Consider the following 50,286-nt stretch of genomic DNA (forward strand, 5'->3'; position numbering starts at 1 on the left):
GTTTGTTTCTAACATTGTATGGATTTGACGAATCGTATAACGAACGGCGTCTGGTCCAGTTGCGCCATGTGTTTTGATCACAGGAGCTTTTAATCCAAATAAAACCGCACCGCCATGTTTTGAATAATCCATCTCAGATTTTAATGAACGTAACCCATCTTTTAATAATAAAGCGCCCATCTTTCCTTTAATTCCTTCATTCAAAATTGCAGATTTCAATAAATCCATCATATTTAATGCTGTTCCCTCAATTGATTTCAAAACAGCATTTCCAGTAAAACCATCTGTCACAACCACATCAGCAACACCATTCAACAATTCACGTGCTTCTACATTTCCAATGAAGTTCAAGCTTGTTTCATTTTGCAATAACTCATAAGCACGTTTCGTTAACTCACTACCTTTTGTCGCTTCTGTTCCATTATTCAATAAGGCTACGCGAGGACGTCCGATTCCACGAACTTTTCGTGCGTAAAATGAACCTAAAATTCCATACTGGAGTAAGTGTTCTGGTTTATTTTCAGCATTCGCACCTAAGTCTAACATATCAAAGCCAGCATTTTCTTTTCCAATGACTGGTAAGGTTGACATCAAGCCAGGACGTTCAACATTTTTGATTCGGCCAACGATAAATAAACCAGCGGCAAGTAGCGCACCCGTATTTCCTGCTGAAAAAACCGCATCTGCTTCGCCATTTTTAACAGCTTGTGCAGCAAGAACCATTGAGGCCGTTTTTTTACGACGGATTGCTTTCACTGGCTCGTCATCACTACTAATTTTTTCATCTGTATGAATAATTGTAATATTTTTTTCATTTGTTAAATATTTTTTGATTTCTGACTCTTTCCCATACAATAAAAATTCAACTTCTGGGAAATCTTGTTGAGCTAAAGCAACACCTTCCACAATTGCTTGTGGTGCATGATCACCGCCCATTGCATCTACCGCAATTCTCATTGTCTTCACTCCTCTTTCGTTCATCATTTCAAAGTATAGCACATCCGCTAATCAAAATAACGATTGTCTTGACTTTCTAATTGTAAGCTTTGGACTAATACTCGATATTCTGGCAAAATTTGCCAATTAGCCTTCTGCCAAATTTGTGTGGCTTCATCTCGAGCTACTTCTAAAATATTTCCGTCTGCTACCAAGTCTGCAATTGCAAATTGTGGTAACCCAGATTGACGGAAACCAAAAACTTCACCTGGTCCTCGTAATTCTAAATCTTTTTCACTTAAAACAAAACCATTATTCGTTTCCGTCATAATTTTCATCCGTTCCACACCCATTTCGTTTTTCGGGTTAGCAACTAAAATACAAAATGAAGCGTCACTTCCACGACCAACTCGACCACGCAACTGATGCAGCTGTGCCAAACCAAAACGATCTGCATCCATGATTAGCATAACCGTTGCATTTGGAACATTCACCCCAACCTCGATTACTGTGGTAGAAACCAAAATTTGTGTTTGATTTTCTTTAAAGTCTTCCATGATTCTTTCTTTTTCTTGATTCTTCATTTTTCCATGTAATAAACCTACTTCGTACTCTGGCGCGAATAAATCACTGAGTTTTTCATAAATTTCTACAGCATTTTTAACATCTAGTGCTTCGGATTCTTCAATCAACGGACAGATTACATACATTTGATGTCCTTTGCCTAACTCTTTTCTGGTCCACTCTAAGACACTATCTAATTGCGGCGTACGAATCCATCTAGTTTCAATCGGTATTCGCCCTGCAGGAAGTTCATCAATAATGGATACATCCATTTCACCATAAGCAGTAATAGCAAGCGTTCTCGGAATCGGTGTCGCTGTCATAAATAAAACATCTGGTCGCCATCCTTTTTCTCGTAAAACCTTTCGTTGGTTAACACCGAAACGATGTTGTTCATCCGTGATAACTAGTCCAAGGTTCTTAAATTCTACACCTTCTTGAATCAATGCATGGGTACCAATCACCACATCTATTTTGCCACTTTCCAAACGCTCTAATAGTTCACGTCTTTCTTTTGCTTTTGTTGAACCCGTTAACAGGGCAACAGAAAGCTTATCTGAAAACAATTGTACAAAACTTTCCATGTGCTGCTGGGCTAAAATTTCAGTTGGAACCATCAGCGCACCTTGGAACCCTGCTGTAACAGCTGCGTAAAATGCAATTGCTGCTACCACTGTTTTTCCGCTACCAACATCCCCTTGCAAGAGACGTTGCATATGTTGAGGACTCCGTAAGTCACGACAAATTTCATTTGTTACTCGTTTTTGAGCATCAGTTAATTCAAATGGCAAACTTTGAGTGAATTCTTTGAGCTTTTGAACATCATATAAAACTTCGATTCCATTTTTTTCAGATTTTTCTGCATGTTTAAGTCCTTGCAGCTGCATCTGGAACAAGAAAAATTCTTCAAAAACAACTCGGCGCTTGGCTTGATGATTTTCTTCATGATTCTTGGGAAAGTGCATGCTTCTAACTGCCGTTTGACGATCAAGCAAACGATACTTCTCCACTAATGTATACGGAAGATTTTCCTCAACTAAGTCACCATACTCGTCGAACCCTTTTTTGATCAAATCAACCAACGTTGTTTGTCTGATTGACTTATTGACATGGTAAATTGGTGAAAAATCATCTAACGTCTGCGAGCCAAGAACTTTCATCCCGCTTAGTGCTTTTCTTTTTGAATCCCATTTACCATACACTGCAATTTCTTCAGACAAAATAATTTTATCTTTAAGATAAGGCTGGTTAAAAAAAGAAACATTAAAAACAGCATGATCTTGCATCATTCGAAACTGCAATCGACTTTTTTTGTATCCAAAGCGACTCAATACGGGTGGTGAAACAACCAATCCTTTTAACGTCACTTTTTCTTGATCTTGGATTTCTGTTAAATTTCTTTCTTGTATATCTTCATAACGAAAAGGATAGTACGTCAGCAAATCTTCAATTGTATGTATACCTAAACTAGCTAGACTCTCTGCTCTTTTTTGTCCTACACCAGCTAGCACAGTAACTGGATCCGTTAACGCTCGCATCGACTTCACTCCTTTCTTAACAAAAAAAGGACTTTGGTTTTCGATCAAAGTTAATCGAAAACCGAGGTCCTTCATACTTTCTGCACCATGAAATGATGGCTTTGTGACAAACTTTCCTATTCAGCAGAAAACAGATAAGGATAGACTGGTTGGTCTCCTTGGTGAATCTCGATTTCTAAATCAGGATATTTTTCTGTTAGCGTTGCTGCCAACTCCTCTGCCTGTGCGACTGTACCGCCTTCACCAGCAAGGATTGTCACAATTTCAGTATCTTCATTAATCATTTGTTTTAAAGTGGTTAAAGAAGTATCCACAATATCAGGATTTGAAATAACGATTTTTCCATCAATCATTCCTAAAAAGTCGCCTTCGACAATCTCTACTCCATCAATTGAAGTATTTCTGATAGCATGTGTTACTTGACCACTTATGACACTACTTAATACATCAGTCATCGTTGCTTTGTTTTCCTCTAATGAAACTTGATCGTTGAATGATAACATCGCTGTCAAGCCTTGAGAGATTGTCCGTGACGGAACAACTGCTACAGGAATTTCGGCAACTTCAGCTGCTTGATCTGCAGCCATGAAAATATTTTTGTTATTTGGTAAAACAATTACTTGATCAGCATTAACATCTTTAATTGCTTTCAAAATATCTTCTGTACTTGGATTCATTGTTTGCCCACCGCTAATCACATAGTTGGCACCTAGACTTTCAAAAAGTTCTTGGATTCCTTGGCCTGCTGCAATAGCTACCACGCCATAAGGAACACGTACTTTTTCTTCTGTAAATTCTTGGACATCTTCATCATGTTCTAAAATTGTTTCGTGTTGTAGACGCATGTTATCCACTTTTACTTTAATCAATGAACCGAATTTTTGACCATAATTCATTACTTCACCTGGATGTTCTGTATGAACGTGCACTTTGATGATTTCATCATCATTTACAACTAATAATGAATCACCAAGTCCGTCCAAGTAGTTACGGAAGCCTTCATAATCAAACTGGCTATCAACAGTTGGACCTTCGCCAATTTTAACCATGATTTCTGTACAATAACCAAAATGGATATCTTCCGTTGCCAATTGTCCTTGTACACTACGGTGATGTTCTGCATTAACCATTTCATCCATTTCTGCAGGAGATGGTTCATAGATGTCATCGACTTGGAATTCACCATTTAATGCACTCAAGAAACCTTCATATACAAATAACAAACCCTGACCGCCACTATCTACTACTCCAACTTCTTTTAATACAGGTAATAAATCAGGTGTTTTCGCTAATGCGCGTTTTCCACCTTTAACAACAGCAGTCATTACTTCGATTACGTCATCCGTAGATTTTGCTTTCTTTTCACCTGCTTTGGCTGCTTCTCTGGCAACAGTTAAAATCGTTCCTTCAACTGGTTTCATTACTGCTTTATAAGCAGTTTCGACCCCATGTGTGAAAGCTGCTGCTAAGTTTGTTGCATTCAATGTTTCTACTTCTGGGATTTGTTTTGAAAACCCACGAAATAGTTGAGACAAAATAACTCCTGAGTTTCCTCGAGCTCCCATAAGAAGTCCTTTAGAAAGCACAGCGGCTAATTCGCCAACTTTTTCAGAAGTTGAGTCGACTACGGCTTTTGCGCCACTAGTCATTGATAAGTTCATATTTGTTCCAGTATCTCCATCTGGTACTGGAAAGACATTTAATGAATTGACATATTCTGCATTTGCTTGCAGACGATTCGCACCGGCCTGAACCATTTCTTGGAACTGGCTTGCACTGATTTCTGTTACACTCACCTGGATAATCCTCCTTCAGATCGACTGCTGAGTTACTAGCAAGTCTCCTGCCTAGTCTGGCAGTACACGAACACCTTGTACAAAGACATTAACTGAATTGGCTGTTACACCTAATAATGCCTCTAAGTTGTATTTTACTTTTTCCTGAACATTACGTGAAACCTCAGAAATTTTTGTTCCATAACTAATAATTGTATATACATCAACTGCAATACCATTTTCTTCTTGACGAACAACTACTCCACGAGAATAGTTTTCTTTGCGCAAAATCTCAGTAATATTATCTTTAATTTGATTTTTGCTGGCCATACCAACAACACCAAAAACGTCCGTTGCAGCGCCACCAACAACTGTTGCAATCACATCATTGGTAATTTCAATGGTTCCAGCTGAAGTTTGAATTTTTACAGCCATGAATAAGCCTCCTTAACGGGCACAAATAGCCCATTTTTCTTCTATAATATTTTATCATAGCATAACGTGAAATAAAAGGCAGTTACTTTCAAAGTACCTTAAAACCCTCAAAATGTTTATTAGCAACCCTGTATAATTTACAATTATTATGCGGAAATGTCAATTATAACTCGATAAATATGCTTGCAAATTGCCTTCTTATATGATAAGTTAGTTTGGTATGAGCTTAATTATTCTATTGCTCCAATATCAAGGCAAAGGAGGAAATTTACATGGCTAAAGTTTGTTACTTTACAGGTCGCAAGACTTCAAGTGGAAACAACCGTTCACACGCTATGAACTCAACAAAACGTACTGTTAAACCTAACTTACAAAAAGTTCGCGTTATGATCGACGGTAAACCTAAAAAAGTTTGGGTGTCAACTCGTGCTTTGAAATCAGGAAAAGTTGAACGCGTTTAATTGAATCAGGACTGCGAACCGTTCATCGTATGAACGGTTTTTTTCTTGGATTTATGTCCAAGATTATTATTGATTCCTCAAAAAAGAAGTTGTGCTTTAAGCACAACTTCTTAAACCGTTCTTACATATATGATTCAGCTAAAAAGTAGAAAATTTATTTTTCGTCTTTTGGTTAATCGACCTGATATCATTCAGCTAAAACACATTTTTCCAAAAGAAAAAGAACTTAGAGCAATTATCCATTGAGATAGCTGTTCTAAGTTCTTTTTTATGTGCCACTTGCCTCTAATGCAAGCGAGTAATATATGTTTTTTTTACAACTAAAATATACGCTTATATACAAACGCTGTCAATAGCAAAAAGCTTGTAAAATTAACTAAAATATTGATTTGTTTATTTTTTAACAAATCGTAAATTCCTAGGTTTTTTAAACTTACCATCGTTATTTATTTCATTTTTTTATTTTTTAATGAAAATTAGGCTCATTTTTGGTGGAGAAAAACCTGAGTATGATAAACTTAAAACAACTTCATAGAAATTTGGTGAAAAATAAAATGAAAAAAAATTATAAACTATTCTTCAAAGAAAATTGGCCATACATGGCTGCTAGCTTTTTCATTCCACTAATTATTCTGGCACTTATTTATTTAAGTATTGGAATTTATCCTGGTAGTAGCAGAAGTATTTTAGCGAGTGATGCATTCTCACAATTTTCGAATTTCCATGCCAGCTTCCGCAATATGCTTTTTGGAAAACAAAGTATTTTCTACACGTGGAACGCTTCATTAGGTTTAAATTACTTATCCTTGATCTCCTACTATCTTGGAGGTATTTTTACACCCTTAGTTTTCTTTTTTCCAAATCAATACATGCCTGATGCACTTTACTTTTTAACCTTAATCAAAGTAGCCAGTGCTGGTTTAGCTTTTTGGTTTTTAGGAAGAACTTTTAAAATCCCACGCTGGGGGCAAGTGGCGTTAAGTATCAGCTATGCGTTGATTTCTTTTGTCACCGCGCACTCAGAAATCATTATGTGGTTAGATGCCTTCGTATACCTACCATTAATCATCTTAGGTATTCATCGTGTGATGGATTTAAAAAAACCGCTTGTCTTATTTGTTAGTTACTTATTACTATTTTTGTCTAGCTTTTATATGGGCTTCATGATTGGTGTCTTTTCTTTTCTTTATTTCTTTGCGAGACTTTTTACCAACTGGTCCAAATACAAGAAAACCATTCTACCTTATGGAATTACTTCGTTATTAGCTGGTGGGGCATCAATGATCATCATCTTACCTGCTATACTTGATTTACGATCTAATGGTGAAGAGCTGAGCCAAATAACTGCTTTAAAAACAGAAGCAACTTCTTTCTTAGATTTAGCAATGAAAAACATGATTGGCGTCTATGACACAACGAAATATGGATCAATTCCATTTGTCTACGCGGGATTATTTCCACTAGTTCTTTGTATTTTTTACTTTGTTAGTCGAAAAATCCAATTAAAAAATAAACTTTTGTTTGGAAGTTTGTTCATAATTTTAATCGCAAGTTTTTATCTAGTTCCATTAAATCTATTCTGGCATGGTATGCACGCACCGAATATGTTCTTATTCCGTTACGCCTACTTGTTTTCTTTTCTGGTCATTTTGCTTGCCGGTTATGGTTGGGAAAAATTGGAACAGAACGATCACGGACTTTTTGTCGGCATCACACTTATCTTAGCTGCTATTTTCTCAATTTCTTGGGCGCTTAAGCCAGCTGAAAGTTACACTTATGTAACGACAACGTCCTTTATTTTAACAGTTGTCTTTTTAGTTCTTTATGCTATTGCTGTTGGATTTTTCCAACTCAAAAAAATCCCTATGAAACAGTTAAGCATTTTATTATTACTTCTAATGTCTTCTGAGGCGATAGTCAATACGAACAGCATGATTCATGGTATTTTAGACGATTGGAACTATGCTTCACGCAGTTTATTTACAGATCCTTATCCGAACATCCAAGAGCTAGTAACAAAAACGAAAAAAGAATCCGATACATTTTATCGATTAGAAAATTTAGATCCTGTTTCTGCCAATGATTCATTAAACTATGGATATAGTGGTATCAGTATGTTTTCTTCCATACGTAATCGTAACTCTTCTTCTTATCTTGATCGACTTGGCTTTCGTTCACGCGGTACCAATTTAAATATTCGCTATGCAAATAATACATTGCTAATGGATGGGTTTACTGGTATTAAATATAACATCAGCAAAAACGAAAATACATTTAGCAAATACGGCTTCAATCAAGTTGGACAAAGTGGTGATTACACACTCTATGAAAATATTAATGCTCTACCACTTGCTTTCACTGCTCCATTGACAATTGATGACGTCGAGCAACCAGCAACTGATAATTTAACAAGTCAAACAAACTTAATCAATGAACTTTCTGGTTTACAAGAAGATTATTACTCTTTCTATAAGCCTACGTTGAAAAAACAAACGAATACGAAAATCACAAATACAACAACTGGTGTCACTTACTCTGAAATAACCAGTAACCAAGCAAAAGAATTAACTTGGGAAGTTCAAGTTCCTGCAAATACACAAGCTTACTTAAGTTTATTCCCAACGAACTACGCTCAGTTAGAAAGTTCGAGCGCAACTATTACGGTAAATGGAACTTCAAGACAAACACAAATCAATATTTCTGGTCAATATTACGATCTAGGTTACTACCCTACTGATACTACAGTAACTTTTACAGCTAGTTTTTATGGAACAAAAGAAGTCAGCTTCATGGAACCAGAAGTGGTTGGACTAAATCTTATTGCCTATCAAGCTGCGATGAATCAGATTAAAAATAAAGGTGTCGATTTAACCACTTCAGGTCGTAAAGCCACGGGCACAGTTAATTCAGACCAAGACGCCATGCTTGTAACAACAATTCCTTATGATGAAGGTTGGCAAGCAAAAGTTGACGGAAAGGCTGTCGCTATTGAAAGTTTCCAAAATGCTTTTGTAATGGTCAAAGTTCCAAAAGGCAAACATACGATTACTTTTAGCTACTTGCCAAAAGGATTTAAGCTCGGAAGTATGTTATTCGTAATTTGTATCTTACTCTTTGCTCTTTATTCTTATCTTTTAGCTCGAAAAAGAATTTTAGATGGCACAGATTCTCTTAAATAAATCATTTAGACAAAAAAAGCACACCAAACAAAGTTGTTTGGTGTGCTTTTTAGTGTACTATTAACTGTTTAACGAAGTGTAATACTATTTATTCATATTTCACTTCGTACAAGTACAAGCCCTCTGGATGTGCCGTTGGACCTGCTAAATTGCGATCTTTTTTTGCAATAATTTCTGGAATTGCATCTTCTGGTATTCGACCATTTCCAATTTTCAATAATGTACCTACCAAAATACGAATCATTTTGTACAGAAATCCGTTCCCTCTAAATGTAAATAGCAGTTCGTCTCCTGCATCATTTACTTGCATTGTTGCTTCATAAATCGTCCGCGTTTTATCTTCAATGGAACTTCCTGCAGCACAAAATGAAGTGAAGTCATGCGTTCCAATTAAATCTGGCAAAGCTCGTTCAATCTTCTCCAAGTCTAATGGATAAGGATAATAACTCGCGTAATGTCGACGAAACGGGCTTCTTGGTTTACCAATATCTACTCGAAATTGATACGTTTTTTCATGAACCATATAACGTGCATGAAAATCTTCGGGAACAATTTCCACTTTCTTAACTGCAATATCTTCTGGCGATTGAGTATCTAGAGCAAATCGCATACGTTCTAAAGGTCGTTCTTGCGGATAATCAAAGTGAATAACTTGTCCAACTGCATGAACACCAGAATCCGTTCGACCAGAACCAAAAACTGTAATGCTTTGTCCATTTGCCATTTTTTTTAATGTTTTCTCCAACTCTTCTTGAACAGTTCGACCATTTGGTTGCTTTTGAAAACCATGAAAATTTGTACCATCGTACGCAATGATTGCTTTGTAACGTACCATTTTTTCTCTCCTTATCTTCCCATAAAAAAGAGGCTGTGACATCGTCACGGCGCCTCTCTTTTTTCATATAATAATTAATTTACTGATTTTTATCAACCACGTAAAAATACTAAAATAACTGTTAATAAACCAAAGGCGATCATAACCAGAGTATCTTGATTGTGCCAATGAAGCACTCGATACTTCGTGCGTCCTTCGCCCCCTTGATAACCTCGAGCTTCCATAGCAGTTGCTAAATCTTCCGCTCGATTAAAACTACTTACAAATAAAGGAATCAATAAAGGAATAATTGCCTTCATTTTTTGAACTAAGCTACCTTCGCCGAAATCAACACCACGTGCGCGTTGCGCATTCATAATTTTTTCCGTCTCATCCATTAATGTTGGAACAAAACGCAATGCAATGGATAACATCAGCGAGATTTCATGGACTGGAAAACGAACAACTTTTAGCGGACGCAATAAATATTCAATTGCATCAGATAATTCTAACGGTGGAGTTGTCAAAGTAAGTAATGTTGACATAAAAATAATCAAAACAAATCGGCAAAAAATAAAGAGTCCATTCAATACACCAAACTGAGTGATATTAAAAATTCCCCAGTGCCAATAAACTTCGCCTCCGCTTGTAAATAAAACTTGTAGTGCAACAGTAAATAAAATTAACCAAATCAATGGGCGAATACCACGGATGAAAAATTTCATATCCACTTTTGATAATGAAACAGCAAATAAAGTAAACAATGCCAACAAAAGATATGTTTGCCAATTATTTGCTAAAAAGATGATCCCAATAAAATAAAAACTAGCTAATAACTTTGCTCGAGGATCTAATCTGTGAATGAATGAATCACCTGGCATATACCGCCCAAAAATCAATTTATTCATCATGAGCATTTCCTCCAGACAAGCGTACAATTTCATCCGCTAATTCCTCAGCTGTTAAAGGTAGCTTAGCCATTTCAATTCCTTTTTCACTCAATAGCTCTGAAAATTCCGTTGCAGTAGGCACACCCAGTTGTTTTTCTTTTAACCAATTTAAATCTTGAAAGACTTTCCTTGGTTCACCACTTTTAACGATTTTCCCTTTTTCCAAAACATAAACAAAGTCTGCATAGTTAGCCACATCATCCATTAAATGAGTGACTAATACAATAGTAATATTTTGTTCCTTATGAAGTTGCCAAAACATCTCCATCATTTCTTTTCTTCCTTGAGGATCCAAACCCGCAGTAGGCTCATCCAAAACCAACACTTCAGGTTTCATTGCAAGAACTCCTGCAATGGCAACTCGACGCATTTGTCCACCAGAAAGTTCAAAAGGTGAGCGATTCAAGTATGTTTCATCTAAACCAACTTGAATTAAGGATGCCTTAGCAATTTCTAACGCTTCTTCTTCACCTACACCAAAGTTTTTTGGTCCAAATGCGATATCTCTAGCAACTGTTTCTTCAAATAATTGTGCTTCTGGAAACTGGAATACAATTCCCACTTTTTTACGAATTGGTTTTAGATTCTTGTTATCCGTTTCAGGAGTTATTTTTCGATCACCAATTTGTACAGAACCACTCGTTGGTTTAACCAAAGCATTCAAGTGTTGTAATAATGTCGACTTTCCACTGCCTGTGTGCCCAACTAACGCAGTATAACTTCCTTCTTTGATTAACAGATCAATGTCAAATAATGCTCTTTGTTCAAATGGTGTATTGGGTTGATAAGTAAAACTTACTTTTTCAAAATGGATGTCCATAACCAATCCACCATCCTTTCTTCCGTCATGTATTCATCAGGAACAGTGATTCCACGCACTTTTAACGCACTTTTTAATTTTTCAGGGAATGGTAAGTCTAGTCCTAGACGAATCAAATCTGGACCGGCAGAAAAAATTTCTTCTGGTGTTCCTTCGCCAACTAGTTCACCTTCACGCATTACTAAAATACGATTCGCATTTGCAGCTTCATCAATATCATGCGTAATAGAAATGACAGTTAATTGGCTTTCTTCTTTAATTTTTTTGATAGTTGAAATAACTTCTTCTCGACCTTCAGGATCAAGCATACTAGTTGCTTCATCTAAAATAATAATATCTGGTCGTAAAGCAACTACGCCAGCAATTGCTACCCGTTGTTTTTGTCCACCAGACAAGCGAGCAGGTTCTCGAGTTGCAAACTCACTCATACGAACTTTTTCTAATGCATCTTTTACACGTACGAGCATTTCTTCACGAGGAATACCTTGATTTTCCAATCCAAAAGCAACATCATCTTCCACAGTTGAACCAACAAATTGATTATCTGGATTTTGAAATACCATCCCAACCATTTGTCGAATCGTCCAAATATTTTCTTCATTAAGTGTTTGCTGTTCTACTGCTACTGTACCAGACTCTGGTAAAATCAAACCATTAATCGTTTTAGCAAGAGTTGATTTTCCAGAACCATTGTGCCCAATAATTGCAACCCATTCTCCTTTGTTAATTGTAAAAGAAACATCTTTTAACGCTGGTCGAAGGTCATCAGGCTGATATGTGTAATTTATATTTTTCAAATCAATAATTGGCTCCATGCTTACTCCTTCTTCATCCTAAAGTTCTTTCTAACACTATCAAAAAAAAACTAAATTTTCAATTATTTATTGTTTGAATAAAATGTTTTTTTGTACCTTCAATAGAACCTGTCAAGACAGTTAATTAAAGGTACAAAAAAACACTTTATGATGAGTGCATACTCCCCAAGCTAAAAACTTGGGGAGTAGCGCTGAGCTAGACTCGGAGCAAAGCTCCAACATCATAACACTCTAAAAGAATCATCTATAAAGTGATGTTATTAGTGTGATTTTAGACAAGTTCTAAGATAACCATTGGTGCACCATCACCGCGTCTTGGTTCTGTTTTCAAGATACGAGTGTAGCCACCTTGACGTTCTGCATAACGAGGTGCAATGTCATTGAATAATTTTTGTAAAGCTGATTCAATAACGATGTCTTCGTTTTCTTCGCGCACGCTAGCAACTTCATTACGTACAAAAGTAGCCGCTTGACGACGAGCATGCAAATCTCCACGCTTACCTAAAGTGATCATTTTTTCTGCAGTTGAGCGAACTTCTTTCGCACGAGCTTCAGTTGTCACAATACGTTCGTTGATTAATAAATCAGTTGTTAAATCACGCAACATCGCTTTACGTTGACTAGATGTGCGTCCTAGTTTACGATAACTCACGTTGGTTTCCCTCCTTCGTAAAAGGTTTTAATCTTCTTTACGTAAACCTAAACCTAAGTCATGCAATTTTGCCTTAACTTCTTCCAATGATTTACGGCCCAAATTACGGACTTTGATCATTTCTGGCTCAGATTTATTCGTAAGTTCTTGTACAGTATTAATTCCTGCACGTTTCAAACAATTATAAGAGCGAACAGATAAGTCTAATTCTTCAATTGTCATTTCCAACATTTTTTCTTTTTGTGTCTCTTCTTTTTCGACCATGATTTCAGCATTTTTTGCTTCATCAGTTAAATTCACAAAAATATCTAGATGTTCAGTCATGATTTTTGCAGATAAACTCATTGCTTCCAATGGTTCAATTGAACCATCTGTCCAAATCTCCATCGTCAATTTATCAAAATCTTCACGGTGTCCAACACGTGTGTTTTCTACTTGATAGTTCACACGACGAACTGGTGTGTAGATTGAATCGACTGGAAGAACACCGATTGGCATATCTTCTTTTTTATTTTCATCTGCTTGAACATAACCACGTCCAGGTTTCACAGTTAAGCGAGCATGGAACGTAGCTCCTTCAGAGACACTACAGATATACATATCTTTGTTCAGAATCTCTACATCACTATCAACGATAATATCGCCAGCAGTTACTGTAGCAGGTCCGGTAATATCGATTTCAAGGGTTTTTTCTTCTTGGCCATACATTTTAAGCGCTAAGCCTTTAATGTTCAAGATGATTTGAGTGACGTCTTCTCTAACACCTTTAATAGTAGAGAATTCATGCAGTACACCATCGATTTGAATATTAGTGATGGCAGCACCTGGCAAAGAAGATAATAAAATACGACGTAGGGAATTCCCTAAAGTAGTCCCATACCCTCTTTCAAGAGGTTCAACGATGAACTTGCCATAATCTTTTTCTTCATCAATTTTTGCGATTCTTGGTTTTTCGAACTCAATCATTCTTATCTTTACCCCTTTCAAAACGAAAAGTGTCTTGTTCAATGACGTTACTATAGAAACTCAAAATGAGCGGCACTCATTAAACACGACGGCGTTTTGGAGGGCGGGCACCATTATGAGGAACTGGAGTCACGTCACGAATTGCAGTCACTTCTAAACCTGTTGCTTGTAATGAACGAATTGCTGCTTCACGTCCAGAACCAGGTCCTTTAACTGTTACTTCAACAGTTTTTAATCCGTGTTCCATTGCTGCTTTAGTAGCAGTTTCTGCTGCCATTTGAGCGGCAAAAGGAGTTGATTTTTTGCTTCCTTTGAAACCTAATGAACCAGCTGATGACCACGCTAATGCATTTCCGTGAGTATCAGTGATCATGATGATTGTGTTGTTGAAAGTAGAGTGGATATGTGCAATCCCTGCTTCTACATTCTTTTTCACACGGCGTTTACGATTCACTTTTTTTGCTGCCATGAAGTTCTAACCTCCTTCACTTAAGAATTATTTTTTCTTGCCAGCGATAGAACGAGCTGGACCTTTACGAGTACGTGCATTGTTTTTTGTGTTTTGTCCACGAACTGGCAAACCACGGCGGTGACGGATACCACGGTATGAACCGATTTCCATCAAACGTTTGATGTTTAAGTTCACTTCACGACGAAGATCACCTTCAACTTTTAATTTATCAACTTCAGCACGGATAGCATCTGTTTGTTCATTCGTTAAATCACGAACACGAACATCTTCAGATACACCAGCATCAGCCAAGATTTTTTGAGCAGTAGTGTTACCAATACCATAGATATAAGTAAGTGAAACTACTACACGTTTATCACGAGGAATATCTACTCCTGCAATACGAGCCATACTTGTTACACCTCCAATTATCCTTGACGTTGTTTATGTTTTGGATTTGCTGGGCAAATCACCATAACGCGTCCTTTACGACGAATTACTTTACAATGTTCACACATTGGTTTTACTGATGGTCTTACTTTCATGATAATACCTCCTGTAGTTTTACGGAGTACAATTATTTAAAGCGATAAGTGATACGGCCACGGCTTAAATCGTATGGAGACAATTCAACCGTTACTTTGTCACCAGGTAAGATACGGATGTAATGCATACGAATTTTACCTGAAACAGTAGCAAGAACTTGGTGTCCGTTTTCTAGTTCAACTTTAAACATTGCATTCGGCAAAGTTTCGACGACTGTACCTTCGACTTCAATCATATCTTCTTTTGCCACGCACAGTACCTCCTTGTACTTGTTTCGCATTTTCACACGATAAAATGGCGGAAACTGCAGTTCCCACCTCAAAATTCTCAAAATGGATCATCTAGAGGAATCTCTAGAAGTCGGACTGACATATTCTATCATAATTTATTGAACTTTACAAGAGTAACTGCATAAAGCAAGTTGGCTACGGGCAATCATGCTATTTTTCAATGATTTTTTGTACATCAGTAAATACAGCATCGATTTCACGATCACCATCAATAGTATGAAGCAAACCATGTTCTTTATAAAAAGCAAGGATTGGTTCACTATTTTTGATGTTGATAGCCAGACGATTTTTAACCGTCTCAGGTTTATCATCTTCTCTTTGATAGAATTCATGCCCCCCACAACGATCACATGTATCTTCAACTTTTGTAGGATTGAAAATTTTGTGATAAGTTGCTCCACAATTGCTGCAGATGAAACGGCCAGCTAATCGCTCAACCAAAACTTCTTCACCAACATGGATATCAATGACAGCATCAATTTTTTTATTTAAATCTTTTAGCATTGCATCCAGAGCTTCAGCCTGCTCAATTGTACGAGGAAAGCCATCTAATAAGAAGCCTTTCTCTGTATCAGATTCTGCTAGGCGCTCTTTCACGATTCCATTTGTTACTTCATCAGGAACTAATGCACCTTTATCCATATAAGACTTTGCTTCCAAGCCTAGAGCTGTTTCATTTTGGATAGCCGCACGAAACATGTCTCCAGTTGAGATATGAGGAATACCATAAGCATCAATAATCTTCTCAGCTTGTGTTCCTTTACCCGCACCTGGTAGCCCCATTAAAATGAGGTTCATTGCTTTCCCTCCTAATAAATGTGAGAACGTGTGTTGAGGAGAAACCTCAACACGCTTTCTTACTTATTCGATAAAGCCAACATACTTGCGTTTCAGCATTAAGCCTTCTAACTGTTTCGCAGTTTCTAAAGCTACACCAATGACAATCAGTAAGCTTGTACCACCTAACCCAATAGATTGTGGTAAATCCCAAATCATCTGAGCGATAATTGGTAATAAAGCCACAAGTCCAAGGAAGATTGCACCAACTGTGCTTAATCGCATTAATAAGCTTGAGACATACTCCTCAGTTCCCTTACCAGGGCGCACGCTAGGTATATAACTTCCTTGTTTTTGTAAGTTTTCCGCTAATTTCTCAGGGTTAACTTGAACAAAAGCGTAGAAAAATGTAAATGCAATAATCAAAACAGTATAAATTGTTGCACCAGGCACCGTATTATAGTTGAAAATTTGCATCATGATTTTATACCAATTTTCAGACCCAAATCTACCACTTAAAGCTTGTAAAACAGCATTAGGGGTTGCAATAAACGAACTAGCAAAAATAACTGGAATAACACCAGCTGCATTTACTTTTAATGGCAAATAACTACTTGTTGGCGCACCTGCCACACGTTTCGTATATTGAATTGGAATCTTGCGTTCAGCTTGTTGGAAAAATGTTACAAATGTCACGATCAATAAAACCGCGACAAGTAAAACGGCAATAAAAATTGCAGATTTCCAAATATCAGAAGAATCAATATTTACAAAATAATCTTCATAAATTTCTTTGATACTATCAGGCAATCGAGAAATGATCCCTGCGAAAATAATCATTGATACGCCGTTCCCAATTCCTTTTTCTGTAATTTGCTCCCCTAACCATGTAACAAACATTGTACCGGCAGTTAAAATTAAACCAATCGTTACATATGTAGACACGTTTGGATTGCTTACAAAACCTAATTGAGCATATTGATTAAATCCAGCGGTAATCCCTACTGATTGAACAAAAGCCAAAACTAATGTTAAATAGCGAGTTGCTTGATTTAATTTCTTACGACCGACTTCTCCTTGTTTCGACCACTCAACAAAACGAGGAACAATGTCCATTTGTAATAATTGAATGACGATTGAAGCAGTAATGTATGGTGAAACCCCCATTGAGAAAATAGAAAAGTTTTGCATTGCACTACCACTTACCAAGTTCAACATGTTGAAAAATGGTAAAGAAGAAAGATTTTGTAATGTACTAGCATTCACGCCAGGTACCGTAATGTGGGCACCCAGACGGAAAACAAATAGTACAAATACAGTAAAGAAAATTTTAGATCGAATGTCTCTTACTTTAAAAGCATCTTTTAATAGTTTAAACATTAGATCACCTCGATTGAACCACCAGCCGCTTCAATAGCGTCTTGAGCTGCTTTCGAGAATTTAGCTGCTTTAACAGTTAATTTTTTAGTTAATTCACCGTTAGCTAATACTTTAATTCCAGCTTTTTCGTTTTTAACGATTCCAGCTTCAACTAAAGCAACAGGTGTTACTTCTGCACCATCTTCAAAACGGTTCAAAACATCTAAGTTGATGACAGCATATTCTTTACGATTTACGTTAGTAAAACCGCGTTTTGGTAAACGACGGAATAATGGAGTTTGTCCACCTTCGAATCCTAAACGTACACCACCGCCTGAACGAGCTTTTTGACCTTTTTGTCCGCGTCCAGAAGTTTTTCCGTTACCAGATGAAGTACCACGACCAACACGATTACGTACTTGGCGTGAACCCTCTGCAGGTTTTAATTCATGAAGTTTCATAGGTTTGGCACCTCCTTAAATAATCTAGTTCTTAATTATTAGACTTCTTCAACGTCCACTAGGTGAGAAACAGTATTGATCATACCTTTAATAGCTTCATTAGAAGGCTTAACCACTGAACTGTTAATCTTTGTAAGACCCAACGCTTTGACAGTGTCACGTTGGTTTTGAGGACGTCCAATAATACTGCGTTTTAAAGTAACTTTTAATTCAGCCATTATTTTTGTCCTCCTTATCCGATAATTTCTTCAACTGATTTGCCACGAAGTTCTGCAACTTCTTCAGCACGTTTCAATTGTTTCAAACCTTCAACAGTTGCGCGAACAACGTTGATTGGTGTATTTGAGCCTAATGATTTAGAAGTGATATCAGCTACCCCTGCTAACTCTAATACGGCACGAACTGGTCCACCAGCAGCAACCCCAGAACCTTCTACAGCAGGTTTCATTAGGATTCTACCACCACTAAAAGTACCGATAACTTCGTGTGGGATTGTTGAACCGACCATTGGTACTTCAACTAAGTTTTTCTTCGCATCTTCAATTGCTTTACGGATTGCTTCTGGTACTTCTTGAGCTTTACCAGTACCGAAACCTACGTGTCCGTTTTTGTCACCGACAACAACTAAAGCAGCAAAACGTAGACGACGTCCACCTTTAACAACTTTTGTTACACGGTTGATTGCAACAACGCGGTCTTCTAATTCCAAATGTTTTGGATCAATGTAAACCATGAATGGTATTCCTCCTTCTTCTAAAATTCTAGTCCATTTTCGCGAGCAGCTTCAGCTAAAGCTTGCACACGGCCATGGTAAAGGTATCCACCACGGTCAAAGACTACTACTTTAATGCCTTTTTCAGCTGCGCGTTCAGCAACTAATTTACCCACAGCAGTAGCTGTTTCTGTTTTTGTTCCACCTGAAATTTCTTTATCCAAGGTAGAGGCACTTGCTAGCGTCACACCCGCTACGTCATCAATTAATTGCGCGTAGATGTTTTTGTTAGAACGGAAAACGTTCAAGCGTGGGCGCTCAGCAGTACCAGAGATATTATTACGTACACGACGATGTCTCTTTTGACGTGTTTTATTCTTATCTGGTTTTGTAATCACAATTGTCACCTCTTTAATAATGCTAGCCATTAGGCCGCGAATCGTAATTTAAATAAATTACGATTATTTACCAGTTTTACCTTCTTTACGGCGTACATATTCACCAACATAGCGAATACCTTTACCTTTATAAGGTTCTGGAGGACGAGTACCACGAATGTTCGCAGCTAATTCGCCAACTGCTTCTTTGTTCGCACCTTTAACAATCACTTGTGTATTGGCAGGAACTTCAACTGTAACACCAGCTGGTGGTGTAATTTCTACTGGATGAGAGTAACCAACGTTCAATACAAGTTTTGAACCTTGTAATTGTGCACGGTACCCAACCCCGATAAGTTCTAATGCTTTTTGGAAACCTTCACTAACGCCGACAACCATGTTGTTGAAGTTAGCACGAGTTGTTCCGTGGATTGTTTTCATTTCTTTACTGTCGTTTGGACGAGTGAAAGTAACTTCGTTTCCTTCAATATTCATAGTAATATCTGAAGAAAAAGTACGTGTTAATTCACCTTTAGGTCCTTTAACTGTAATATCATTTCCATCTTGAGTAACAGTTACTCCTGCAGGAATGACTACGATTTTATTTCCGATACGGCTCACTTAAAGACACCTCCTTGTAGATTCTACTTAATTACCATACGTAAGCGATAACTTCGCCGCCGACATTTTTTTCACGAGCTTCTTTGTCAGTGATAACACCGTCAGAAGTCGAAATAATTGCGATACCTAAACCATTCAATACTTTTGGTACTTCGTCAGCTTTGACATAAGCACGCAATCCTGGTTTAGAAATACGTTTTAAGTTTGTGATAACACGTTCACCGTTTTTACCAAATTTTAGGAAAACACGGATTACGCCTTGTTTGTCATCTTCGATATATTCAACATCACGGACGAAACCTTCACGTTTCAAGATTTCAGCGATGTCACGTTTGATTTTTGATGCAGGTACTTCTAAAGACTCATGTTTAACCATGTTTGCATTACGGATACGAGTTAGAAAATCTGCAATTGGATCTGTCATGACCATTGAACTAATTACCTCCTTCTTATGCGAATTTACTTTTTACCAGCTAGCTTTCTTCACGCCGGGAATTTGACCTTTATAGGCAAGTTCGCGGAAGCAAATACGGCAAAGATGGAACTTACGATAAACTGAATGTGGACGTCCGCAACGTTCGCAACGAGTATAAGCTTGTGTTGAATGTTTTGCAGGACGTTTGTTTTTAGCAATCATTGATTTTTTAGCCACGTAGTTCGCCTCCTTTAATTATTTTTGGAATGGCATACCTAATTGTGTTAACAACTCACGAGATTCTTCATCTGAGTTAGCTGTTGTTACAATAACGATGTCCATACCGCGTACTTTATCTACTAAATCATAATCTACTTCTGGGAAGATCAATTGTTCTTTAATACCTAAAGTATAGTTTCCACGACCGTCAAAGGCTTTTTTACTTACACCATGGAAGTCACGTACACGTGGTAGTGAAACTGAAACCAATTTGTCTAAGAATTCATACATTCTTTCTCCGCGCAAAGTAACTTTTGCACCAATTGGCATTCCTTCACGTAAACGGAATCCAGCGATTGATTTTTTAGCTTTAGTAATCATTGGTTTTTGTCCAGTGATTAAAGTTAATTCTTCAACTGCTTTGTCTAAGTTTTTAGCGTTTGATACCGCATCACCAACACCCATGTTGATGACGATTTTTTCAACTTTAGGTGTTTGCATAACAGAGCTATAGTCGAATTTTTCCATCAATGATGGAGTAATTTCTTTAAGATATTTTTCTTTTAGGCGGTTCATTCAGTAAGACCCTCCTTCCTTAAAATTATTATTTATCTAGAACTTCACCGGTTTTTTTAGAAACACGGACTTTTTTGCCATCTACTTCTTTGTAGCCAACTCGGCCAGCTACACCAGTAGAGTCGATCACCATCACGTTAGAAACATGAACTGGAGCTTCCATCTCAACAATACCACCTTGAGGAGCAGCCTGAGAAGGTTTTTGGTGTTTTTTGACAATATTCACACCTTCGACAATGACTTTATCTTTTTTAGGAAACGCTGCTAATACAACGCCTTCTTTATTTTTGTCTTTTCCAGTGATAACTTTAACTTTATCGCCTTTTTTAACAAACATAACTGTTTCGCACCTCCTTTGATAAGTGTCTCAAGATTATAAAACTTCTGGTGCTAGTGAAACGATCTTCATGAAGTTGTTTTCACGTAGTTCACGTGCAACTGGCCCAAAGATACGTGTTCCACGAGGGCTTTTATCATCACGAATAATCACTGCAGCATTTTCATCAAACTTAATGTATGAACCGTCTGTACGACGAGCTCCTGATTTTGTTCGAACGATAACGGCTTTAACGACGTCACCTTTTTTGACAACCCCACCTGGCGTTGCTTGTTTAACCGTAGCAACGATAACATCACCGATATTAGCAGTTTTACGACCAGATCCACCAAGGACTTTGATCGTCAAAATTTCACGTGCGCCTGAATTGTCAGCGACTTTTAAACGACTTTCTGCTTGGATCACGTTGTGTATCCTCCTTTCAGATTTTGCATTCAATCTATATAGGAAAATCTCGTGTTATTAGATAATAACTGCTTCTTCGACTACTTCTAGTAAACGGAAACGTTTTGTAGCTGATAATGGACGAGTTTCCATAATTCTCACGATATCTCCAACTTTGGCAGTGTTGTTTTCATCATGCACTTTGTATTTCTTAGAATAGTTCATGCGTTTGCCATAGATAGGGTGATTTTTCTTAGTTTCGACAGCAACGGTAATTGTTTTATCCATTTTGTCTGAAACTACACGACCTTGATAAACCTTGCGTTGATTTCTTTCTTCAGTCATACGCTTAATGGCCTCCTTCCGTAATTACTTAGCTTGTTCACGCAATACAGTTTTGATGCGTGCAATCGATTTACGTACTTCTTTAATACGTGCAGTGTTTTCTAATTGACCTGTTGCTAATTGGAATCTAAGATTAAACAATTCTTCTTTCAATTGTTTTTCTTGATCAAGCATTTCGGCAGTGGTTAATTCTCTGATTTCTTTAACCTTCATTCGATTCACCACCCATTTCCTCACGTTTTACGATCTTAGTTTTCATTGGTAATTTGTGAGAAGCTAGACGTAACGCTTCACGAGCTACTTCTTCAGGAACGCCTGCAATTTCAAACATGATTTTACCACGTTTTACTGGTGCAACCCATCCTTCAGGTGCCCCTTTACCAGAACCCATACGTACCCCAATTGCTTTGGCAGTATAAGATTTGTGAGGGAAAATTTTAATCCATACTTTCCCACCACGTTTCATGTAACGAGTCATTGCGATACGAGAAGCTTCGATTTGTCGGTTTGTAATCCAATGTGAATCAACAGCTTGTAAGCCATATTCACCAAATGCGATTTCTTTACCACCTTTAGCTTCACCACGCATTTTTCCGCGGAATTCACGACGGTGTTTTACACGTTTAGGTACTAACATGATTATTTCCCTCCTTTCTCAGTGTTTTTTTTAGTTGGAAGAATTTCTCCACGATAGATCCACACTTTAACTCCTAGTTTTCCGTATGTTGTATCTGCTTCTTCCCATGCATAATCGATATCCGCACGCAATGTATGAAGAGGAACAGTTCCTTCTGAGTATCCTTCTGAACGTGCAATATCAGCACCGTTTAAGCGTCCAGATACTTGAGTCTTGATTCCTTTAGCGCCTGCGCGCATTGAACGTTGGATAGCTTGTTTTTGTGCACGACGGAAAGCTACACGGTTTTCTAATTGACGTGCAATTCCTTCGCCCACTAATTTAGCATCTAAATCTGGTTTTTTGATTTCCACGATGTTGATGTGAATTCTTTTACCAGTTAATTTGTTTAATTCTTTTCTTAGGCTTTCAACTTCAGAACCGCCTTTACCAATAACCATACCTGGCTTAGCTGTGTGGATTGAAATATTTACGCGATTTGCAGCACGTTCGATTTCAACAGTTGACACAGCGGCATCAGCAAGTTTAGTTGAAATAAATTTACGGATTCTTAGATCTTCGTGTAAGAATTCAGCATACTCTTTTTCAGCATACCATTTAGCATCCCAGTCGCGGATGATGCCTACACGCATTCCAATTGGATGTACTTTTTGACCCACTGATTATCCCTCCTTATTTTTCTGATACGACTACTGTAATATGACTTGTACGTTTGTTGATTGGAGAAGCTGACCCTTTTGCACGTGGACGGAAACGTTTCATTGTTGGTCCTTCGTTAATAAAAGCTTCAGATACTACTAAATTTTCAACGTCTAAGTCAAAATTATTTTCTGCATTTGCAACTGCTGACATCAAGACTTTCTCGATGATTCCAGCAGATTTGTTCGGTGTGAATTTCAAAATTGAAATTGCATCCGCAACACTTTTACCTCTGATAAGGTCAATTACTAAACGGGCTTTTCGAGGTGAAGTGCGAACTGTTTTTGCAGTTGCTTTAGCTGATGTGATTTGTTCTGCCATTTGGATTTATCCTCCCCTCAAATTAGCGTTTAGTTTTCTTATCGTCTGCAGCGTGGCCACGATAAGTTCTTGTTGGTGCAAATTCACCTAATTTGTGTCCTACCATGTCTTCTTGGATGTAAACTGGTACATGTTTACGTCCATCATAAACTGCGATGGTATATCCAACAAAACTTGGGAATACTGTTGATCGACGTGACCAAGTTTTGATAACTTTTTTCTTTTCAACCCCCGCTTGAGCTTCAACTTTTTTCATTAAATGCTCATCGACGAAAGGTCCCTTCTTTAAACTACGACCCATGGTGAACCTCCTCTCAAAATGTGCGACACATGGTCAAAGAAATTATTTAGTCTTGCGACGACGTACGATAAGTTTATCTGATTGGGCTTTCTTGTTACGAGTTTTGTAACCAAGAGCTGGTTGACCCCAAGGAGAAACTGGTGCTTTACGTCCGATCGGAGCTTTACCTTCACCACCACCGTGTGGGTGATCGTTAGGGTTCATTACGCTACCACGTACTGTTGGGCGTTTACGCATCCAACGAGAGCGTCCAGCTTTACCGATGTTAATAAGTTCATGTTGTTCATTACCTACAGAACCGATTGTTGCACGGCATGCAGCTAAAATCATACGAACTTCACCAGAGTTTAAGCGGATCAATACGTATTTGCCTTCTTTACCAAGTACTTGAGCACTTGTACCAGCAGAACGAATCAATTGTCCACCTTTACCAGGTTTCATTTCGATGTTATGGATAACAGTACCAACTGGAATGTTTGCTAAAGGAAGAGCATTCCCAACTTTGATATCTGCATCTGGACCTGAAACAAGTTTCATTCCAACTTGTAGTCCTTTTGGTGCTAAGATGTAAGCTTTCACTCCATCTTCGTAGTGTACTAACGCGATATTTGCTGAACGGTTTGGATCATATTCGATCGTTTGAACAGTAGCAACAACGTTATCTTTGTTACGTTTGAAGTCGATTACGCGGTATTGACGTTTGTGTCCGCCGCCTTGATGACGTACAGTGATGCGACCGTTGTTATTACGACCAGCATGGTTTTTCAATGGTTGTAACAATGTTTTTTCAGGTGTTGATGTTGTGATTTCAGCAAAATCAGAACCTGTCATGTTACGACGACCATTTGAGGTAGGTTTGTACTTTTTAATCGCCACGTTTTTCCCTCCTATTTATAATAAGTTTTCAAGATAGTGCTTATTCAGCAGCTTCGAATAATTGAATTTCTTTTGAATCTTCTGTTAATGTAACAATCGCTTTGCGACGTTTTTTAGTGTATCCCGCATGTTTGCCCATACGCTTGAATTTCGCACGAACGTTCACGATGTTCACGTTTTTGACTTTAACGTCAAAAGCAGCTTCAACCGCTTGTTTTACTAAAGTTTTGTTTACGCGAGTGTCAACTTCGAAAGTATACTTTTTATCATCCATAGCAAGCATAGATTTTTCAGTGATCACTGGGCGTTTAATTACGTCTAGTAAGTTCATTATGCAAGCACCTCCTCAATTTGAGTAAGAGCAGTTTGTGTTGCTAATACTTTCACGTTAGAAACAACGTCTAGAACACTAACATTATCAGAAGTTACTACAGAAACGTTTGATAAGTTACGTGCAGATAAAGCAGCGAACTCATTGCCAGTTTCTAAAACTACTAATACTTTAGCGTCTACAGATAAGTTAGCAAGAACTTCTTTAAATTCTTTTGTTTTTGGTGCGTCAAAGCTTAATGCGTCAACAACAACCAAGTTATTTGAAGCAACTTTTTCTGATAAAACAGATTTCATTGCTAAACGACGAACTTTTTTAGGAAGTTTGTAGCTGTAAGAACGTGGTGTTGGTCCGAAAACTACGCCACCTCCACGCCATTGTGGTGAGCGGATAGATCCTTGACGAGCACGACCTGTTCCTTTTTGACGCCATGGTTTACGTCCACCGCCGCGAACAGCACTACGATTTTTAACCGCATGTGTTCCTTGTCTTAATGAAGCACGTTGCATAACGATTGCATCGTAAACAACACTTTCATTAGGTTCGATTCCGAAAATTTCTTCGTTAAGTGTGATTTCACCGTTTTGGCTACCATCTTGTTTGAATAATGCTACATTCGGCATTCCTTAGTTCCTCCTTTCTTCCTACTATTATTTAGCTTTCACAGCTGATTTGATAGTGATTAGTGATTTTTTAGCTCCAGGAACGTTTCCTTTAATTAAGATTACGTTTCTTTCTGCATCAACGCGTACAACTTCCAAGTTTTGGATTGTCACGCGGTTGCCACCCATACGGCCAGCAAGACGTTTATTTTTGAATACACGGTTAGGTGCAACTGGACCCATTGACCCAGGACGACGATGGTAACGAGAACCGTGAGCCATTGGTCCGCGGCTTTGGCCGTGACGTTTGATAACCCCTTGGAATCCTTTACCTTTCGTAGTACCTGTTACATCAATAATGTCTCCTGCTTGGAAAACATCTACTGTAACTTCTTTTCCTACTTCATATTCTCCTAGCTCAACATTTTTGAATTCACGAATGAAGCGCTTAGGAGCCGTGTTTGCTTTTGCAACATGACCTTTCGCAGGTTTGTTTGATAAAACTTCACGCATATCTTGGTAACCAACTTGAATAGCTTCGTAGCCATCAGTTTCCATTGTTTTCACTTGTAGCACTACGTTTGGAGTAGCTTCTACAACAGTTACTGGAATTAATTCACCAGATTCAGTGAAGATTTGTGTCATTCCCACTTTTTTCCCTAAGATTCCTTTGGTCATGAGTACACCTCCATTAATTTAGTTTTTTATAGTTTGATTTCGATGTTTACACCAGATGGTAAGTCTAGCTTCATCAAAGCATCAACAGTTTTTGGTGTTGGGTTCACAATGTCAATTAGACGTTTGTGAGTACGCATTTCGAATTGTTCGCGAGAATCTTTGTATTTATGAGTCGCACGAATAACAGTGTAAAGACTACGTTCTGTTGGTAATGGAATTGGACCAGATACACTAGCTCCAGTTCTTTTTGCAGTTTCTACAATTTTATCCGCTGATTGATCTAAAATACGGTGTTCATACGCTTTTAAACGGATACGAATTTTTTGTTTTGCCATCTTGTTCCCTCCTTCGCCTATTTTGAAAAGTAGACATAGCTCCACGAAAATTTCCGTCACGCTCGTTCGTGGCAAAGCGTCCGGGCGTGTCGCAACCTCTCGTTTCTTAGCCGACAAGAATCAAATTGATTCCGTCTGTGCAATTCACCAAGGTAAACGCACCTTTGTAATTATAGTATATTCAAACACACAACGCAAGGCTTTTTCTTTGGAAATTCAATTTATTTTCATATTTTTTCATAAAGAAAAGAAAAAGCTCGAAACAATCACTAAATAATGATTGCTTCGAGCTTTTAGGTCCGAATATAATGTTGCATTAATTAGGCTTAAAAAAATTAAGCTTTGATTTCAGTAACGACACCGGCACCAACTGTACGTCCGCCTTCACGGATTGAGAATTTAGTACCGTTTTCGATAGCGATTGGGTGAATTAATTCAACTTCCATAGTTACGTTGTCGCCAGGCATAACCATTTCAGTTCCTTCTGGCAATTCAACAACACCAGTTACGTCTGTTGTACGGAAGTAGAATTGTGGACGGTAGTTAGTGAAGAATGGAGTATGACGTCCACCTTCTTCTTTAGTCAACACATATACTTCTGCAGAGAATTTTGTATGAGGTGTAATTGTACCTGGTTTAGCTAAAACTTGACCACGTTGGATATCGTCACGTGAAACACCACGTAATAATGCACCAATGTTATCGCCTGCTTCAGCGTAATCCAATAATTTACGGAACATTTCAACACCAGTTACAGTTGTTTTTGAAGTTTCTTCAGCAATACCAACAACTTCAACTTCGTCCCCAACGCGAACTTGTCCACGTTCAACACGACCAGTTGCAACAGTACCACGACCAGTAATTGAGAATACATCTTCAACTGGCATCATGAATGGTTTGTCGTTTTCACGTTCTGGAGTTGGGATATATTCGTCAACTGCAGCCATTAATTCAAGGATTTTTTCTTCGTATGAAGCGTCGCCTTCTAGAGCTTTTAAAGCTGAACCAGCAACAACAGGAACATCATCACCAGGGAATTCGTATTCTGTTAATAAGTCACGAACTTCCATTTCAACTAATTCTAATAATTCTTCGTCGTCAACCATGTCAACTTTGTTCAAGAATACAACGATGTAAGGAACACCAACTTGACGTGACAATAGGATGTGTTCACGAGTTTGAGGCATAGGGCCATCAGCAGCAGAAACTACTAAGATAGCTCCATCCATTTGAGCAGCACCAGTGATCATGTTTTTAACGTAGTCCGCGTGTCCTGGGCAGTCAACGTGAGCGTAGTGACGTGCGTCAGTTTCATACTCAACGTGAGCTGTTGAAATAGTGATTCCGCGTTCGCGTTCTTCTGGAGCACCATCGATTTGATCGTAAGCCATAGCTTGGCCGCCGTTTTTCTTAGATAGTACAGTTGTGATTGCAGCTGTTAATGTAGTTTTACCATGGTCAACGTGGCCAATAGTACCAATGTTAACGTGTGGTTTAGAACGGTCAAATTTTTCTTTTGCCATTTTAAAATGTCCTCCCAAAATACAATATAATTTTTTATTTATCTGATAGGAACATGATGTACTAAACGTACATCACATGCCCATATCATCGATAGCTATTTTACACGAAACTATATTAAAAATATAGTCTCTTTAGATAATCTCTTTACGTGATTATCAAGTTTTTAAGAAATTATTCAGCTTTTCCGCCGTTTTTCTTAATGATTTCTTCTTGAACTGATTTCGGTACATCTTCGTAGTGATCAAATGTCATAGTAAATGTACCACGACCTTGAGTAGCTGAACGAAGAGTTGTAGCATAACCAAACATTTCAGCAAGAGGGACCATAGCACGAACAACTTGTTGTCCGCCAGCGCGAGCTTCCATACCTTCAACGCGACCACGACGTGCAGTAACGTGTCCCATAACATCACCTAAGTAATCTTCTGGAATAACTACTTCAACACCCATGATTGGTTCAAGGATAACTGGATTAGCTTTCTTAGCTGCCGCACGCAATGCCATAGAAGCAGCAACACGGAAGGCAGTTTCATTTGAATCGACATCATGGTATGAACCATCGTAAAGTTTTGCTTTGATATCAACTAATGGATACCCAGCTAAGACACCATTTTCCATAGCATCTTTCAAACCTGTTTCAACAGCTGGGATATATTCACGAGGAACAACCCCACCAACGATTGCATTTTCAAATTCAAAGCCGCCGCCTTCTTCGTTTGGAGTAAATTCAACCCATACGTGACCGTATTGACCTTTACCACCAGACTGACGTACAAACTTACCTTCGGCTTGAGTGCCAGAACGGAAAGTTTCACGGTAAGATACTTGAGGAGCACCTACGTTAGCTTCAACTTTAAATTCGCGACGCATACGGTCTACGATAATGTCTAAGTGAAGTTCACCCATACCAGCGATAATAGTTTCGCCTGTTTCCACGTTTGTTTCAGCGCGGAAAGTAGGATCTTCTTCAGATAGTTTTTGAAGAGCAACACCCATTTTATCTTGGTCAGCTTTTGATTTAGGTTCAATAGCGACTTGGATAACTGGTTCTGGGAATTCCATTGATTCAAGAATTACTAAATTCTTTTCATCACAAAGAGTGTCCCCAGTTGTTGTATCTTTCAAACCAACAGCAGCAGCGATATCTCCAGCGTAAACTTCAGAGATTTCTGAACGTGAGTTAGCATGCATCTGTAAGATACGACCAACACGTTCGCGTTTGCCTTTTGTTGCGTTTTGTACGTATGAACCTGATTTCAAGACACCAGAGTACACACGGAAGAAAGTTAGACGACCTACGAATGGGTCAGTCATAACTTTAAATGCTAATGCTGAGAAAGGAGCTTCATCGTCTGCAGGACGTAAAACTTCTTCGTCAGTTTTAGGATCAATCCCTTTAATAGCAGGAATATCTAATGGTGATGGTAAGTAGTCAAGAACAGCGTCCAATAATAATTGAACCCCTTTGTTCTTAAATGCTGAACCACATAATACTGGGTAGAAGTCTACGCCAAGTGTTGCGCGACGAATACCTTCTTTTAACTCAGCTTCAGTGATTTCTTCACCTTCTAAGTATTTTAAAGTAAGTTCTTCATCAGTTTCAGCAACTGCTTCAACCAATTTTTCACGCCATTCTTCAGCTAATTCACGATATTCTTCTGGAATTTCTCGTTCTTCAATTTCAGTACCTAAATCATTTGTATAGATTTCAGCCTTCATTGTTACAAGGTCAATAATTCCTGTGAAGTCGTCTTCAGCACCAATTGGTAATTGAATTGGGTGAGCATTTGCTTGCAAACGGTCGTGTAAAGTTGATACTGAGTATAAGAAGTCAGCACCGATTTTATCCATTTTGTTTGCAAATACAATACGAGGTACACCATAAGTTGTAGCTTGGCGCCAAACTGTTTCAGTTTGAGGCTCTACACCTGATTGTGCATCAAGAACTGTAACAGCACCATCAAGTACACGCAATGAACGTTCAACTTCAACAGTGAAGTCTACGTGTCCTGGTGTGTCGATGATGTTGATTCGGTGACCCTTCCATTGTGCAGTTGTTGCAGCAGAAGTGATCGTAATTCCACGTTCTTGTTCTTGTTCCATCCAGTCCATTTGTGAAGCTCCTTCATGAGTTTCACCAATTTTATGGATTTTACCAGTATAGTACAAGATACGTTCAGTAGCAGTTGTTTTACCAGCATCAATATGGGCCATGATACCGATATTACGAGTATTATCTAAAGAAAATTCTCTGGTCATTCTCCTTGTTTCTCCTCTCTTTACTATCTAGTTGCTAAAAATAAGGATATCTTCTGAGGTCGGCACAAAGCCGACCAAACAGAGAGAATCTTACCAGCGGTAGTGAGCAAACGCACGGTTAGCATCTGCCATTTTATGAGTGTCTTCACGTTTTTTAACAGAAGCACCTGTGTTGTTTGCAGCGTCCATGATTTCTTTAGCTAGACGTTCTTCCATTGTGTGTTCACCGCGCAAGCGAGCGTAGTTTACTACCCAACGAAGACCTAGAGTTGTACGACGTTCAGGGCGAACTTCAACTGGTACTTGATAGTTTGAACCCCCAACACGACGTGCTTTAACTTCAAGAACAGGCATTACATTTTTCATTGCTTGTTCAAACACTTCTAATGGATCGTTACCTGTAGATTCTTTGATTAAATCAAAGGCATTATAGATAATGTTAGCTGCAATCCCGCGTTTTCCATCAACCATTACACGGTTGATTAAGCGAGTTACTAATTTTGAGTTATAAATAGGATCTGGTAAAACATCACGTTTTGCAACAGGACCTTTACGTGGCATCCGTAACTCCTCCTTCCGAAATATAGTTCTTAGTATTTACTCCTTTTATATAGAAGTAAAGTTTAATTGTTTGTTTGGCTAATTAATTAAAATTAAGCTTTAGGTTTCTTAGTACCGTATTTAGAACGGCTTTGTTTACGATCGTTAACACCAGCAGTATCTAGTGCACCACGAACGATGTGGTAACGTACCCCTGGTAAGTCTTTTACACGTCCACCGCGTAATAATACAACGCTATGTTCTTGTAAATTATGACCAATCCCTGGGATATAAGCAGTAACTTCAATCAAGTTTGACAAACGAACACGAGCATATTTACGCAAAGCTGAGTTCGGTTTTTTAGGTGTCATAGTTCCCACACGAGTTGCTACCCCACGTTTTTGAGGAGAGTTCACGTTAGTTTGAGTTTTCTTAAAGCTGTTATATCCTTTGTTCAAAGCAGGTGAATTTGATTTTTCCACCTTTGATTTACGAGGTTTACGTACTAATTGGTTAATTGTAGGCATTCCTTGTTTCCTCCTTCCCTCATTCGCATCTAGTTCCACACATCCAGGTGGTTCTTTTTTTGCGATAAAAAATAAATGCAATGTCTGCATCTTTATCAAATATGCTTTGATAAACAGTCAGCACGTCTCTTTACAGAGACCTGTAGATAAAGCACCTTCGTTAGAATAGCACGAATGAAAACCCATGTCAACTTGTTCCATATTTTTTTTGAAAATCATTCAAATTGGTACCAAAGAAAGGTATCTTTTTACTAAAATAAACGCTAAAATAAGCAGGAAAGCTCAAACTCAAAAAAGGGGAAAAGCAAACATGAATCTAAAACAACAAGCTGGTATCGAAGCCGCAAAATTTGTCAAAGATGGTATGATCGTTGGTCTTGGAACAGGATCTACTGCTTACTATATGGTAGAAGAACTTGGTCGTCGTATGCGAGAAGAAGACTTAAATATCATAGGTGTAACAACATCAAACGCTACGAAAGAACAAGCTGAAAAACTTGGCATTCCATTAAAGAGTATTGATGATGTTGTTGAGGTTGACTTAACAATTGATGGCGCAGATGAAATTAGTACTGATTTCCAAGGGATTAAAGGTGGAGGTGCAGCCTTACTATTTGAAAAAATCGTTGCTACTTATTCAAAAGAAACGATTTGGATCGTTGATGAATCAAAATTAGTCGAAAACCTTGGTGATTTCCCTCTTCCTGTTGAAGTTATCCCTTATGGTTCGCAACAACTATTACGTCTATTTGAAGCAAAAGATTTTCATCCAGTTTTACGTAAAACAGCTGATGGTGAAACACTTAAAACTGATAGTGGCCATTTCATTATTGATTTACACCTTCAAACTATTGAACAACCAGAAATACTTGCTGACTACTTAGATAATCTCGTTGGTGTTGTTGAGCATGGCTTATTCTTGAATCTTGTTTCAAAAGTAGTTGTCGGATCCGAAAATGGTGTGAAAATTTTGGATACACCACATGCCCCTAAAGCATAGTATTTTCAGATAAAGCTTCTAGATAAAATCCACTAAAATACTATCTTTTTAGTGGGCTTTATGCTAAATTTTTACTATTGTATTCTGTTTAAAATTCACCGCTAGAAAGGAATCATCATGAAAATTATTGGTTATGCACGCACAACCATAAACGATGTTGATTTAACAACTCAGGTTGAACAACTATCTACCTTTGGTTGTCAGGAAATTTTCCATGAAACGTACGAAGCAAAAGATGCTGAGACAATGATCAAATTACAATCCGTCATTGAACAAATGCAACAAGGAGATACTCTTGTCATTTGCCAACTTCATCGTCTTGGCAAATCAACAAGACAGTTAACGGAATTTACAAAACTTTTTAACGATCGTGGGCTCCATTTAGTAAGTATCGCTGAAGAAATCGATACTCGTAAACCAATGGGCAAGGTTTACTTTCAATTAATGGAAGGTCTAGCTACGATGGAATGCTCATTGATTAAAGAACGCACTTTAATTGGCTTGAATGAAGCACGTAAAAAAGGGAAAATTGGCGGCCGTCCTAAAATTGATGCCAAAACCATCAAAAAAATTCGTCGCCTTTATTATGAGAAGAAAGAAACAATTCAATTTATTTCATCAAAATGTGGTGTTTCAGTTGGAACTTGCTATAAATATATAAATCTTCCAGAAAAAGATATTGAGCAATTATATAATTAATTAAAAATAAGTAATCTTTCCGAAGATTACTTATTTTTTTGTGTATCTGAATTCAATCTTCTATCATTTTCAATGGAAATCTTTTCAAAAAAATTGTACAATAAACAAGAACTGAAATTTTCAGAAATAAATACATTTTAAAAAGGAGCACACAACATGCCAAAATTAGTTTTTTCTCGTCACGGTCTTAGTGAATGGAACGCTTTAAACCAATTTACTGGTTGGGCTGATGTAAACTTAGCACCAGAAGGTATCGAAGAAGCAAAAGAAGGCGGACGCAAAATCAAAGAAGCTGGAATCGAATTTGATATTGCTTACACTTCTGTTTTAACTCGTGCCATCAAAACTTGTAACCTTATCTTAGAATACTCAGATCAACTTTGGGTACCTCAAGTAAAATCATGGCGCTTAAACGAACGTCATTATGGTAAACTACAAGGCTTGAACAAAAAAGAAACTGCTGAAAAATATGGTGATGAACAAGTTCATATTTGGCGCCGTTCTTACGACACTCTTCCTCCATTATTGGACGAAACTGACGAAGGTTCAGCTGCAAACGAACGTCGTTACGCTATGTTAGACAAACGCGATATTCCTGGTGGCGAAAACTTAAAAGTTACTTTGGAACGTGCTTTACCATTCTGGCAAGATCATATTGCTCCAGCATTACTAGACGACAAAACTGTTTTAGTAGCTGCACATGGTAACTCATTACGCGCTTTAGCAAAACATATCGAAGGAATCTCTGACGAAGACATTATGGATCTTGAAATTCCAACAGGTCAACCACTTGTTTATGAATTGAATGATGATCTAACTGTTGCTAAAAAATACTACTTATAATTTTCATTGATTATAAGCAAAAAAAGGAGTGGCGATAAAATCGCCACTCCTTTTTTACTTATAAATAATTAGATTCTGTCAAACACTCGCGCAAAATTTTTTCGACTGCTTGTTCATCTAATGGAACATACGCATCTGTAGCAATTTGACTGTGCTTAACAGCTTGTTCTGCCATCAAAGAAAATTTGGTTTCATCAATCCCTACCTCAGGCAAAGTCATAGGTATGCCGCATGCTTTAAAGTAATCATATGTTTTTTGAATTCCTTCTTTTGCAGCAAGATGATTTACTGACTCTTGAATTCCCCACACGTTACGAGCAAATTGTGCAAATTTTTCTTCAGTTTCTTCATTCAATGCATAATTCATCCAGCGTGGCGTCAAAATAGCCAAGCCAACGCCATGCGTAATATCATAAAATGCACTTAATTCATGTTCAATTGGATGGCAGGACCACGCACCCGTCTTTCCACTACCAGTTAATCCATTTAGAGCTAAGGTACTAGCCCACATTAAGTTTGCTCGTGCATCATAATCATCTGGATACTTCAATGCAATTGGGCAATTTTTAATGACTGTTCTAAAAATTCCTTCTGCAACGAAATCTTGAATATCTGTTCCAGCGGTCCGCTTAAAATAATTTTCAGTTAGATGACTGAAAATATCTGCTGAGCCTGCCGCCGTTTGATTCTTTGGTACAGTGAATGTCGTTGTTGGATCAAGAAATGAAACTTTGGGTAACATTTCCCAACCACCTAGACCTAGTTTTTGATTTGTTTTGGGATTTGAAATGACCGCTCCTCGATTCATTTCGCTTCCGGTTGCCGCAAGTGTTAAAACTGTTACTAATGGTAATACTTTCCCGACGTTTGCTTTTTTGATGACTAAATCCCATGGATCTCCCTCATAGAAAACGCCAGCACCAATCACTTTAGCGCAATCAATTGTTGAACCTCCGCCGACTGGAAGAATTACATCAATTTGATTTTCATGACAAAGAGCAATCCCTTTTCTAACTGTTTCAATACGAGGATTTGGTTCTACCCCACTTAGTTCTGTCACATTGAAATCATGTTCTTGCAGACGACTCATAATATTTTGATAAACACCATTTTTTTTAATACTTCCTCCACCATAAACAAGTAAAATATTTTTTCCAAACTGATTTAAGACCTCTGGTAATTCGTCCCAACGATCTTTACCAAAACGAATATCTGTTGCTACATCAAAGCGAAAGTTTTCCATTTTTCTTTTCCTCCTTACCTAGTAAAAAAGCCTGGAACCAACATTAATAATAGTCGTTCCAAGCTTTTTCTACAATTATTTTGCGATTGCTGTCTCTAAACCGACTTCAATCATTTCATTAAACGTTGTTTGACGTTCTTGTGCCGTTGTTTCTTCTCCAGTAATCAAATGATCACTAACTGTCATAATTCCTAACGTTTGCACTTTATATTTTGCACCCAAATAGTAAAGTGCTGCAGCTTCCATCTCAACACCCAAAACGCCAAGTTCAGCTAGCTTTAGTGTTTCAGTTAAATCATCTTTATAAAAGGTATCTTCTGACAAAACATTTCCTACATGAGTCGTGTACCCTTTTCCTTTAGCAAATTCGTAAGCTTTTAATAGTAAATCGAAATCACCAATTGGTGGAAAATGGAATTGATGAAAATTCTTTTCAATCATAGATGAGCTTGTTGCTGCACCTTGAGCAATTACTAAATCTCTCACATGAACATCTTTTGATAACGCACCACAAGTCCCAACGCGAATCAATTTTTTCACGCCATAAGAATTAATTAGTTCATGCGCATAAATAGTCGCTGAAGGCATCCCCATCCCTGTACCTTGTACAGAAACACGCTCACCTTTATATTCTCCTGTATAACCTAACATTCCACGAACTTGATTATAACAAACCGGATTTTCTAAAAAAGTTTCTGCAATATATTTTGCACGTAGTGGGTCTCCTGGAAGTAAAATCTTATCAGCAATTTCGCCTTGTTTTGCTTCGATATGAACACTCATTTAGTTTATCTCTCCTTCATTTTCAACTACTACTCTTTTTATAATACTGCTAGGGTTTCTTTCACTAAAGCTTTAAATGATTGTTTAACACGTTCCGTTGTTTCCACTACTTCTTCGTGGTTTAAATTTGCTTGCATTCCTGCCGCTAAGTTTGTGATACAAGAAATACCCAACACCTTTAATCCACCATGTGCCGCAACGATTACTTCCGGTACAGTCGACATTCCAACTGCATCAGCACCCATGACACGTGACATTTTAATTTCTGCTGGCGTTTCATAAGTTGGACCTGAATAACCCATGTAGACACCTTCTTTTAAGTCTAACCCTAACTTGTTAGCAACTTCTTTTGCAGATTCTCGATACGCAGGTGTGTAAGCTTGACTCATATCCGGGAAACGTGGGCCGATTTCATCTTCATTTGGTCCAATCAACGGATTAGTGCCTGTAAAATTAATATGATCACTGATCAGCATCAAATCACCTGGTACAAAAGATTCATTTACGCCACCGCAAGCATTTGTTACGATCACTGAATGTGCACCAAGAGCGCCCATTACTCGGACTGGATAAGTAACTGTCTGCATGGAATGCCCTTCATAAAAATGAAAACGTCCTTGCATCGCTAAAACTTTTTTGCCTGATAATGTACCGTAAACTAGTTGTCCCGCATGTCCAACAACTGTTGAAACTGGGAAGAAAGGAATTTTGTCATATGGAATCTTAATTGCATCTTCAATTTCATCTGCCAACTCACCAAGACCTGAGCCAAGAATCATACCAAATTCAATTTCTTTTACTCCTTGATCAAGGATGAATTGAGTTGTTTCTTGTAACATTTCGCTTAATTTTTTCATTCTTTTTCTCCTAAGTTATGGTTTTTAGTAACTATTATTTCAGCAATTTCAAGAAGCTTTCACCATTTTCAGTTGCTGGTACTTCAAAGTTTTCAGCAATCGTTGCTGAGATATCTGCATAGTACCCTTGTGGTAAGCTTCCTTGTTCATTCATTTTTTTACTATAAGCCAATAATGGTACATATTCACGCGTATGATCTGTTCCTGGGAATGTTGGATCATTTCCGTGGTCTGCTGTGATCAACAATAAATCATCATCATTCATTGCATCAAGTAACTCCGGAATGCGTAAATCAAATTCTTCAATTGCATGTGCGTAACCAACAACATCACGACGATGACCAAATAAAGCATCAAAGTCTACTAAATTAGTAAAGCTTAGTCCGTTGAAATCCTGCTTCATCACATTTAATAGTTGATCTACACCATCCATATTACTTTTAGTACGGACAGATTGAGTGATTCCTTGGCCGTTGAAGATGTCATTAATTTTGCCAACAGCAATCACATCTTTACCAGCTTCTTTTAATGAGTCTAAAACTGTATGTCCAAATGGATCAAGAGCATAGTCATGACGGTTACTTGTTCGAGTGAAGTTTCCTGGTTCTCCAATATAAGGACGTGCGATAATTCTTCCAATCATGTATGGATCATCTTTCGTAATATCACGAACAAATTGGCAAATACGATACAACTCTTCCAAAGGAATAATTTCTTCATGTGCAGCAATTTGCAAAACAGGATCTGCAGACGTATAAACAATCAAGTCACCTGTCTTCATTTGATGTTCACCATAATCATCAATTACAGCTGTTCCGCTATAAGGTTTGTTACAAACAATTTTTCGTCCAGAGAATTCTTCAATTTGTTGTAATAATTCATCAGGAAATCCATTGGGAAATACCCGAAATGGTGTCTTGATATTCAAGCCCATAATTTCCCAGTGACCTGTCATCGTATCTTTACCAACAGAAACTTCTTCTAATTTTGTTGCATAGCCTTGATGATCTGTTACAGTCTTTACGCCTTCTAATGGGCGAATTGCACCTAAGCCTAAGTTTTCTAAGTGAGGAATTGTTAAACCTGCTTCTTTTGCAATATGACCTAGCGTATCTGATCCAACATCATTAAATTTGTCTGCATCAGGTGCTTCACCAATTCCGACTGAATCCATTACAATTAAGTGTACGCGTTTAAACATTTCGATTCCTTCTTTCTTTTCATCTTTTCTACTTTAAACTAAACAAAAAGGGCGAGACGAAGAAACACTTCCCATAGTCCCACCCTTTTTATTAACTAAAAATTATTTGGATTTGATATAGTTCTTCCCATTTGCTTTCGGACCAGATGCTTGTCCTAAGAAAACAACTAAGACGATAATTGTTAACAAGTAAGGTGCAATTTGTAATAACACTGGTGGAATGGAAGAAATCACTGGAAGCTGTGCTCCTATAATACTCAAACTTTGTGCAAAACCAAAGAATAATGATGCACCCATTACACCCAAAGGATTCCACTTACCAAAAATCATTGCTGCCATCGAAATGAAACCTTGGCCAACAATCGTTCCCGCAGAGAAATTACCTGAGATTGATTGAGCAAATACTGCACCACCCATACCGCCTAATAAACCTGAAAGCAAAACGCCTGAATAACGCATCGCATAAACATTGATGCCTAAAGTATCTGCAGCTTGTGGATTTTCTCCGACAGAACGCAGACGTAAACCAAATCTTGTTTTAAAAATGACAAACCAAGCAATTACAGCAATTAAAATAGCACAGTAGGCTGGTAAGAATGTATTTTTAAAGAAAATTGGACCAATCACAGGAATTTTTGATAACCCAGGAAATGAGAAATAACCTAAGTTTCGTGTGATATTATCTGTTTGTCCTTTTCCATACCACGCTTTAACTAAGAACACACCTAACGCAGGTGCCATCAAGTTGATTACCGTACCACTAATAATGTGGTCTGCACGAAGACTAACTGTTGCCACTGCATGAAGTAATGAAAATAAAACACCAACTATCCCACCAACTAGAATGGCAATCCAAGGTGTCATCGCGCCTAAAGATGGACTCATCGTTAAATTGAATACGATTGAGCTGAAAGCGCCCATTACCATAATTCCTTCTAAACCAACGTTAACGATTCCGCTTCGTTCAGAAAATGTTCCACCTAACGATGTCAAAATCAAAGGTGTGGAATAAACTAATGTTGACGTAAGGATTAAAGCAATCAATTCTACAGCTGTCATTATAAATTCCCTCCTTCTTGATCTTGATGCGTTGATTTAGATTCAATTGTTTCAACTACAGCTACTTGTTTTTTACCTTGGAAAAATTTTGCCATAATAAAACGGATTAAGAAGTTAATACCAATAAAGAAGATAATCAATGCAATTGATACATTCACGATTTCAAATGGCACACCGGCACCTGTTTGCATTCCCAAACCACCGATTTTTAAAATACTGAATAAAATTGCTGACAACAACACACCAATTGCTGAACCAGAGCCCAGTAAAGATACTGCCATTCCGTCAAAGCCAATTGCTAAAGAAGTTGTTTGAACAAAAAAGTTTTGGTACGTTCCCAAACCTTCAACAACGCCCCCTAATCCGGCAAGTGTACCAGAAATAACCATTGATAAAACAATTGTTCGTTTGCTACTCATTCCTGCATATTCTGACGCAAAAGGATTTAGACCAACTGAACGAATTTCATATCCCAAAGTTGTCTTTTTCATAAGTAACCACACAAGGAACAAAGCAATTAGAGCTAAGAACAAACCAGCGTTTACCCGAGAACCGCCAAACATTTGGGTTAACCAAGGAACTCTTAATGAAGCATTTTGACTAATTAAATTGGATGAGTCTAAACTTGAACGATAACTTTCTGGCATCACATCATGTAAAGCATAAGTGCTTAAATACAATAAAATATAATTCATCATAATTGTGACGATTACTTCACTGGTTCCAAAGAACGCGCGCAATAATCCGGGAATTGCCGCAGCCATCGCCCCTGCCAAAGCACCTAAGATGACACAAGCTGGAAGCAAAATCACCTTCGGCAGATCTGGAAAGGCCAACGCAAACCACACACTAACAATCCAGCCACATAGCGCTTGTCCAGAAAGCCCGATATTAAAGAAACCCGCTGAATTCGCCACTGAAAATCCTAACGCTGTAAAAATGAGCGGTGTTGCTTGTCGTAAAGTTTCACCAATACTTCGTTGTGAACCTAGCGCAGCTTCCAACATAGAAGAGTATCCTTGAATTGGATTATATCCAAAAGCTGCCATTAATAATGCACCTAAAATTAATCCTAAAATTACTGAAAAAATAGGTACAAGTAAATTACGGAGTTTTTCGCTACGATCATTCATGTGCGCCACCCGCCTTTTCTAACTCTTTTCTTGCTTCTTCTAAAGAATAGCCCGCCATTAATAGACCTAATTCATTTTCAGATGTTTCTTTTGGATCAACAATTCCAACGATTTTACCTTGGTGAAGCACAGCAATTCGATCAGACACATTTAAAATTTCTTCTAATTCGAAACTAACTAACAATACTGCTTTGAACTTATCTCGTTGTTCGATCAAACGTTTATGGATAAATTCAATGGCTCCTACATCTAGTCCACGTGTTGGATTCGCAACAATCAATAAATCTGGGTCGCGATCAATTTCGCGTGCAATAATTGCTTTTTGTTGATTCCCACCAGATAGCGCCTTAGCTGGAACTAATTCATTCGTCGTACGAACATCATACTCATCAATCAATTCTCTCGCATGTTCATTGATAACTGAATAATTTAATAGTCCAACTTTGCTATAAGGAGATTGGTAATATGTTTGAAGAGCAATATTTTCAGATAACGTCATGTCTAGAACTAAACCATATTTATGGCGATCTTCTGGGACATGGCCGACGCCAGACTCCGTAATTTTTCTTGGACGTTTATTACTAATTTCTTCTCCCTTTAAGCGAATACTTCCACTTTCAACTTTTCGCAAGCCAGTTAATGCTTGAATCAACTCAGATTGACCATTGCCATCAATTCCTGCAATTCCTAAAACTTCTCCTGCACGAACTTCTAGATTTAAGCTTTTTACTGCTTCTAATCCACGATTTTCATTTACAACTAAATCTTCAATCGCTAGGACAACTTCTTGAGGGCGAGCTTCTTTTTTATCCGTTTTAAATGAAACCGTTCGGCCAACCATCATATCAGCAAGTTGCTGTGAACTAACATCTTTTACATTGACAGTTCCAATTCCTTGACCTCGTCTGATAACTGTACAGCGATCAGCTACGGCTTTAATCTCATCTAATTTATGGGTAATCAAAATAATAGATTTACCTTCTTTAACTAATTCTTTCATAATCAAAATTAGTTCATCAATTTCTTGTGGTGTCAAAACAGCTGTTGGTTCATCAAAAATCAAGACATCTGCACCACGATAAAGTGTTTTTAAAATCTCGACACGTTGTTCCATTCCAACAGAAATATCACGAACGTAAGCATCTGGATTAACTGACAGTCCATATTGTTCTGATACTTTTTGAATTTCTTCACGTGCTTTTTTGCGATCAACAATTCCCATCCGACTTGGCTCGCTACCTAAAATTATGTTTTCAGTAACAGTGAACGCATCAACTAACATAAAATGTTGGTGAACCATTCCAATCCCTAATTGGTTGGCTTTAGTTGGGCTTGTGATTTGAACCTTTTTCCCATGCATCAAAATTTCTCCTGATGTTGGTTCTAAAAGGCCAGATAAAACGTTCATTAATGTTGACTTGCCAGCACCGTTTTCTCCAAGTAACGCATGGATCTCCCCAGCTTTTACTTGCAAATTGATGTTGTCATTTGCTTTGAATGTTCCAAACTGCTTGGTAATATTCCGCATTTCGATGACAATATTTTCTTGAACCACATTTTTCACATCCTAACGATTTCTATCTAGGGCAACGATGAGTAAAGATTTCTGACTATCGGAAATCTGTCCTCGCAAATTGAAGTAAATTCACTTCAGGGGGTGTTCCCTTATTCAAACAGTCAAATTTTGACCACTTGAATAAACAAACAACTACTAAAAATTGAACCATAGCCCTGTCAAACAGTTGTCTAACAAGGCTATAGAAAAATTATTATTTGCTTTCTGGAACTTCAGGAACTTTTACATCGCCTGCAATGATTTTTTCTTTAGCAGCATCAACTGCTTTTTGTGCTTCATCAGAAAGTTGACCTTTTGTTAAGCCAACACCGTCTTCTTTCAAGCCATAAACAGTATGTTCTCCACCAGGGAAGTCACCATCTGCAGATTTTTGAGCTAAGTCTTCAACAACAGTACCCACACCTTTAAGTGTAGATGTTAATGTGAAGTTTTTATCTTCGCCGTTTAATGTGTAGCCGCCTTCGTCTGATTGGTCACGGTCAACACCGATTACCCAAACTTTTTTGTCGCCAGATTCATTTAATGATTTTGCTTCTTGGAATACACCATTACCAGTTCCGCCTGAAGCATGGAAGATAATGTCTGCATTTTGTGCGTACATACCTTGTGCAATTGAACGACCTTTGTCTGGTGCAGAGAAATCACCAGCATATTGGTTTTTCACGTCAATTTTTTTACCTAATTCTTTCGCCCCTGCTTCAACACCGGCTGTAAATCCAGCATCAAAACGGTCGATAACTTCACCTTTTACTCCGCCAATGAAACCAACAACATTTGTTTCAGTTGTATAAGCTGCAGCGATCCCTGCTAAGTAAGAAGCTTCGTTGTCTTTAAATGTTGCAGAAACTACGTTGTCTAAGCCATCAATAACATCATCGATAATAACAAAGTTTGTTTCAGGATTATTTGTTGCTTGTTCTTTAATGGCAGGTTGTAATTTATACCCAATTCCAAAGATTGTTTGGAATCCTGCTGTTAAAGCTTGGTCGATATTTGGAATATAATCTGATTCATTAGAAGATTGGAAATACTGGTAGCCATCGTTTCCGCGTGAAAGCTTGTGTTCTTTACCCCAAGCTTCTAGACCTTCCCAAGCTGACTGGTTGAATGAACGGTCGTCGACACCGCCTGTATCTGTGATTAATGCTGCAGTTGTTCCTGCTGATGAGCTTCCACTTCCACCATCAGTTGAATCTGTTCCGCTATTGCCATTGCCACATGCAGTTAGAAGTAATCCAGCTGTTAATGCTACGGCACCCAAACCAAATAATTTTGCTTTTTTCATTTCTGTAAAGCCCCCTAAAATAATTGTTTTTTCAACAGTCAGCTGACTGAATGAACATAGGTTATAAATCTTTTTCTGTGAATGCATACGGTAGTAGTTCTCTAACCGTCATTGTCTTTGTCACACCATCATCGCCAACCAACGTGACTGGCATTTCTGGTGAGCAAAATTCTGCCATTACTTGTCGACAAGCCCCACATGGTGAAATTGGTTCTGGCGTGTGACCAGCAATAACCAAATGAGAAAATTGTTTTTCGCCTTCTGACACAGCTTTAAAAAATGCTGTTCGTTCAGCACAATTGGTTAATCCAAAAGAAGCATTCTCAATATTTACGCCTTGATACGTCTTTTCTGTATCTGTTACTAAACACGCACCAACTGGGAAATGTGAATATGGGACATATGCTTTTTCCAATGCTGTTACAGCAATGTCAATCCATTCTTGTTTTGCCACTTCACTCATTTTAGTATCCTTCGCCAACTGAGCCAGAGATAATAGCAACTCCAGCACTCGTACCAATTCGTGTTGCTCCTGCTTCAACCATTGCTACAGCTTCTTCTTCATTGTGGATACCACCAGAAGCTTTCACGCCCATTTCAGGACCAACAGTTGCGCGCATTAAACGTATATCTTCTACTTTAGCGCCACCAGTTGAAAACCCAGTTGATGTCTTAACAAAGTCTGCTCCTGCAATTTTTGCAAGTTCACAAGCTTTGACGATTTCTTCATTTGTTAACAGTGCTGTCTCAATAATTACTTTAACAAGTGCGCGATCTTTTGCCGCTTCGACTACTGCCTCAATATCTTGTTGAACTTTATTGAACTGTTTTGATTTCAATGCACCAATATTGATGACCATATCCACTTCGTCAGCACCATTATTGATTGCATCTGTCGTTTCATAGGCTTTAACAGCAGAAGTATTTGCTCCTAAAGGAAAGCCGATTACTGTACAGACTGCAACAGGTTCACCTTTTAACTGTTCTTTTGCTAATGAAACCCAAGTTGGATTGATACATACAGAATAAAAATGATATTTTTTTGCTTCTTCAATGATGCGTAACACATCTTCCTCTGTCGCATCTGCCTTTAAAATTGTGTGGTCAATCATTCGATTTAATTCCATTTTTTTCTTCCTTCCTACTCAGTAATAATATCGTGTACTAAAATTGGTTTTTTAGCTGAATCACTGATTTCAATGTTTTGATATAATAATTCGACAACTTGAGAAAGATCTTCTGTATTACTATAGATAGTTAATAAAGATTCGCCTTCTTGTACTGAATCGCCAATTTTTTTATGCAATTTCAAGCCAACTGCGTGATCAATCGCATCTTCTTTCGTTTTACGACCGGCACCCAGCATCATCGCCGCGATACCCAATTCGTTAGCAACGATTTTAGAAACTAACCCAGCAGATTTTGCGGGAAGTTCTACTTGATATCGTGCTGTCAGAAGCAGTTCTGGTTTTTCAACCACGCGAATATCTCCGCCTTGGTTTTGAATCATTTCCTTGAATTTTTCTAAGGCTTTACCTGAAGTTAACGCTTCTTGTAGCATTACACGAGCCTCTTCTACAGAGTCAGCTTTCTTAGCTAAAACAACCATTTGACTACCCAATACGTAACACATTTCGATTAAGTCTTCTGGACCATTCCCTTGCAATGTTTCAATTGCCTCAACTACTTCTAAACTGTTACCGATTGCCTCACCTAATGGCTCGGACATATCAGAAATTACGGCAATCGTTTGACGATTAGCAAGTTTGCCAATACTTGTCATTGTTTTTGCGAGGCGTCTCGCATCCTCAATGTTTTTCATGAAGGCACCGTCACCAGTTGTTACATCTAAAACAATTGCATCCGCACCAGCTGCAATTTTCTTACTCATAATTGAGCTAGCAATCAAAGGAATTGAATCTACAGTCGCCGTTACGTCACGTAAAGCGTAGAGCTTTTTATCCGCTGGGGCTAAATTCCCTGATTGTCCAATAACAGCAACTTGACTTTCATTAACAATTCGAATGAATTCTTCATCTGAAAGTTCAATTTTAAATCCAGGAATTGCTTCTAATTTGTCTAACGTTCCGCCAGTATAACCAAGCCCACGTCCTGACATTTTCGCCACAGTCACACCCACACTTGCAACTAACGGTGCTAAGATCAAAGTAGTTGTATCTCCAACTCCACCCGTAGAATGTTTATCTACTTTAATACCATTCAATGAAGTCAAGTCGATCACATCACCAGAATTTGCCATTGCTAAAGTCATGTTTGTAATTTCTTCATCAGTCATATCTTGATAAAAGATTGCCATCAATAATGCGCTGAGCTGATAATCTGGAATTTGATTGTTTGTATAATTAGTAATTATGTAATCAATCTCATTCTTTGTTAAGGTTTTTCCATCCCTCTTTTTTTCAATCAAATCTACCATTCGCATCGCTTGATCCTCCTAGCCTTCATTCGGTATTATACATTATTTTTATAAAAGGTAAACCACTTTAGTAAACTGGTTTACTAAAAATGCAAAAGGCTTTGCCCTGCATTTGTAAACACTTACATAAGCAATATACCGCCCACTTAGCCATTTGTCAATGCTTTTACGCTCTCACGAATAATTAATTTTGTCTCGAAGACTTTGTTCGGAACTTTGCGTTGAGGGAATTCAATCGTATCGATTAGAAAACGAGCCGCATAAAATCCAATATCAAAACTAGGTTGTCGCACCGTCGTTAATTGTGGAATCATGTACTCAGATAATTTTAATCCATCAAAACCGATGACAGAAATATCATCCGGAATTTTTTTACCCATTTCATGAATAGCTTGATAACAACCGATTGCCATTGCATCATTTCCACAAAAAATCGCTGTGATATCTTTGTGTTCCAATAATCTTTTAGTTGCGTCATACCCACCTTGAACCGTTAGTTCGCCATGCTCAACGAATTTCCCATTAAACGATATTCCATGATCTTTTAGTGCATGTCGATAGCCATTAAACCGTTCTTCTAGTTGATAGTAGCCAGTTGTTTCCTTCAACATGCCAATTTTTGTGTGTCCTTCTTTGATAAATAATGAAACAGCTTGATACGCTCCCTCATATTCTTTAACAATTAAGCGGCCACTATCTCGACGATTTAAACCACGATCAATCAAGATAATCGGCATATTTTTATAAAATCCACTGTCTAAAGCATAAGCCTCTGGTAAAACGTTTGGTGTAGCTAATAAAATCCCATCGACTGAACGATGCGCTAATTCACGTAAATATTTGATTTCATTTTCTTGCTTGTGTCTTGAGTTACACAACATAATTACATACCCAAGTGGATTTAAATAGCTTTCGACGCCTTCAATTAGTTTTGAGAAAAAAAAGTCTGTTACATCTGGAACAATCATTCCAATTGTTTTTGAATGACGGTTGATTACATTTGAAGCAAAATAATCTGGCTTATAATGATGTTCATTAACAATGTTCAAAACTTTTTTTCTAGTTTTGTCACTAAAGCGACTTCCTTTATTATTCAAAATTTGCGAAACAGTTGTAACTGATACACCAGCCATCTCAGCAATATCTCTAATTGTTAACTTCACTTTTTCTCCCCCTCAACTTGAACTTTTAATCAGTGTAACAAAACCTTTTCTAAAAAAATAGTTAATTGATAGCACTTTCTTAAAATGAAAATAATTTTGCAAACAAAAAAATTGCAATAGATATTCCACACTCGAATATCTATTGCAATAAAAATTGATGGTCAAACTTATTCTTTTACACTTTTAATAATGTAATAACCTTTGTCTTTGGTAACGATTGTTGCGTTGCCAAAAGTTTCTTCCATTTTCTTTTGTGCACTTGGTGCGCCCTGTTTTTTCTGAATGACAATTGTCAACGTGCCACCTGTTTCTAAAAGTGGATAGGCGCCTGTCAAAATTTCGTGAACAACTTTTTTTCCAGCACGAATAGGCGGATTGCTAATAATCGCTGCGTACTTTTCTTGATGCACATCTTCGTAAATATTTGATTGATGAATGTCTACGTTCGCCAGTTGATTACGATTCGCATTTCCTTGTGCTAATTCCACTGCGCGTAAATTAATGTCAATCATTTCAATCGTACGTTGGCTAGCATACGCAATGGCTAACCCAATTGGTCCATAACCACAGCCAACATCTAACACGTTTCCTTCAGCTGGAATTTCTTCCCAATCAAATGCGTCGATTAACACACGCGAACCATAGTCTACCGTTTCACGTGAAAATACCCCGGCATCTGTCACAAAGTGAAATAATTTTCCTTTTAACTCAAACGACCATTGCTCAAAGTCATGGGCAACATTGGGACGCTCTGTATAATAATGATCTGTCATCTTTTCCATCCTTCTTCTATTATGCTGCACATAGTCTACCTTTTTCTTCAAAAACAAACAAGTACTATCCATTCAAAATCAGTTCATTTAACTCGTTTCTTTCTTTGATTTTAGCAAATCGAACCTATTGGATAAAGCCATGTTTTCAAATTCGTGAAAAAGTCTTCTCATTCCCTTTATAAGAGGTAGGGTTTAGCACTATTTTATGTTAGAATAAATCCATTGACGGGAGAGAACGCAGGAGGCTATTATGAACGACCCAATGAACTACTATCGTATTGCAAGGGAAGAATGGCAAGAATTTTATCGTAATGGACAAGCACCACTGACACAAGCGGAATTAGACAGCATCAAAAGCTTGAATGATCGAATCTCGATGCAAGATGTTCAAGATATTTATGTTCCTTTAACGCACCTCATTCATCTTTATATGAAAGAATTTGAATCTTTATCATTAAGTAAAGGACTCTTTCTCCATAAATATGTACCTGTGTCGCCTTTCATTATTGGAATTGCGGGGAGCGTTGCTGTTGGAAAAAGTACAACTGCACGTTTGTTGCAAACAATCTTGTCTCGTACGCTAAAACGACGAAACGTTCAATTGATTACGACTGATGGTTTTTTGTATCCTAATAAGGTCTTGCGTGAAAAAGGAATCATGGATCGCAAAGGATTTCCTGAAAGCTATGACATGGAAATGCTCATTGATTTTTTAAATCAAGTAAAGTCTGGAAAAGACGAGTTGAAAGTTCCTATCTACTCTCATGATGTTTATGATATTATTCCCGACGAGTATGAAGTGATCCAGCAACCAGATATTTTAATCGTTGAAGGAATCAATACCTTACAACTCCCAGCTAACCAACAAATTTACGTTAGTGACTTTTTTGATTTTTCTGTTTTTGTTGATGCCGAACCTGATTTGATTGAAAAATGGTATCTCGATCGTTTTGCTGCGCTGTTAGACACAGCTTTTCAAAATCCTGAGAATTATTATTATCGTTTTGCAATCGGTGATCGTGAAGACGCCTTTCAAATGGCCAAAGAAGTCTGGAAAAATGTGAATTTGAAAAATTTAGAGGAATATATCTTGCCTACACGTGGTAGAGCAGATATAATTCTCCATAAAACTGAAAATCATATCATCGATTCGATTTTCATGCGCAAATATTAGCATTTTAAAATAGTAAAACTATTTTGAGATAAATTTAAATGGATAGGGGTAATAAATGTGACAAACGTTGCCGATATGACGAACGTTGAAAAGATTATCGTGTTAGATTATGGTAGCCAGTATAATCAATTGATTACACGACGCATCCGTGATTTAGGGGTCTTTTCTGAATTATTGAGCCACCGAATTACTGCAGAAGAAGTTAAAGCTATGAATCCAAAAGGAATTATCCTTTCTGGTGGACCAAACAGTGTTTATGACGAAGGTGCTTTTAGTATTGATCCTGAGATTTTCAATTTAGATATACCTGTATTAGGAATTTGTTACGGAATGCAGTTGATTACGTACAATCTTGGTGGGAAAGTTGAACCTGCTAAAAACCGTGAATACGGAAAAGCCTTATTGGAAGTTACAACAGATGATGCGGTGTTATTCACTGATACACCAAAAGAACAAACGGTTTGGATGAGTCATGGCGACTTAGTAACGAAAGTTCCTGAAGGTTTTGAAGTTGTCGGTACAAGCAAAGACTGTCCTATCGCTTCTATTCAAGATACTACACGTAACTTTTATGGTATCCAATTCCATGCTGAAGTACGTCATTCTGAATACGGAATCGAATTATTACGTCACTTTGCCTTCGATGTCTGCCATTGCCAAGGTAACTGGTCAATGGATAGCTTCATTGATATGCAAGTTGAAAAAATCCGTGAACAAGTTGGCGACAAAAAAGTCTTGCTTGGCCTTTCTGGCGGAGTTGACTCAAGTGTTGTTGGTGTCCTTTTACAAAAAGCGATTGGCGACCAATTAACATCAATTTTTGTTGACCATGGTTTGTTACGCAAAAATGAAGCAGATCAAGTAATGGAAAGCTTAGGTGGAAAATTCGGCCTAAACATCATCAAAGTAGATGCACGTGATCGTTTCTTAAACAAACTAAAAGGTGTTTCTGATCCTGAACAAAAGCGCAAAATCATTGGTAATGAATTTGTTTATGTTTTTGATGATGAAGCAACAAAATTAGCTGGCGAAGAAGGTATTTCTTTCTTGGCACAAGGAACACTTTATACAGACGTTATCGAAAGTGGTACTGAAACAGCTCAAACAATCAAATCTCACCATAATGTTGGTGGACTACCTGAAGATATGCAATTCGAATTAATCGAACCTTTAAATACACTCTTCAAAGACGAAGTACGTGAATTAGGAACTCAACTTGGAATGCCTGACTCAATCGTTTGGCGTCAACCATTCCCTGGACCTGGTCTTGGTATCCGTGTCTTAGGTGAAATCAGCGAAGACAAATTAGAAATCGTTCGTGAATCAGATGCTATCTTGCGTGAAGAAATCGCAGCAGCTGGTCTTGATCGTGACATCTGGCAATACTTTACTGTCTTACCTGGTATTCGTTCAGTTGGTGTTATGGGTGATGGCCGTACGTATGATTACACAGTCGGTATCCGTGCAGTTACTTCGATTGATGGAATGACAGCTGACTTTGCTCGTATTCCTTGGGATGTCTTGCAAAAAATCTCTGTTCGCATCGTAAATGAAGTCGCACACGTAAACCGCATCGTGTACGATATTACTTCTAAGCCACCTGCAACTGTGGAGTGGGAATAATAAAAAGAGCCAACAAACATTGTTAAATCAAT

At 37.9% G+C, this 50,286-nt stretch carries 61 protein-coding genes (1 of these 61 running past the window's edge); 7 read left to right on the forward strand and 54 right to left on the reverse strand.

Going from position 1 to position 50,286, the window contains the following annotated elements; translation table 11 throughout:
- The 4 genes from plsX to RV17_RS05920 form a co-directional block, all read right to left on the reverse strand.
- Positions 1-957, reverse strand: the 5' portion of a protein-coding gene (gene plsX, locus RV17_RS05905) for a phosphate acyltransferase PlsX (protein WP_067483499.1). It extends 45 nt beyond the left edge of the window; only the first 957 of its 1,002 coding nucleotides appear in the window; its start codon is at positions 955-957; the stop codon falls past the left edge of the window.
- A gap of 47 nt (positions 958-1,004) precedes the next feature.
- On the reverse strand, positions 1,005-3,038 hold the full coding sequence (recG, locus tag RV17_RS05910) for an ATP-dependent DNA helicase RecG (protein ID WP_071868755.1): 2,034 nt from the start codon (positions 3,036-3,038) through the stop codon (positions 1,005-1,007).
- A gap of 116 nt (positions 3,039-3,154) precedes the next feature.
- The gene (locus RV17_RS05915; RefSeq protein WP_067483503.1) at positions 3,155-4,834 is read right to left on the reverse strand and encodes a DAK2 domain-containing protein; all 1,680 of its coding nucleotides are present in this window, start codon (positions 4,832-4,834) and stop codon (positions 3,155-3,157) included.
- Between the two features lie 51 nt (positions 4,835-4,885).
- A complete protein-coding gene (locus tag RV17_RS05920; RefSeq protein ID WP_067483505.1) occupies positions 4,886-5,248 on the reverse strand; it encodes an Asp23/Gls24 family envelope stress response protein in 363 nt (120 codons plus the stop codon).
- Positions 5,249-5,520: 272 nt separating this feature from the next.
- Here RV17_RS05920 and rpmB point away from each other — a divergent pair, with 272 nt between their 5' ends.
- A complete protein-coding gene (gene rpmB / locus RV17_RS05925) occupies positions 5,521-5,709 on the forward strand; it encodes a 50S ribosomal protein L28 (RefSeq protein ID WP_067483507.1) in 189 nt (62 codons plus the stop codon).
- Positions 5,710-6,263: 554 nt separating this feature from the next.
- Complete coding sequence (locus RV17_RS05930) at positions 6,264-8,888, forward strand: YfhO family protein (protein ID WP_071868762.1); 2,625 nt, start codon at positions 6,264-6,266, stop codon at positions 8,886-8,888.
- A gap of 88 nt (positions 8,889-8,976) precedes the next feature.
- Here RV17_RS05930 and truA read toward each other — a convergent pair whose 3' ends face one another.
- The 37 genes from truA to rpsL form a co-directional block, all read right to left on the reverse strand.
- Positions 8,977-9,723, reverse strand: a complete 747-nt coding sequence (truA, locus tag RV17_RS05935) for a tRNA pseudouridine(38-40) synthase TruA (protein WP_067483509.1) — start codon at positions 9,721-9,723, stop codon at positions 8,977-8,979.
- A 92-nt stretch (positions 9,724-9,815) separates the two neighbouring features.
- Positions 9,816-10,613, reverse strand: coding sequence for an energy-coupling factor transporter transmembrane component T family protein (locus tag RV17_RS05940; protein ID WP_071868756.1), 798 nt, complete (start codon positions 10,611-10,613; stop codon positions 9,816-9,818).
- Entirely contained in the window at positions 10,603-11,472 is an 870-nt protein-coding gene (locus RV17_RS05945; protein WP_071868757.1) for an energy-coupling factor ABC transporter ATP-binding protein, read from the reverse strand. The genes RV17_RS05940 and RV17_RS05945 overlap by 11 nt, the downstream gene beginning before the upstream one ends.
- Entirely contained in the window at positions 11,448-12,287 is an 840-nt protein-coding gene (locus tag RV17_RS05950; protein ID WP_071868758.1) for an energy-coupling factor ABC transporter ATP-binding protein, read from the reverse strand. The genes RV17_RS05945 and RV17_RS05950 overlap by 25 nt, the downstream gene beginning before the upstream one ends.
- Positions 12,288-12,558: 271 nt before the next feature.
- Positions 12,559-12,939 carry a 50S ribosomal protein L17 gene (rplQ, locus tag RV17_RS05955; RefSeq protein ID WP_067483516.1) on the reverse strand — a complete coding sequence of 127 codons (381 nt, stop codon included), beginning with the start codon at positions 12,937-12,939 and terminating at the stop codon, positions 12,559-12,561.
- Between the two features lie 27 nt (positions 12,940-12,966).
- The gene (locus RV17_RS05960; RefSeq protein WP_002288715.1) at positions 12,967-13,905 is read right to left on the reverse strand and encodes a DNA-directed RNA polymerase subunit alpha; all 939 of its coding nucleotides are present in this window, start codon (positions 13,903-13,905) and stop codon (positions 12,967-12,969) included.
- A gap of 79 nt (positions 13,906-13,984) precedes the next feature.
- A complete protein-coding gene (gene rpsK / locus RV17_RS05965) occupies positions 13,985-14,374 on the reverse strand; it encodes a 30S ribosomal protein S11 (protein WP_067483518.1) in 390 nt (129 codons plus the stop codon).
- A gap of 27 nt (positions 14,375-14,401) precedes the next feature.
- Positions 14,402-14,767, reverse strand: a complete 366-nt coding sequence (gene rpsM, locus RV17_RS05970; RefSeq protein WP_067483520.1) for a 30S ribosomal protein S13 — start codon at positions 14,765-14,767, stop codon at positions 14,402-14,404.
- Positions 14,768-14,784: 17 nt separating this feature from the next.
- On the reverse strand, positions 14,785-14,901 hold the full coding sequence (gene rpmJ, locus RV17_RS05975; protein ID WP_002288710.1) for a 50S ribosomal protein L36: 117 nt from the start codon (positions 14,899-14,901) through the stop codon (positions 14,785-14,787).
- Between the two features lie 32 nt (positions 14,902-14,933).
- Positions 14,934-15,152, reverse strand: a complete 219-nt coding sequence (infA, locus tag RV17_RS05980; protein ID WP_010767960.1) for a translation initiation factor IF-1 — start codon at positions 15,150-15,152, stop codon at positions 14,934-14,936.
- A gap of 190 nt (positions 15,153-15,342) precedes the next feature.
- Positions 15,343-15,990 (reverse strand): adenylate kinase, encoded by a 648-nt coding sequence (locus RV17_RS05985; RefSeq protein ID WP_067483522.1) that lies wholly within the window; start codon positions 15,988-15,990, stop codon positions 15,343-15,345.
- Positions 15,991-16,053: 63 nt separating this feature from the next.
- Complete coding sequence (gene secY / locus RV17_RS05990) at positions 16,054-17,349, reverse strand: preprotein translocase subunit SecY (protein WP_067483524.1); 1,296 nt, start codon at positions 17,347-17,349, stop codon at positions 16,054-16,056.
- The gene (gene rplO, locus RV17_RS05995; RefSeq protein ID WP_067483526.1) at positions 17,349-17,789 is read right to left on the reverse strand and encodes a 50S ribosomal protein L15; all 441 of its coding nucleotides are present in this window, start codon (positions 17,787-17,789) and stop codon (positions 17,349-17,351) included. The genes secY and rplO overlap by 1 nt, the downstream gene beginning before the upstream one ends.
- A 38-nt stretch (positions 17,790-17,827) precedes the next feature.
- Positions 17,828-18,007 (reverse strand): 50S ribosomal protein L30, encoded by a 180-nt coding sequence (gene rpmD, locus RV17_RS06000; protein ID WP_002290455.1) that lies wholly within the window; start codon positions 18,005-18,007, stop codon positions 17,828-17,830.
- Between the two features lie 14 nt (positions 18,008-18,021).
- Positions 18,022-18,522 carry a 30S ribosomal protein S5 gene (gene rpsE / locus RV17_RS06005; RefSeq protein ID WP_067483528.1) on the reverse strand — a complete coding sequence of 167 codons (501 nt, stop codon included), beginning with the start codon at positions 18,520-18,522 and terminating at the stop codon, positions 18,022-18,024.
- A gap of 20 nt (positions 18,523-18,542) precedes the next feature.
- The gene (gene rplR, locus RV17_RS06010) at positions 18,543-18,899 is read right to left on the reverse strand and encodes a 50S ribosomal protein L18 (RefSeq protein WP_075491300.1); all 357 of its coding nucleotides are present in this window, start codon (positions 18,897-18,899) and stop codon (positions 18,543-18,545) included.
- A gap of 63 nt (positions 18,900-18,962) precedes the next feature.
- The gene (rplF, locus tag RV17_RS06015) at positions 18,963-19,499 is read right to left on the reverse strand and encodes a 50S ribosomal protein L6 (RefSeq protein WP_067483530.1); all 537 of its coding nucleotides are present in this window, start codon (positions 19,497-19,499) and stop codon (positions 18,963-18,965) included.
- A gap of 31 nt (positions 19,500-19,530) precedes the next feature.
- Positions 19,531-19,929 carry a 30S ribosomal protein S8 gene (gene rpsH, locus RV17_RS06020; protein WP_067483532.1) on the reverse strand — a complete coding sequence of 133 codons (399 nt, stop codon included), beginning with the start codon at positions 19,927-19,929 and terminating at the stop codon, positions 19,531-19,533.
- A gap of 36 nt (positions 19,930-19,965) precedes the next feature.
- Positions 19,966-20,151: a type Z 30S ribosomal protein S14 gene (locus RV17_RS06025; RefSeq protein ID WP_002356214.1), complete on the reverse strand. Its 186-nt coding sequence runs from the start codon at positions 20,149-20,151 to the stop codon at positions 19,966-19,968.
- An 18-nt stretch (positions 20,152-20,169) separates the two neighbouring features.
- The gene (gene rplE / locus RV17_RS06030) at positions 20,170-20,709 is read right to left on the reverse strand and encodes a 50S ribosomal protein L5 (protein WP_067483534.1); all 540 of its coding nucleotides are present in this window, start codon (positions 20,707-20,709) and stop codon (positions 20,170-20,172) included.
- A 28-nt stretch (positions 20,710-20,737) separates the two neighbouring features.
- Entirely contained in the window at positions 20,738-21,046 is a 309-nt protein-coding gene (gene rplX, locus RV17_RS06035) for a 50S ribosomal protein L24 (protein WP_067483536.1), read from the reverse strand.
- A 36-nt stretch (positions 21,047-21,082) separates the two neighbouring features.
- Positions 21,083-21,451, reverse strand: coding sequence for a 50S ribosomal protein L14 (rplN, locus tag RV17_RS06040; RefSeq protein WP_002288669.1), 369 nt, complete (start codon positions 21,449-21,451; stop codon positions 21,083-21,085).
- Between the two features lie 57 nt (positions 21,452-21,508).
- Positions 21,509-21,775, reverse strand: coding sequence for a 30S ribosomal protein S17 (gene rpsQ / locus RV17_RS06045; protein WP_067483538.1), 267 nt, complete (start codon positions 21,773-21,775; stop codon positions 21,509-21,511).
- Positions 21,776-21,799: 24 nt separating this feature from the next.
- Positions 21,800-21,988 (reverse strand): 50S ribosomal protein L29, encoded by a 189-nt coding sequence (gene rpmC, locus RV17_RS06050; protein ID WP_002288664.1) that lies wholly within the window; start codon positions 21,986-21,988, stop codon positions 21,800-21,802.
- Entirely contained in the window at positions 21,978-22,412 is a 435-nt protein-coding gene (gene rplP, locus RV17_RS06055) for a 50S ribosomal protein L16 (protein WP_067483541.1), read from the reverse strand. Before rplP ends, rpmC begins: the two co-directional genes overlap by 11 nt.
- A gap of 2 nt (positions 22,413-22,414) precedes the next feature.
- A complete protein-coding gene (gene rpsC, locus RV17_RS06060) occupies positions 22,415-23,071 on the reverse strand; it encodes a 30S ribosomal protein S3 (RefSeq protein ID WP_067483543.1) in 657 nt (218 codons plus the stop codon).
- 13 nt (positions 23,072-23,084) lie between these two features.
- Positions 23,085-23,432 (reverse strand): 50S ribosomal protein L22, encoded by a 348-nt coding sequence (rplV, locus tag RV17_RS06065; protein WP_067483544.1) that lies wholly within the window; start codon positions 23,430-23,432, stop codon positions 23,085-23,087.
- 22 nt (positions 23,433-23,454) lie between these two features.
- Entirely contained in the window at positions 23,455-23,733 is a 279-nt protein-coding gene (gene rpsS, locus RV17_RS06070; protein ID WP_002288655.1) for a 30S ribosomal protein S19, read from the reverse strand.
- A 42-nt stretch (positions 23,734-23,775) separates the two neighbouring features.
- Positions 23,776-24,609, reverse strand: coding sequence for a 50S ribosomal protein L2 (gene rplB / locus RV17_RS06075; protein ID WP_067483545.1), 834 nt, complete (start codon positions 24,607-24,609; stop codon positions 23,776-23,778).
- Positions 24,610-24,649: 40 nt separating this feature from the next.
- Positions 24,650-24,940, reverse strand: coding sequence for a 50S ribosomal protein L23 (gene rplW, locus RV17_RS06080; protein WP_067483546.1), 291 nt, complete (start codon positions 24,938-24,940; stop codon positions 24,650-24,652).
- Entirely contained in the window at positions 24,940-25,563 is a 624-nt protein-coding gene (gene rplD / locus RV17_RS06085; protein WP_067483547.1) for a 50S ribosomal protein L4, read from the reverse strand. Before rplD ends, rplW begins: the two co-directional genes overlap by 1 nt.
- A gap of 27 nt (positions 25,564-25,590) precedes the next feature.
- Positions 25,591-26,220 carry a 50S ribosomal protein L3 gene (rplC, locus tag RV17_RS06090; protein WP_067483548.1) on the reverse strand — a complete coding sequence of 210 codons (630 nt, stop codon included), beginning with the start codon at positions 26,218-26,220 and terminating at the stop codon, positions 25,591-25,593.
- Positions 26,221-26,246: 26 nt separating this feature from the next.
- Complete coding sequence (gene rpsJ, locus RV17_RS06095) at positions 26,247-26,555, reverse strand: 30S ribosomal protein S10 (protein ID WP_005880808.1); 309 nt, start codon at positions 26,553-26,555, stop codon at positions 26,247-26,249.
- A 335-nt stretch (positions 26,556-26,890) separates the two neighbouring features.
- Complete coding sequence (tuf, locus tag RV17_RS06100) at positions 26,891-28,078, reverse strand: elongation factor Tu (protein WP_067483550.1); 1,188 nt, start codon at positions 28,076-28,078, stop codon at positions 26,891-26,893.
- A gap of 172 nt (positions 28,079-28,250) precedes the next feature.
- Positions 28,251-30,338 (reverse strand): elongation factor G, encoded by a 2,088-nt coding sequence (gene fusA / locus RV17_RS06105; RefSeq protein WP_067483552.1) that lies wholly within the window; start codon positions 30,336-30,338, stop codon positions 28,251-28,253.
- Positions 30,339-30,428: 90 nt separating this feature from the next.
- Positions 30,429-30,899, reverse strand: coding sequence for a 30S ribosomal protein S7 (rpsG, locus tag RV17_RS06110; protein ID WP_067483554.1), 471 nt, complete (start codon positions 30,897-30,899; stop codon positions 30,429-30,431).
- A gap of 92 nt (positions 30,900-30,991) precedes the next feature.
- Positions 30,992-31,405, reverse strand: a complete 414-nt coding sequence (gene rpsL / locus RV17_RS06115; protein WP_002294318.1) for a 30S ribosomal protein S12 — start codon at positions 31,403-31,405, stop codon at positions 30,992-30,994.
- Between the two features lie 310 nt (positions 31,406-31,715).
- Between rpsL and rpiA the strand changes: the two genes are divergently transcribed.
- The 3 genes from rpiA to gpmA all read left to right on the forward strand — a co-directional run bounded on the left by rpiA (position 31,716) and on the right by gpmA (position 33,947).
- A complete protein-coding gene (rpiA, locus tag RV17_RS06125; RefSeq protein ID WP_067483556.1) occupies positions 31,716-32,405 on the forward strand; it encodes a ribose-5-phosphate isomerase RpiA in 690 nt (229 codons plus the stop codon).
- A gap of 117 nt (positions 32,406-32,522) precedes the next feature.
- Positions 32,523-33,104: a recombinase family protein gene (locus RV17_RS06130; RefSeq protein ID WP_067483558.1), complete on the forward strand. Its 582-nt coding sequence runs from the start codon at positions 32,523-32,525 to the stop codon at positions 33,102-33,104.
- Between the two features lie 156 nt (positions 33,105-33,260).
- Positions 33,261-33,947, forward strand: a complete 687-nt coding sequence (gpmA, locus tag RV17_RS06135; protein WP_067483560.1) for a 2,3-diphosphoglycerate-dependent phosphoglycerate mutase — start codon at positions 33,261-33,263, stop codon at positions 33,945-33,947.
- 58 nt (positions 33,948-34,005) lie between these two features.
- Here the strand turns inward: gpmA and RV17_RS06140 are convergent, their stop codons facing one another.
- The 13 genes from RV17_RS06140 to RV17_RS06200 all read right to left on the reverse strand — a co-directional run bounded on the left by RV17_RS06140 (position 34,006) and on the right by RV17_RS06200 (position 47,457).
- A complete protein-coding gene (locus tag RV17_RS06140) occupies positions 34,006-35,190 on the reverse strand; it encodes an iron-containing alcohol dehydrogenase (protein WP_067483562.1) in 1,185 nt (394 codons plus the stop codon).
- Positions 35,191-35,265: 75 nt separating this feature from the next.
- Positions 35,266-35,973, reverse strand: coding sequence for a purine-nucleoside phosphorylase (gene deoD, locus RV17_RS06145; RefSeq protein WP_067483564.1), 708 nt, complete (start codon positions 35,971-35,973; stop codon positions 35,266-35,268).
- A 38-nt stretch (positions 35,974-36,011) separates the two neighbouring features.
- On the reverse strand, positions 36,012-36,830 hold the full coding sequence (locus RV17_RS06150; protein WP_067483566.1) for a purine-nucleoside phosphorylase: 819 nt from the start codon (positions 36,828-36,830) through the stop codon (positions 36,012-36,014).
- Positions 36,831-36,864: 34 nt separating this feature from the next.
- Entirely contained in the window at positions 36,865-38,031 is a 1,167-nt protein-coding gene (gene deoB / locus RV17_RS06155) for a phosphopentomutase (protein ID WP_067483569.1), read from the reverse strand.
- Positions 38,032-38,133: 102 nt separating this feature from the next.
- On the reverse strand, positions 38,134-39,090 hold the full coding sequence (locus RV17_RS06160; RefSeq protein WP_067483571.1) for an ABC transporter permease: 957 nt from the start codon (positions 39,088-39,090) through the stop codon (positions 38,134-38,136).
- Entirely contained in the window at positions 39,090-40,223 is a 1,134-nt protein-coding gene (locus RV17_RS06165; protein WP_067483573.1) for an ABC transporter permease, read from the reverse strand. Before RV17_RS06165 ends, RV17_RS06160 begins: the two co-directional genes overlap by 1 nt.
- Positions 40,216-41,778: an ABC transporter ATP-binding protein gene (locus RV17_RS06170; RefSeq protein WP_067483575.1), complete on the reverse strand. Its 1,563-nt coding sequence runs from the start codon at positions 41,776-41,778 to the stop codon at positions 40,216-40,218. Before RV17_RS06170 ends, RV17_RS06165 begins: the two co-directional genes overlap by 8 nt.
- A gap of 214 nt (positions 41,779-41,992) precedes the next feature.
- Complete coding sequence (locus RV17_RS06175; RefSeq protein ID WP_067483707.1) at positions 41,993-43,084, reverse strand: BMP family lipoprotein; 1,092 nt, start codon at positions 43,082-43,084, stop codon at positions 41,993-41,995.
- A 61-nt stretch (positions 43,085-43,145) separates the two neighbouring features.
- Positions 43,146-43,547: a cytidine deaminase gene (locus tag RV17_RS06180; protein WP_067483577.1), complete on the reverse strand. Its 402-nt coding sequence runs from the start codon at positions 43,545-43,547 to the stop codon at positions 43,146-43,148.
- 1 nt (position 43,548) lies between these two features.
- Positions 43,549-44,211, reverse strand: coding sequence for a deoxyribose-phosphate aldolase (gene deoC / locus RV17_RS06185; RefSeq protein WP_071868759.1), 663 nt, complete (start codon positions 44,209-44,211; stop codon positions 43,549-43,551).
- A 14-nt stretch (positions 44,212-44,225) separates the two neighbouring features.
- Positions 44,226-45,527, reverse strand: a complete 1,302-nt coding sequence (locus RV17_RS06190) for a pyrimidine-nucleoside phosphorylase (RefSeq protein ID WP_071868760.1) — start codon at positions 45,525-45,527, stop codon at positions 44,226-44,228.
- Positions 45,528-45,667: 140 nt separating this feature from the next.
- Entirely contained in the window at positions 45,668-46,684 is a 1,017-nt protein-coding gene (locus RV17_RS06195; RefSeq protein WP_067483582.1) for a LacI family DNA-binding transcriptional regulator, read from the reverse strand.
- A 167-nt stretch (positions 46,685-46,851) separates the two neighbouring features.
- Positions 46,852-47,457 (reverse strand): class I SAM-dependent methyltransferase, encoded by a 606-nt coding sequence (locus tag RV17_RS06200; RefSeq protein WP_067483583.1) that lies wholly within the window; start codon positions 47,455-47,457, stop codon positions 46,852-46,854.
- 250 nt (positions 47,458-47,707) lie between these two features.
- Here RV17_RS06200 and coaA point away from each other — a divergent pair, with 250 nt between their 5' ends.
- Positions 47,708-48,631 (forward strand): type I pantothenate kinase, encoded by a 924-nt coding sequence (coaA, locus tag RV17_RS06205; protein WP_067483584.1) that lies wholly within the window; start codon positions 47,708-47,710, stop codon positions 48,629-48,631.
- 57 nt (positions 48,632-48,688) lie between these two features.
- Entirely contained in the window at positions 48,689-50,254 is a 1,566-nt protein-coding gene (gene guaA / locus RV17_RS06210) for a glutamine-hydrolyzing GMP synthase (protein WP_067483585.1), read from the forward strand.
- Positions 50,255-50,286 lie beyond the last annotated feature (32 nt).

Origin of the sequence: Enterococcus thailandicus (genome assembly GCF_001886265.1) — a bacterium.
GTDB lineage: Bacteria > Bacillota > Bacilli > Lactobacillales > Enterococcaceae > Enterococcus_B > Enterococcus_B thailandicus.

What these genes read in the sequence shown, in the direction of transcription:
- tuf (WP_067483550.1), bottom strand. Translation starts at nt 28,078, where the DNA reads ATGGCAAAAGAAAAATTTGACCGTTCTAAACCACACGTTAACATTGGT.
- RV17_RS06175 (WP_067483707.1), bottom strand. Translation starts at nt 43,084, where the DNA reads ATGAAAAAAGCAAAATTATTTGGTTTGGGTGCCGTAGCATTAACAGCT.
- rpsJ (WP_005880808.1), bottom strand. Translation starts at nt 26,555, where the DNA reads ATGGCAAAACAAAAAATTCGTATCCGTTTAAAAGCGTATGAACACCGT.
- deoC (WP_071868759.1), bottom strand. Translation starts at nt 44,211, where the DNA reads ATGGAATTAAATCGAATGATTGACCACACAATTTTAAAGGCAGATGCG.
- RV17_RS05940 (WP_071868756.1), bottom strand. Translation starts at nt 10,613, where the DNA reads ATGATGAATAAATTGATTTTTGGGCGGTATATGCCAGGTGATTCATTC.
- RV17_RS06140 (WP_067483562.1), bottom strand. Translation starts at nt 35,190, where the DNA reads ATGGAAAACTTTCGCTTTGATGTAGCAACAGATATTCGTTTTGGTAAA.
- RV17_RS05985 (WP_067483522.1), bottom strand. Translation starts at nt 15,990, where the DNA reads ATGAACCTCATTTTAATGGGGCTACCAGGTGCGGGTAAAGGAACACAA.
- rpsG (WP_067483554.1), bottom strand. Translation starts at nt 30,899, where the DNA reads ATGCCACGTAAAGGTCCTGTTGCAAAACGTGATGTTTTACCAGATCCT.
- rpsK (WP_067483518.1), bottom strand. Translation starts at nt 14,374, where the DNA reads ATGGCAGCAAAAAAAGTGAATCGTAAACGCCGTGTGAAAAAGAATGTA.
- fusA (WP_067483552.1), bottom strand. Translation starts at nt 30,338, where the DNA reads ATGACCAGAGAATTTTCTTTAGATAATACTCGTAATATCGGTATCATG.
- RV17_RS06130 (WP_067483558.1), top strand. Translation starts at nt 32,523, where the DNA reads ATGAAAATTATTGGTTATGCACGCACAACCATAAACGATGTTGATTTA.
- rpmD (WP_002290455.1), bottom strand. Translation starts at nt 18,007, where the DNA reads ATGGCTGAATTAAAAGTTACTTTAAAACGCAGTATTATTGGACGTCCT.
- RV17_RS05950 (WP_071868758.1), bottom strand. Translation starts at nt 12,287, where the DNA reads ATGGAGCCAATTATTGATTTGAAAAATATAAATTACACATATCAGCCT.
- recG (WP_071868755.1), bottom strand. Translation starts at nt 3,038, where the DNA reads ATGCGAGCGTTAACGGATCCAGTTACTGTGCTAGCTGGTGTAGGACAA.
- rpsQ (WP_067483538.1), bottom strand. Translation starts at nt 21,775, where the DNA reads ATGACTGAAGAAAGAAATCAACGCAAGGTTTATCAAGGTCGTGTAGTT.
- RV17_RS05960 (WP_002288715.1), bottom strand. Translation starts at nt 13,905, where the DNA reads ATGATTGAGTTCGAAAAACCAAGAATCGCAAAAATTGATGAAGAAAAA.
- RV17_RS06200 (WP_067483583.1), bottom strand. Translation starts at nt 47,457, where the DNA reads ATGACAGATCATTATTATACAGAGCGTCCCAATGTTGCCCATGACTTT.
- rpsL (WP_002294318.1), bottom strand. Translation starts at nt 31,405, where the DNA reads ATGCCTACAATTAACCAATTAGTACGTAAACCTCGTAAATCAAAGGTG.
- rplV (WP_067483544.1), bottom strand. Translation starts at nt 23,432, where the DNA reads ATGGCAGAACAAATCACATCAGCTAAAGCAACTGCAAAAACAGTTCGC.
- RV17_RS05930 (WP_071868762.1), top strand. Translation starts at nt 6,264, where the DNA reads ATGAAAAAAAATTATAAACTATTCTTCAAAGAAAATTGGCCATACATG.
- rpmC (WP_002288664.1), bottom strand. Translation starts at nt 21,988, where the DNA reads ATGAAGGTTAAAGAAATCAGAGAATTAACCACTGCCGAAATGCTTGAT.
- RV17_RS06165 (WP_067483573.1), bottom strand. Translation starts at nt 40,223, where the DNA reads ATGAATGATCGTAGCGAAAAACTCCGTAATTTACTTGTACCTATTTTT.
- RV17_RS06160 (WP_067483571.1), bottom strand. Translation starts at nt 39,090, where the DNA reads ATGACAGCTGTAGAATTGATTGCTTTAATCCTTACGTCAACATTAGTT.
- RV17_RS06150 (WP_067483566.1), bottom strand. Translation starts at nt 36,830, where the DNA reads ATGAAAAAATTAAGCGAAATGTTACAAGAAACAACTCAATTCATCCTT.
- rpmB (WP_067483507.1), top strand. Translation starts at nt 5,521, where the DNA reads ATGGCTAAAGTTTGTTACTTTACAGGTCGCAAGACTTCAAGTGGAAAC.
- truA (WP_067483509.1), bottom strand. Translation starts at nt 9,723, where the DNA reads ATGGTACGTTACAAAGCAATCATTGCGTACGATGGTACAAATTTTCAT.
- rplC (WP_067483548.1), bottom strand. Translation starts at nt 26,220, where the DNA reads ATGACCAAAGGAATCTTAGGGAAAAAAGTGGGAATGACACAAATCTTC.
- rplW (WP_067483546.1), bottom strand. Translation starts at nt 24,940, where the DNA reads ATGAACTTACTAGACGTAATTAAACGCCCAGTGATCACTGAAAAATCT.
- rpsH (WP_067483532.1), bottom strand. Translation starts at nt 19,929, where the DNA reads ATGGTCATGACAGATCCAATTGCAGATTTTCTAACTCGTATCCGTAAT.
- RV17_RS06180 (WP_067483577.1), bottom strand. Translation starts at nt 43,547, where the DNA reads ATGAGTGAAGTGGCAAAACAAGAATGGATTGACATTGCTGTAACAGCA.
- secY (WP_067483524.1), bottom strand. Translation starts at nt 17,349, where the DNA reads ATGTTTAAACTATTAAAAGATGCTTTTAAAGTAAGAGACATTCGATCT.
- RV17_RS06190 (WP_071868760.1), bottom strand. Translation starts at nt 45,527, where the DNA reads ATGCGAATGGTAGATTTGATTGAAAAAAAGAGGGATGGAAAAACCTTA.
- rplD (WP_067483547.1), bottom strand. Translation starts at nt 25,563, where the DNA reads ATGCCGAATGTAGCATTATTCAAACAAGATGGTAGCCAAAACGGTGAA.
- rpsS (WP_002288655.1), bottom strand. Translation starts at nt 23,733, where the DNA reads ATGGGTCGTAGTTTAAAGAAGGGACCTTTCGTCGATGAGCATTTAATG.
- rplX (WP_067483536.1), bottom strand. Translation starts at nt 21,046, where the DNA reads ATGTTTGTTAAAAAAGGCGATAAAGTTAAAGTTATCACTGGAAAAGAC.
- rpiA (WP_067483556.1), top strand. Translation starts at nt 31,716, where the DNA reads ATGAATCTAAAACAACAAGCTGGTATCGAAGCCGCAAAATTTGTCAAA.
- rpmJ (WP_002288710.1), bottom strand. Translation starts at nt 14,901, where the DNA reads ATGAAAGTAAGACCATCAGTAAAACCAATGTGTGAACATTGTAAAGTA.
- rplO (WP_067483526.1), bottom strand. Translation starts at nt 17,789, where the DNA reads ATGAAACTTCATGAATTAAAACCTGCAGAGGGTTCACGCCAAGTACGT.
- rplE (WP_067483534.1), bottom strand. Translation starts at nt 20,709, where the DNA reads ATGAACCGCCTAAAAGAAAAATATCTTAAAGAAATTACTCCATCATTG.
- RV17_RS05920 (WP_067483505.1), bottom strand. Translation starts at nt 5,248, where the DNA reads ATGGCTGTAAAAATTCAAACTTCAGCTGGAACCATTGAAATTACCAAT.
- gpmA (WP_067483560.1), top strand. Translation starts at nt 33,261, where the DNA reads ATGCCAAAATTAGTTTTTTCTCGTCACGGTCTTAGTGAATGGAACGCT.
- deoD (WP_067483564.1), bottom strand. Translation starts at nt 35,973, where the DNA reads ATGAGTGTTCATATCGAAGCAAAACAAGGCGAAATTGCTGATAAGATT.
- RV17_RS05945 (WP_071868757.1), bottom strand. Translation starts at nt 11,472, where the DNA reads ATGGACATCCATTTTGAAAAAGTAAGTTTTACTTATCAACCCAATACA.
- deoB (WP_067483569.1), bottom strand. Translation starts at nt 38,031, where the DNA reads ATGTTTAAACGCGTACACTTAATTGTAATGGATTCAGTCGGAATTGGT.
- coaA (WP_067483584.1), top strand. Translation starts at nt 47,708, where the DNA reads ATGAACGACCCAATGAACTACTATCGTATTGCAAGGGAAGAATGGCAA.
- rpsE (WP_067483528.1), bottom strand. Translation starts at nt 18,522, where the DNA reads ATGGTTTACATTGATCCAAAACATTTGGAATTAGAAGACCGCGTTGTT.
- rpsM (WP_067483520.1), bottom strand. Translation starts at nt 14,767, where the DNA reads ATGGCTCGTATTGCAGGAGTAGATATTCCTCGTGATAAACGTGTAGTA.
- rplP (WP_067483541.1), bottom strand. Translation starts at nt 22,412, where the DNA reads ATGTTAGTACCTAAACGTGTAAAACACCGTCGTGAATTCCGCGGAAAA.